Here is a 41,834-nt window from a genome sequence, read left to right on the forward strand (position 1 = left end):
CTCTCCAGAGGGCCCTTCGTCATTCATGTCGGTACGATATCCACCACCTCCAGGGTGGTAGCACCGTCGGCGGCTGCCACGGCCTGAAAGCGCACGTCCAGGTCGCGCAGGCGCACGCCGTAGCGGCGCGCCTCGCCGCCGTTGCGATAGGCCGGCCGGGGGTCCTGGCTCAGTACCTCCTCGATCAGCGCACGCAGCGACGTGCCGTCCTCCCGCCTGGCCAGCGCCGTCTCGGCCTCGCGGGTGAAGCGCACCGCCAGCCTGTCTGGGGCCGCGGGGGCGAAGCCCGCGCGGGCCTCGGGCCTGGCCTCGGCCCAGGGCAGGTAGGGTTTGATATCGAGCACCGGGGTGCCGCTCACCAGGTCGGCGCCGGCGAGCTGCAGCCTGACGCCGTGGCGGGCGTCGATCCCGACCAGCTCGACCAGCGACAGCCCCAGGCGGTTGGGGCGGTGGGTGCTGCGGCTGGCGAAGACCCCGATCCGGCGGTTGCCCCCGAGGCGTGGCGGTCGCACCAGCGGCATCCAGTCCTCGGGTCCGGTGCGTTCAGGACTGAGGTGGAAGAGGAAGGTGAGCCACAGGTGGCTGAACGCCTCCAGCCCGCGTACCGCCAACGGATCGTCGTAGGGGGGCAGCAGCCGGAGCGTGGCTCGGGCAGTCGGCGCCAGACCGGGCTGGCGGGGCACACCAAACTTGTCGGGGAAGTCGCTCTCGATGACGCCGATCGGCGACAGGGTGACATCGGGAAGGGGGGCTGGATCGCTCATGGCCAGCATTATGCCTGGCCCTCGGCGGTGCGGCGACTGCAGTTGGCCTGTCGGCCGGCGTTGTGTAGTCTTTCGGCAACATCCAGCGTCGCGAGACTCCCATGAACGAGACTGCAGCAGCCCCGGGCGATGCGCCCCCGTGTCGTCGCGCCCCGCGGATTCGCTATCGCGAGGCCCTGGCGCGAGACGCCGGCGACCAGGCCGAGGTCTTCCACCATGCGGTGATGCAGGGCGCCGCGGCGCACTACACCCGGGCGCAGCGTGAGGCCTGGGTTTCGGCGCTGCCACGAGACGCCAGCGCCTGGGCCGCGCGCCAGGCCCTCTACACTACCCTGGTGGCGGACTGTGATGGTCGTTGTGTGGGTTTCCTCGAACTGGAACCCCACCGCGGGCGCATCGTGACGCTCTATGTCTGGCCGTCGCTGGCACGGCGCGGCATCGGCTCGACGCTGCTGGTCCATGCCGAGCGGTTGCTGATCGAGCGGGGGGTAGACCGGGTCAGCATCGACGCGAGCCTGATGCTGACCGAGTATCTGGTGAGGCGCGGCTGGCGAGACCTGGGCGAGGAGTGGGTGGAGCGCGGCGGTGAACGGCTGTCGCGTCACCGGCTGGATAAGTCGCTGGTCGCGCTGGAAACCTAGTCCAGCAGGCGCATGGAGAGGTCGATCGCCTTGAGATCCTTGGTCAGTGCGCCGCTGGAAATGCAGTCGACCCCGGTCTCGGCGATGGCGCGCAGCGTGCTCTCGTCGACATTGCCGGAAGCCTCCAGAGTCGCCTTGCCGGCGGTGCGGCGCACCGCTTCACGCATCTCGTCGAGGTCGAAGTTGTCGAGCATGATCACGTCGGCCCCTGCCGCCAGCGCCTGCTCCAGTTCGTCGAAGGTTTCCACCTCGATCTCCACCGGCAGGTCACTGGCGATGCGTCGCGCCTCGCGCACCGCCGCTGCGATGCCTCCGCAGGCGGCGATATGGTTCTCCTTGATCAGGAAGGCATCCCATAGCCCGATACGATGATTGTGGCCCCCGCCGCAGGCCACCGCATACTTCTGGGCCAGGCGCAGGCCGGGCAGGGTCTTGCGGGTGTCGAGCAGGCGCACCCCGGTGTCGCCGATCAGGTCGACGTAGTGTCGGGTGCGGGTGGCGGTAGCGGAGAGGGTCTGCAGCAGGTTGAGCGCGGCGCGCTCACCGGTGAGCAGGCTGCGTGCCGCCCCCTCGAGCTCGAGGAAGGCCTGGCCCGCTTCGAGGCGGTCGCCGTCGGCGGCCTGCCAGCGCAGCGCCACCGTGGGGTCCAGACGCCGGAAAAGCTCGTCGACCCAGGCCACTCCGCACAGCACGCAGGCCTCGCGGGTGATGACCCGGGCCCGGGCATGTTGCTCGGCGGGGATCAACCTGGCGGTGATGTCGCCGGGGCCGACATCTTCGGCCAGCAGGCGGGCGGCGGCATCGCGGATCTCTTCGGCGAGCTTGGTGTGGTAGGGCAGGGTGTCCTGATTGTCCATGGGTCACTCGCGAGGTTGGCTTGGGGTGGCCGGGGTGGTCGAGGGCGTCCATTATAGGCAATCCATTCCGGTCACGTCAGGGGAGACGCATGGCAATCGAACAAGGTTGGCTGGCATCGGCGCGGCGGGTGCCATCCCCCAACTGCGATGAGCGGCCGCGAGGTGAGGTATCGCTGCTGGTGCTGCACTCCATCAGCCTGCCCCCCGGGGAGTTTGGCGGCGAGCATATCGAGCGGCTGTTCACCAATCGGCTGGACCCCGACGCCCATCCCTTCTTCGCTTCCATTCGGGAGCTACGTGTCTCGGCCCACCTGCTGATCCGCCGTGATGGCGAGTGCGTTCAGTTCGTGCCGTTCCAGCGCCGCGCCTGGCACGCCGGGCGTTCCTGCTGGCGGGACGGAGATCGTTGGCGCCATGCCCTCAATGACTTCGCCATCGGCATCGAGCTTGAGGGCAACGAAGTATCGGCCTACTCCAGCGCGCAGTACGAGCGCCTGGCCGAGGTGACCCTCGACCTCTTCGCCGCCTACCCGGCACTGGCGCCGTCGCGGATCACCGGTCACGCGCGGGTAGCGCCACTGCGCAAGAGCGACCCGGGGCCCGCCTTCGACTGGGCCTACTATCGTCAGCGGCTTGCCGGCCGTGAGTGGGTCGAGTGAGCTGCTTTGGGAATCTTCTTCCTGGGCGGCTTCAGCGGCAAGGGGAGGGGGTAGTAGTCAAACGGTAGTTTAGCTACATCTCCTTGACCTTCGTCGAGTTTCCCCCTTTCGCGTTCGCTAACCCTTTGTGCTGCGGTGCGGTGTGCAGTATATGGAAATACATTCCATAGAAACTTGCTTTGGCAGGGGGCGAGGTATACGGTATCTTTCGCACAGAAGCGGCGCTTTTTTTGCGTCGTAACGTAATAAAATTACACAATAACCGGGGCGCGTTGCCTCTCTGACGAGAGGGCGCCCTGCTTCCCGCGCAGCAGCGGGCACGCAACATCCATCGTCATTCGGAGAGACGTCTATGAGTCTGGAGGCAAGAGAGGATCTCGACCCGGTCGAGACCGCGGAGTGGTTGGAATCCCTCGAATCGGTCCTGGATCATGAGGGCGAGGAGCGTGCCCGGCACCTGCTCACCCGCCTGGCCGACCGCCTGCGGCGCGACGGGACGCAGCCCCCCTTCTCGGCGACCACGCCGCACCGCAATACCATTCCGGTGCATCGCGAGGCGCCGATGCCGGGCGACCTCTTCATGGAGCGCAAGATCCGCTCGATGATCCGCTGGAACATGGCGGCGATGGTCACCCGGGCCAACCGCAAGCACAAGGGCATCGGCGGCCACCTGGCCAGCTACATGTCCAGTGCGACGCTCTATGAGGTGGGCTTCAACCACTTCTTCCGGGCCGCTAACGGCGACTTCAAGGGTGACCTGGTGTTCATCCAGGGCCACAGCTCCCCGGGCATCTATGCCCGTGCCTTCCTCGAGGGGCGCCTCACCGAAGACCAGATGGACAAGTATCGCCAGGAAGTCGATGGGGATGGTCTTTCCTCCTACCCGCACCCCTGGCTGATGCCCGATTTCTGGCAACTGCCCACGGTCTCCATGGGCCTGGGCCCGATCATGTCCATCTATCAGGCCCACGTGATGAAGTATCTGGATCAGCGTGGCCTGCAGCCGATGCAGGACCGCAAGATCTGGTGCTTCATGGGCGATGGCGAATGCGACGAGCCGGAGTCCCTGGGGGCCATCCACCTGGCCAGCCGCGAGAAGCTCGACAACCTGATCTTCGTCATCAACTGCAACCTGCAGCGCCTCGATGGTCCGGTGCGCGGCAACTCGCGGATCATGGACGAGCTCGAGGGCGTGTTCCGCGGTGCCGGCTGGAACGTGATCAAGGTGGTCTGGGGCCGCCTGTGGGATCCGCTCTTCGAGAAGGACAAGAAAGGCGTGCTGCAGAAGGTCATGGACGAGACCGTCGATGGCGAGTACCAGAACTGCAAGTCCAATGGCGGCGCCTATACCCGGGAGAACTTCTTCGGCAAGTACCCCGAGACCGCCGAGATGGTCAAGGACTTGTCCGACGAGGATATCTGGAAGCTCAACCGCGGCGGCCATGACCCGTTCAAGGTCTATGCGGCCTATCACCAGGCGGTGAACAACGCCAACGGGCGTCCCACCGTGGTGCTGGCGCATACCGTCAAGGGCTATGGCCTGGGTGCCGACGGTGGCGAGGCGGACAACGAGGCCCACCAGGTCAAGTCCATCGACGACCCGGAGGTGCTCAAGCGCTTCCGCGACCGCTTCGGCATCCCGGTCTCCGACCAGGAGATCGAGCACGAGATCCCCTATTACAAGCCGGCCGACGACACGCCGGAGATGCGCTACATGCATCTCCAGCGCGAACGCCTGGGTGGCTACCTGCCGGCTCGCCAGCACGACTTCGAGGCGCTGGACATTCCCGGCCTGGACGACAAGATCTTCGCCAGCCAGATGGGTGGCTCCAAGGGCCGCGAGGTCTCCACCACCATGGCCTTCGTGCGGGTCCTCAACGGCCTGGTCAAGCACAAGGGCTTCGGCAAGCAGGTGGTGCCCATCGTGCCCGACGAGGCGCGGACCTTCGGCATGGAGGGCATGTTCCGCCAGCTCGGCATCTACACCTCCGAAGGCCAGAAGTACGAGCCCATGGACAAGGGCCAGCTGATGTTCTATCGCGAGGACAAGGCCGGCCAGGTGCTCGAGGAGGGCATCACCGAGGCGGGGGCCATGTCCTCGTGGATCGCCGCGGCCACCTCCTACGCCAACCACGGCCTGCCGCTGCTGCCGTTCTACATCTACTACTCGATGTTCGGCTTCCAGCGTATCGGCGACCTGGCCTGGGCCGCAGGCGACCTGCAGGCGCGTGGCTTCCTGGTGGGCGGTACCGCCGGGCGCACCACCCTCAACGGCGAGGGCCTGCAGCACCAGGATGGCCACAGCCACCTGCAGGCGTCGATGATCCCCAACTGCCGCAGCTACGACCCGACCTATGCCCACGAGGTGGCGGTGATCGTGCAGAGCGGCCTGAAGCGGATGTTCGTCGACAAGGAGCCCTGCTTCTACTACCTGACGGTGATGAACGAGAACTACGAGCAGCCCGAGCTCGAGGAGGTGCCTGCCGAGGAGATCATCAAGGGCATGTACCTGCTGCGCGAGACCCAGGGCGACAAGGCCTGCGTGCAGCTGATGGGCTCCGGCACCATCCTGCGCGAGGTCGAGGCCGCCGCCGAGCTGCTGCGTGACGACTGGGGCGTGGGCGCCGACATCTGGAGCGTGCCGAGCTTCAACGAGCTGCGCCGCGAGGCGCTGGCCCTGGATCGCGAGGCGTTCCTCAATCCCGAGGCCGAGCCGGGCAAGCCGCACGTCACCCGCTGCCTGGAAGGGCGTCAGGGGCCGGCCATCGCCTCGACCGATTACATGCGCCTGTTCGCCGACCAGGTGCGTGCCTGGGTGCCCACCGACTACCACGTGCTGGGGACCGACGGTTTCGGGCGCTCCGATACCCGCGAGAAGCTGCGCGAGTTCTTCGAGGTCGACCGTCACTTCGTGGTGGTGGCCGCGCTCAAGGCGCTGGCCGAGCGCGGCGAGCTCGATCGCAAGGTGATCGGCGAGGCACTGAAAAAGTACGACATCGATCCGGCCAAGCCGAATCCGCTGACCGACTGATCCGGTGGGGCGGGCGGATGCCCGCCCCTTCCAGGCACGATTTGGAAGGAGCGCGACCTTGAGTAGCGAAATCATCAAAGTACCGGACATCGGCGGCGATACCGATGTGGAGATCATCGAGATCGCGGTGTCGGAAGGCGACGTCATCGAGGCCGAGGACACCCTGATCACGCTGGAGTCCGACAAGGCCAGCATGGACGTGCCTTCGCCCAAGGGCGGCAAGGTGGCCAGGGTGCTGGTGAAGGAGGGCGATACCGTCTCCGAGGGTGACGATATCGTCGAACTGGAAGTCGAGGGCGGCGGCGAGGCCGAGTCGGCTTCCGACCAGGCCGAGGAGCAGGCAGCGCCGGCACCCGAGAAGGCGCCGGAGCCCGCCGCCGAGAAGCCGGCGGCGAAGGCCGGCGGCAGCAAGCGCACGGTGGAGATCACCGTGCCCGACCTGGGAGGCGACAGCGACGTCGAGGTGATCGAGGTCGCCGTGGCCGAGGGCGACGAGGTCGACGAGGAGGCGCCGCTGATCACCCTGGAGTCCGACAAGGCCTCCATGGACGTGCCGAGCCCCTATGCCGGCAGGCTCGTCTCCCTGACCGTCAAGGAGGGGGACACCGTCTCCGAGGGTGATGTCATCGGCACCATGGAGATCTCGGATGCGGGTAGCAGCGAGGATTCCGGCGAGCAGGGCAGCCAGGCGCCCAGCGAAGCCCCGGCTCCTGCGGCGAGCGAATCTGCCGGCGAGCCGGAAGAGCCGGCGGCCTCCGGTGAGCCCCAGCGCCAGGAAGTTCGCGTCCCGGACCTGGGCGGCGCCAGCGATGTGCCGATCATCGAGGTAGCCGTGGCCGTGGGCGACGAGGTGGAGGCGGAAGCTCCGCTGATCACTCTGGAGTCCGACAAGGCCTCCATGGACGTGCCCAGCCCGTTCAAGGGCAAGCTGGTGGAACTCGCCGTCAAGGAGGGCGACAGCGTCTCCGAGGGTGACCTGATCGGCTACATCGAGACGGCCGCTGCCAAGTCGGCCGCCAGCAAGCCAAGCGAGAAGAAGGCCGAGTCGCCCAGGGCCGAGAAGCCTGCCCCGACCCCCGCCGGTACACCGAGCCCCGAGGCGGAGATGGCGGCCCACAAGCCTCGCGATGGCAAGCTGGTCCACGCCGGACCGGCGGTACGCATGCTGGCCCGGGAACTGGGCGTCGACCTGGGGCTGGTCAAGCCCAGTGGTCCGAAGGAGCGCGTCCTGAAGGAGGACGTCCACGCCTACGTCAAGCAGGTGATGGCCAACCAGGGCAAGGCCCAGGCTGGCGCGGCGGCGCCGGCGGCGGCCGGCTCGGGCATTCCGCCGATTCCGGACCAGGACTTCAGCCAGTTCGGCGAGGTGGAAGAGAAGCCCATGGGGCGCCTGATGAAGATGGGTGCCACCAACCTCCATCGCAGCTGGGTCAACCTGCCCCACGTCACTCAGTTCGACGAGGCGGACATCACCGAGCTGGAGGCCTTCCGCAAGTCGATGAAGGCCGAGGCGGAGGCCCAGGGCGCCAAGCTCACGCCGCTGCCCTTCCTGATCAAGGCCTGTGCCTTCGCGCTGCGCCAGTATCCGCAGTTCAACGTCAGTCTGAAGAGCGACGGCGAGACCGTGGTGCACAAGAAGTACGTGCATATCGGCATCGCCGTGGACACGCCGGACGGCCTGATGGTGCCGGTGATCCGCGACGCCGACAGGAAGTCGCTGATCGACCTGGCCAAGGAGTCGGTGGAGCTGGCCAAGAAGGCGCAGTCGAAGAAGCTCAAGCGCGAGGAGATGACCGGTGGCTGTTTCACCATCTCCAGCCTGGGCTCCATCGGCGGCACCGCCTTCACGCCCATCGTCAACGCCCCGGAGGTGGCCATCCTCGGCATCTCCAAGGCGTCGATGAAGCCGGTGTGGGACGGTGCGGCCTTCCAGCCACGGCTGATGATGCCGCTGTGCCTCTCCTATGACCACCGGGCCGTCAATGGAGCCGACGCGGCGCGCTTCACCGCGCTGCTGGGCCAGCTGCTCACCGATATCCGTCGGCTGCTGCTGTAGAAGGCTCGCCCTGCCTGGACGACGGCGCCTGTGGGCGCCGTCGTCATTTCCGGCCCCCGTACCCACGACAAGACCAAAGTGCTAATCGGACGGAGGTCATTGAAATGCAACGCGCTTTTGTGGCGAGAGGGGGTGCCGCCAGGGCCCGGCGCTTGTGCTGGTCGTGGGCCGCGGTTATCGTTCCCTTCCCAAGAATTCTTCATTGTTGACAAACACTTGACCACGAGGACTCTAACATGCGTTTGATCCTGTTGGGCGCCCCCGGTGCCGGCAAGGGCACCCAGGCCCAGTTCATCTGCGAGCGCTTCAACATTCCGCAGATCTCCACCGGCGACATGCTGCGTACCGCCGTCAAGGAGGGCAGCGAGCTGGGCGTCAAGGTCAAGGAGATCATGAACAGCGGGGGCCTGGTGTCCGACGACATCATCATCGCCCTGGTCAAGGAGCGCATCGCCCAGCCCGACTGCGCCAACGGCTTCCTGTTCGACGGCTTCCCGCGCACCATTCCCCAGGCCGATGCCATGAAGGAAGCCCAGGTGAAGCTCGACCATGTGCTGGAGATCGCCGTGGATGACGAGGAGATCGTCAGCCGACTGGCCGGACGTCGAGTGCATCCGGGCTCCGGGCGTGTCTACCACGTTGACCATAATCCGCCGAAGGAGGCGGGCAAGGACGATGTCACCGGCGAGGCGCTGATCCAGCGCGACGATGACCGCGAGTCCACCGTGCGCAACCGCCTGGCGGTCTACCACGAGCAGACTGCGCCGCTGGTCGACTACTATCAGGCCTGGGCCGAGCAGGACGCCGAGGCCGCCCCGGCCTACCACCGCGTCGAGGGCATCGGCAGCGTCGACGACATCAAGGCCCAGGTGCTCAAGGCGCTGGAGGGCTGACACCAGGCGGAACAGGACAAGGCTCCGCGGGGCGCCGGGGACAGGCCGAAGAGGAGGTCCTACGCCAGGGATGGCGTCGGTAGCGTACAGGGACGTATTTACAGCGCCTCCTCGTAGGCCTGTCGCCGGTTCAGCCCCGTTTACCGTAGTGTTTGGATGGCCCGCTTATGCGGGCCATCGTCGTTATGGGCCCGGCCGCGTATAATGGCGGCCCGTTTTCCCGAGATGGTGACCCCATGTCGATCCTGCTGGCCCTGGATGCCTCCTCGAGCGCCTGCTCCGCCGCCCTGCTGCGGCGTCGCCCCGGCGCCGACGACGAACTGCTCTCCCGCTTCGCGCTGACCCCTCGCGAGCACACCCGGCGCCTGCTGCCCATGGTCGACGAGGTGCTGGCCGAGGCCGGGGTGGCTCCCACCGAGCTCGACGCCGTGGCTTATGGCCACGGACCGGGCTCCTTCACCGGCCTGCGCATAGCAGCAGGTACCGCCCAGGGCCTCGCCTACGGTCTCGACCGGCCGCTGATCGGGGTCTCCACCCTGGCGGCCCTCGCCCTGGGGGCCCACCGTCGCCACCATTTTCGCTGGCTGGTCACCGCCCTGGATGCGCGCATGGGGGAGATCTACGTGGCTGCCTGGCAGTGCCGCGATGGCCTGCCGGAGCCGCTTGTCGACGAGGCGGTCATGGCGCCGGAGCGGCTGCGCCTGCCGAACGGTCACGCTGACCACGACTGGGTCGGGGTAGGCTCGGGATGGGGGCTGTGGGAGCAGATGCCCGCTGAGGTGAAGGCCGGGCTCGGCCAGCACCTGCCCGAGGTGGAGGCGGACGCCGCGGACATGGCGTTGCTCGCCATGCATGACCTGGAGAGCGGCGGTGGGCAGCCGGCCCACCTCGCCCAGCCGGTCTATCTGCGCAACGAGGTGGCCTGGAAGAAGGCGACATGAGCGAGCGGTCGCCGGTGGCGGTTCACGACCCGGCGCTGGCGGCACTGGCCGAGCGCCTGGGGCTGCCCTTCGCGGTCCAGTCCGAGCTGGTCCTGGAGCAGCGCGAGGGTCGCCTGGTGCTGGTCGGCGACGAGAAGCGCTACGGCCACCCTCTGGCGGTGGAGTTCGCCAGCGGCAGGGCGGCCCATCGGCGTCGCTTCGGCGGCGGCCGCGGGCAGCTGGTCGCTCGCGCCTGTGGCTTCTCCCAGGGGGTGACGCCCGCCGTGGTTGATGCCACCGCCGGCCTGGGGCGTGACGCCTTCGTGCTGGCGAGCCTGGGGGCATCGGTGCTTTTGGTGGAGCGGGTGGCGGCGATCTTCGTCCTGCTCGAGGATGGCCTGGCCAGGGCGCTGGCCGATACCGACATCGCCGAGATCGCCGCGCGCATGCGCCTGGTCCACGGGGATGCCGGCCGTGATCTCGATGCCCTGGTGGCCGGGGCGGGCTTTGCTCCCCAGGTGATTCATCTGGATCCGATGTTCCCCCACCGCGAGAAGTCGGCACTGGTCAAGAAGGAGATGCGACTGTTTCGGACACTCGCCGGCGACGATGCGGACGCCCCGCGGCTGCTGGAGGCGGCGCTGGATGTTGCCACCCATCGGGTGGTGGTCAAGCGCCCGCGCAAGGCGCCGCCGATCGAGGGGCCCGCGCCGCGCCATGTCATCGAGGGCAAGACCAGCCGCTATGACGTCTATGTGCATCGCAGCCTGAAGGCCGCGTGATCAGTCGCCCTGGCGGGTGATCAGCTGCAGGCGGTGGCGCAGGGCCGGGTCGAACATCCGGCGCGAGCGCCCGGCCGCCTCGCGCAAGCGCTCGTCGAACATCAGCCGTCCCACGGGATCGCGCCACAGCCAGCCCTCCAGCTCCAGGCTCTCCACCAGCCTGACGAACAGGCGCGTATCGAAGAACTCCGGGGCATCGAGTCCCGAGAGCAGCGCCAGCCGCTCGGCGAGCAGCCGGCTGTGCTCGGCCAGCTCTTCGGCCGTCAGCTCGCCTGCCCCCGCGTGGATCAACACCGCCAGCAACAGGTAGCCGCGCTGTAGTGATGGCTGCATCAGCTGCCCCAGCAGGTCGAGGCTCTCGCCAGCCTCCAGGCTGTCGTCGGGCCGCCGCCAGCCACCCCGGGCGTCGGGCTCCAGCAGCCCCAGCTCGACCAGGGTGTCGAGCATCGCCACCAGCGCCTCGCGCAAGTCAGGAGGTGGGGTGACCATCAATTCCCGGGCCAGGATCGGCCAGCCCGGGGCCAGCAGGGCCTCCAGTTCGTCCAGCTGGTGGTGTGCCTGGTGGCGGAATGCGAAGGCGGTGAGCCCTGCGAGGGCATAGAGGTGCAGCACGTTGTTGCGGTACCAGCCCAGCTGGCTGGCCTGCTCGGCATCGGCGAGCAGGATGTCGCCCAGCGACTGTTCGCGGCGCTGGATCATACCCAGTGACAGGGCCTGGGTGATCCACTCCGCGGGTTCGCCCGCGGGCAGGCTCGCACGGGCGGCCCCCGGCATTCGCCGCTGGAGCGCCGCCAGCAGCGCCAGCTGACGCTCCAGCAGGCGTTCCTCGATGGCATGGTGCGGCGTGGCCAGCAGCACCAGGGCGACCAGATTGACCGGGTTGAGGGCAGCGGCGGCGTTGATGCGCCGGGACAGCGTCTCGCCCAGGCGTGGCACCAGCTCGCCGAGCCACGCCGGGCGCTCCTCGGCATGGCTCCGCCAGCCCTGGCCCAATGTCTCGTCCAGGTAGTCGGCCACCGCCAGCGGTTCGCCAACGTTGACGGTTACCCGACCGAAGGGCTGGCGCAGCTTGCCCAGCACCCGCAGCAGCGACAGCGGGGTCTCCTTGCGCTTCCTGCCGCCACGTAGCTCGCGCTGGTAGCTGGAGCCCTCGATCACCCGCTCATAGCCGATATAGACCGGCACGAAGGCCAGCGGCTGCGCCTGGCCGGCGGCGTGGCTGCGCAGGAAGGAGCGCAGGGTCATGGCCAGCATGCCGGGGCGCGCCGGCAGCATGCGACCGCTGCGCGAGCGGCCGCCTTCCATGAAGTACTCCAGCGGGTGCCCGCGAGCGATGAGGCGGTGCAGGTATTCATTGAATACCGTCGCGTAGAGGCGATTGTCGCGGAAGCTGCGACGCAGGAAGAAGGCGCCGCCGCGACGCAGCAGCGGGCCGATCAGTGGCATGTTCAGGTTGCGCCCGGCGGCGATATGCGGCGGCATCAGGCCCTCCTGGTAGAGCACGTAGGAGAGCAGCAGATAGTCGACATGGCTGCGGTGGCAGGGCACGTAGACCAGGGTGTGGTCCTCGGCCAGCGGCTTGATCGCCGCCAGGCCGCGCACGTCGACACCATCGTAGAGGCGGTTCCATAGCCGGCGCAGCAGGCCATCCATGAACCGCAGCACCGGGTAGGTCATGTTAGAGGCGATCTCGTGGCCGTAGCGACGGGCGCGACGCTCCAGCCGTGGGCGGGCATGCCGACCCTCGCCGGCCAGTTCGTCGATCACCCGGCCTACCTCCTGGCTCGCTGCCACTCCCTCGATCAGCGTGCGGCGATGGGAGAGGTCCGGGCCCAGCACCCGGGTGCGCATGCGGCGGAAGTGCACGCGCAGCAGGCGTGCCGCCTTGCGGTTGGTGAGCGCCGGGTCGCGGCCGTCGCACAGCTGGCGCAGCATCAGCGGGGCACCGAAGTGCACCTCCACGCTGCGCCGGTTGACCAGTACCGAGAGGGCGCGGCGCAGGCGACCGGTCAGCTGCCAGTTGTCCGCGGCGACCATCCGCCAGAAACCGAAGCGCTTGCCCGGTGCGCGCCCCCAGAAGATGCTGACCGGCACCAGCTGCACCGCGAGTTGCGGGTCAGCCTCGAGCCGTTCGATCAGCGCCTCGAAGGGCGGCTCGCCGCGCGCGGAACGGCGCAGCCTCCGGCGTGGCAGCGGCAGCGCCAGGTAGCCGGGGAGTCTCAGGCCGGCGAGGCGCCGGGGGCGGTCGGCAGCCGGCAGGCCGTGGCGGGAGGTCAGCGCAGCGAGCAGCCAGGTGTCGCTCATTGCCGGCCGGGGCAACACGTAGACCACCGGCAGGTCCGGGTCGATCCCCAGCTCATCGGGGGACGGCTCGATCAGGCGCGGCCGAACCCAGGCGGCGATCACGCGGGTCATCGCCGCGCGCAGGGGGGTGGTCAGGGTGTGCAGCAAGGCCATCCGTTTGCCCCGGGTGCAGGAAAGGGAGAGGAAAGGCCAGTATAGTCGTCGGGAGACGCCGGGTCAGTGGCGACCCGCAACGACGGGGCATGTGACAAAGCGGACAGGGATACAGCCATGCACGGGATCTGGCGAGACGGCAATGACTTCGAGCTGCTCCCGGAGGCGAGCCAGTTTCTGCCGGCGATGTTCGAGGCCATCGAACTGGCGCGGGCTTCGATCCTGATCGAGCTCTACCTGATGGAGTCTGGGCGGCTGGCGTCGGCGCTGATCGATGCCCTGGTCAGAAGCGTCGAGCGCGGCGTGATGGTACTGCTGCTGGTCGATGGCTATGGCGCCATGGGCCTGTCGAGGCACGATCGCGAGCGACTGGAAGCGGGCGGTGTGGCCCTGCGCTTCTTCAACCCGTTGGGGCTCCACTCTCTGGCGCGTAACCTGACCCGAGACCATCGCAAGCTGGTGGTGGTCGATGGCCGCATCGCCTTCACGGGCGGCTTCGGTGCCGTGGACGAGTTTCTCGATGCCTGGTACGAGGTGGCGGTGCGCATCCGGGGGCCAGTGGTGGCCGACTGGGTGCGGCTGTTCAGCCGCCTGTGGGACTCCCCGCTGACCCGTGGCCCCGGGCCCGCGGGGCTGGTGCGCGGACTGTCCACTGCGACCCGCGCGATGGATGGCTACCGTGGCATGCGTGGCCGGGCGATCTGGGGTCAGGGGTATCGCTACCAGGCAATCCGCCATTCGCTGCATGGCCGGGTGGAGCGCGCGCGCCGCCGTATCTGGATATGCACCCCCTACTTTGCCCCCACCTTCAGCCTGCGCCTGCGCCTGGCCAGGGCAGCGCGGCGGGGCGTCGAGGTGCGCCTGCTGCTGCCCGGGGAGCAGCACGACCACCCCGGTGTGCGCTATGCCGGGCAGCGCTTCTACGGGCGTCTGCTCAGGGCGGGGGTGCGCATCTACGAGTTCCAGCCGACCTTCATCCACGCCAAGGTGTCGTTGGCCGACGACTGGGTCAGTCTCGGCTCCTGCAACTTTGACCACTGGAGCCTGCACTGGAACCTGGAGGCCAATCAGGAGGTGGATGACCGACGCTTCGCCGCCGAGGTCGCGGCGCTCTTCGAACGCCACTTCGCCGCCAGTCACGAGATCGAGCCGAGGGCCTGGGCGCGCCGCCCGCTATGGCAGCGCCTCAAGGAGTGGCTGTTCGGTACCCTGGACGGGATGCTGACCCGGCTCAGATAAGCTTCCAGCTTACGGCTTACGGCCTTTCCTGCCGCCGGCGGGCTTCTTGCGGCGCGGTGTGGGCTTGGGTGTCTCCGGCGGTACCCGATAGTGCAGGTAGAGGTCGAGCACCAGCTCGGGGAGCTGCCTTACCAGCCCTTCGAGGCGTGCACCGTCGGCGACGAACTCCGCCATGTCGGGCTCCTCGTCGAACAGACCCGAGAGCGCCATGAAGGGCAACAGCAGGGCGGCGGCAGCTTCCTCGTCCTCCTCGAACCAGGCCGCCTCATCGAGGAAGACGCCTTCCATGAAGCCAGCGCACCAGTCGCCGATGGGCGTCTCCTCCGGGGCAATGCCATCCAGCACCAGTTCGAAGGGCAGTTCCGGCAGCAGGCCCTGCTCCAGGGCGGCAATGGCGTTATGGCGCAGCCGCTCCAGCAGGCCGAGGATGACCTCGCGCTCGCTGTCGTCGCTGAAGTCCGGCTCCCCCTGGAACAGCTCCGCCACCCAGGCCGCCGGCGGTACCTCCCGGGGACTGACGGCCAGGGCTACCAGGAAACCGTGGGTGCCGATCAGGTCCAGAGCGTCCTCGGAAACCCTCTCCGAGGCCAGGAAGTCGTCGAGGTGGTCGAGCTGGTCATCGTCGAGCAGGGGTTCGGGCTGCGGGGTATCGGTCATCGAGACTCTCTCACGCTGGTTGACGGACTCACACGGGTGATGGGGCTTTACGCCCGAGGGGCCAGGCGCCATTCTAGCACCCATGAACCGTGCCGCGTTGCCCCACCCCGATCCCGAGGCGCTCGCCGCCCTCGGCCGCGACGAGCTCGCGCGTGTACTCGATCAGCGGGTCGAAGCGGCCTGGGAACTGTGCCGCGAGGTACATCCCGACCTGCCAATGCCTCGGGTATGGCTCGACTTGCGCGGCCAGTGCGCCGGCCAGGCGCACTTCGGTCGCGGCGGGCTGCGCTTCAATCCGGTGCTGTATACCGAGAACCGTCTAGACTTCCTCGTCGAGGTGGTGCCCCACGAGATGGCCCACTGGCTGGTCCATCATCTGAAGGATGGCCGGCAGGCGAAGCCCCATGGCCGCGAGTGGCAGACGGTGATGCGTCGGCTGTTCGGCCTTGCTCCGCGCACTACCCACCGCTTCGATACCGGGCGAGCCAGCCCGGCGCCGCATCGCTACGTCTGCGGCTGTGGCGAACATGGCTTTACCCCTCGGCGCCACGCCCTGGCCAGCCAGGGGCGTCGCTATCGCTGCCGCAAGTGTGCTCAGACCTTGGTCTATCACCCTGGCTCGGCGTTTGAAAATGTTAGATAACCTGTTGTTATAAAAAGATTTTTTGATCATACCAATGTCTAAGAGGAAGGCCGGCGTCAAGGCGTTATGCTGGCCGCACTTCCATGGCACTGGCGGCAACGACAATCTCAATGCTGGTCGCCGGTTTCCACCCATCTGACGGGGCCACCCCAAGGACAGAGGCAACTCCATGAGCGAACAACAGAACATCTATCCGGTGCGCGATGCCATCGCCGCCAAGGCCTGGGCGGACAAGGAAAAGTACCAGGCGATGTATAAGCAGTCCGTGGACGACCCCGATACCTTCTGGGGTGAACAGGCCAAGCGCATCGACTGGGTCAAGTTCCCGACCAAGATCAAGCACACCAGCTTCGACCCCCACAATGTCGATATTCGCTGGTTCGAGGACGGCACCCTCAACGCCAGCGCCAACTGCCTGGATCGCCACCTCGAGAAGCGTGGCGATCAGACTGCCATCATCTGGGAAGGCGACGATCCCAACGACTCCGCCCACATCAGCTACCGCGAGCTGTACGAACGCACCTGCCAGCTGGCCAACGCACTCAAGGCTCAGGGCGTGAAGAAGGGCGACGTGGTCACCCTCTACATGCCGATGATTCCCGAGGCTGCCGTGGCCATGCTGGCCTGCGCCCGCATCGGCGCCGTGCACTCCGTGGTCTTCGGCGGCTTCTCTCCGGATGCTCTGGCACAGCGCATCATCGGTGCCAACTCCAAGCTGGTGATCACCGCCGACGAGTCCGTACGCGGCGGCAAGCAGGTGCCGCTCAAGGACAACGTCGATGCGGCCCTGACCCGCGACGGCACCGAGGTGTGCCAGAAGGTGCTGGTGGTCAAGCGTACCGGCGGCGAGATCGAGTGGAAGGAGGGACGTGACCTCTGGTACCACGAGCAGGTCGATAGCCAGCCCACCGACTGCGCGGCGGAGGAGATGAACGCCGAGGATCCGCTGTTCATCCTCTACACTTCCGGTTCCACTGGCGCACCCAAGGGCCTCAAGCACACCACCGGCGGCTATATGGTCTACGCCAGCCTGACCCACCAGTATGTCTTCGACTATCAGGATGGCGAGGTCTACTGGTGCACTGCCGACGTGGGCTGGGTCACCGGTCACAGCTACATCGTCTATGGCCCGCTGGCCAACGGCGGCACCACCCTGATGTTCGAGGGCGTGCCCAGCTATCCGACCCATGGCCGCATGGGTGAGATCGTCGACAAGCACAAGGTCAATATCCTCTACACCGCGCCCACCGCCATCCGTGCGCTGATGGCCCATGGCGAGAACGTCATGGACTCCAGCAAGCGCGATAGCCTGCGCATCCTCGGCTCGGTGGGCGAACCCATCAACCCCGAGGCCTGGGAGTGGTACTACCGGGTGATCGGCAACTCCAACTGTCCCATCGTCGATACCTGGTGGCAGACCGAGAACGGCGGCATCATGATCGCTCCGCTGCCCGGCGCCACGGATCTCAAGCCAGGCTCCGCCACCCTGCCGTTCTTCGGCGTGCAGCCGGCGCTGTACGACAGTGAAGGCAACGCTCTCGAGGGTGCCGTCGACGGTAACCTGGTGATCACCGACTCCTGGCCCGGCCAGGCGCGCTCCATCTGGGGTGACCATGAGCGATTTACCCAGACCTACTTCTCCACCTACCAGGGGGTCTACTTCACCGGCGATGGCTGCCGCCGCGACGAGGATGGCTACTACTGGATCACCGGCCGTGTCGACGACGTGATCAACGTCTCCGGTCACCGTATGGGTACCGCCGAGATCGAGTCCTCGTTGGTAGCCCACGACGCCGTGGCCGAGGCCGCCGTGGTCGGCTTCCCCCACGACATCAAGGGGCAGGGGATCTATATCTACGTCACCCTGAACGACGATGCGGAGCCCTCCGATGAGCTCAAGAAGGAGCTGACCCAGTGGGTGCGCAAGGACATCGGGCCGATCGCCTCGCCGGACGTCATCCAGTGGGCACCGAGTCTGCCCAAGACGCGCTCCGGCAAGATCATGCGCCGCATCCTGCGCAAGATCGCTGCCAACGAGTGCGACGGCCTGGGCGACACAAGCACCCTGGCGGATCCGTCCGTGGTGGACGAGCTGATCGAGCATCGCGCCAACCGCTGAGCCGCCGCGACGAGTCTGCCTCGTCGCCATCCGCGCCCGACGAGCCGGCCCCCACGGGGCCGGCTTCTTTTCGGCGATCGGAAATATTGTCGACAATGTGTGCGCGATGCTTGGGAATCGCCTCTCCCATGGGGTAACATGCGACACAATGAAGAAGAGCCCGTGTGGCGGTCGTCGATCCGCTGCCAGAGGAACCGGAGGAGAATCCATGGCCTTTGCCCAGAAATTCATCGTCGCCGATGACCATCCGCTGTTCCGCGCAGCCCTCACCCAGGCGCTGCGTCAGCTGGCGCCCCAGGCCGAGATCGTCGAGTCCGACACCATGGAGGCCACCGCCGAGGTGGTGACTCGCCACCCCGATGCCGACCTGATCCTGCTCGACCTGCACATGCCGGGCGCCCACGGCTTCTCTGGCCTGATCCAATTGCGTGGCCAGACCCCGGACATTCCGGTGGCGGTGGTCTCGGGCAGCGACGAGCCCTACGTGGTGCGCCGCGCCATCGACTACGGTGCCTCCGGTTTTATTCCCAAGTCTTCCTCGCTGCAGCTGATCGCCGAGGCAGTGGGCGAGATCCTGGATGGCGAGGTGTGGCTGCCGGCGGAGCTCGCCGCATCGATCGGCGATGCCGACGAGGAGGAGACCCGGTTCGCCGAGGCGATCGCCTCCCTGACGCCCCAGCAGTTCCGGGTGCTCAACATGCTTACCGAGGGGCTGCTCAACAAGCAGATCGCCTACGAGCTCAGCGTCAGCGAGGCGACCATCAAGGCCCACGTCACCGCCATCTTGCGCAAGCTGGGCGTGCACTCCCGTACCCAGGCGGTGATCGCCGCCCAGAAGCTCGAGGTCGAGCCGCCGAAGGTTCAGTCCTGAGCCGGCGGAGCCGGTTCAGAAGCTGAAAGAGCGGCGCTTCGCGCCTGGAAGCTGGAAGCCGGAAGAAAAATCGCCCCTATGGTCTTGCCATGGGGGCGATTTCGTTCAGGCTTCCAGCTTCCAGCTTCCAGCTTCCAGCTTCCAGCTTCCAGCTTACGGCTCGCCGCTAGCCGCTAGGCGCCCGGCTGGCCTGCAGGGTGCGGGTGAGCAGGGCGCGCAGGGCGGCGGGGCGCACCGGCTTGAGCAGCAGCTGGTAGCCGGCGCGCTTGACCTCCTCGGCGACCTCCTCGGTGCGGTCGGCGGTGATCACGATGCCGGGCACCGCGCCCTCCAGCCGCTCGCCGAGGGCCTCCAGGGCCATCAGTCCGGTGACCTCGTTGTCCAGGTGGTAGTCGGCGAGTATCGCGTCCGGGTCGCCATCGAGGTGGCGCAGCACCGACTTGGCGCCACCGATGCTGGTGGCGGTGAAGACCTCGCAGCCCCACCCGGAGAGCATCGCCTTCATGCCCTCGAGGATCAGCGTCTCGTTGTCGATGCACAGGATCTGTGTGCCGGCGAGCTTGTTGCCGGCACGGCGCGGGGCGGCCGCTTCCTCGGCCTGTTCGGCCTCGCTGCGCGCGGCCACCACCGGCACGCTGACCGAGAACATGGTGCCGTGACCCTCCCGGGAGCGCACCGTGATGGGGTGGTCCAGCACCCGGCTCATGCGGTCGGCGATGGAGAGCCCCAGGCCCAGCCCCTTCTCGCTCTCCTTGTGGCGCGAGGCCTGGTCGAGGCGGCGGAACTCCTGGAAGATCTCCGCCTGCTTGGAGGCCGGGATGCCGGGGCCGGAGTCCCACACCTGGATGGAGAGGCGGTCCCCCTGGCGACGGCAGCCCAGCAGCACCCGTCCCTCCTGGGTGTAGCGGATGGCGTTGGAGAGGAAGTTCTGCACGATGCGACGCAGCATCTGGGCGTCGCTGTCGACCCACTGGCGGGTCGGTACCACCACCAGGTCGAGGCCGCGGTCCTCGGCCATCACCTCGAACTCGGCGCGTAGCGGGCGGATGATATCGGCCAGGGCGAAGTGGCTGCGGCGCGGCGTCAGGGCGCCGGCATCCAGCTTGGAGATGTCGAGCAGGGTGCTGAGGAGCTCCTCGGCGGCCTGCAGGGAGTTGTCGATATGGCCGATGGTGCGCTTCATGTCGCTGGCATCCATCTCCTGGGAGAGCGCCGAGGTGAACAGGCGGGCGGCGTTCAGCGGCTGCAGCAGGTCATGGCTGGCGGCGGCCAGGAATCGGGTCTTGGAGGCGTTGGCATCCTCGGCCAGCTGCTTGGCCTGGCGCAGCGCCTGCTCCGCCTCGGCGCGCACCCGGTTCTCCTGGCGTAGCGCCGCGTTGGCCTCGGAGAGCGCCTGGGTGCGCTCGCGTACGCGCTCCTCCAGGGTCTCGTTGGTCTCCTTGAGGGCGATCTCCGCGAGGCGGCGCTCGGTGATGTCCTGATAGAGGGCGAAGAAGCCGAGTATCGCGCCGCTGTCGCCGAAGTGGGGGGTGTAGGTCACCAGCATGTAGCGGCGTCCCTCGGGGAGCCGGATCGAGACCTCGAAGCTGACCCGCTCGCCGGACAGCGCCCGCTCGATCCACTGCTCCCGTTCCAGGGCCATCTCGGGCGGGATGACCTCCTGCACGCGCTTGCCGATCACCGCGTTGCGGTCGATGCCGAAGGCTTGCTCGTAGGCGCGGTTGGTGAAGAGGTAGCGACACTCCTTGTCGAAGTAGGCGATCAGCGCGGGGACGTTGTCCGTGTAGATGCGGATGTTGTTCTCCGAGCGGATCAGCGCCTCCTCGATGCGCTTCTGCTGGGTGATGTCCTGGTAGGTATAGACGAAGCCGCCGCCGGGCATGGGATTGCCCTGGACCTCGAGCACGCTGCCGTCCTGGCGATAGCGCACGTAGCGGTGGGGCTGGCCCTCGCGGATGTTGTCGAGCAGCAGCTGGACATGCTCCTCGGGGTCGCCGGGGCCATACTCGCCGTTGTGGGCGTTGTAGCGAAAGATCTTGTCGATCGGTGCGCCGACCCGGATCAAGTGGTCCGGGAAGCGGAACAGCTCCAGGTAGCGCTGGTTCCACACCACCAGGCGCAGGTTCTGGTCCACCACGCTGATGCCCTGGTTGATGTTCTCGATGGTGGCCTGGAGCAGGGCGCGGTTGAATTCGAGTACCTGGGAGGCCTCGTCGACGATGGAGATGACGTCGGAGATGCCGATGCCGCGTCCCTGCAGCGCCGAATTGACCACGATGCGCGCCGAGGAGGCGCCGAGCACCGAGGCCAGGAAGCGCTCGGTGAACTGGATGATGTCGATGGAGGCGCGGGTACCATCCTCCAGCGGCTTGCCGCTGCGCCGGGCGTAGTCGTCGAAGGCCCGGCTGACCTGGCCGGCGCCCAGGAAGCGTTCGCACAGTACCTTGAGGTCGCCCACCGTGGTGGCGCCGGTCCAGGGACGGTTCACCGAGGTCTGGCGGGTCTCGACGCTGTCGACGAACAGCGAGGCCTGGATGCGTTCCACCACCCGCTGGGAGGTGACCTGGGAGACGAAGATATAGCAGAACAGGTTGACACCCAGCGACAGCATCACGCCGTGGGTGAAGCTGTCGCCGACGTTGAGGCCGAACAGCGAGGTGGGGGCGAGCCAGGCCACGCCGAGCGGGCCGCCCGCCAGCCACTCGGCGGGCAGCACGTCGGCGCCGATCATCGCCGGCATCAGCAGGCTGTAGGCCCAGATGGCGAAGCCGGCGTTCATGCCGACGATCACCCCCAGGCGGTTGCCACGCTTCCAGTAGAGTCCGCCGATCAGTGCCGGGGCGAACTGGCCGGCGGCGGCGAAGGAGAGCATGCCGATGGAGGCCAGCGAGGTGAACTCGCCGATCAGCTGGTAGAAGCCGTAGGCCATGGCCAGCACCGCGCCGATGGTGATGCGCCTTGCGCGCAGCACCAGGCGGCCATAGTCGCGGGCCTTGGTATCGAACCAGCGCAGCCGGAACAGGGCCGGGATGACGATCTCGTTGGAGATCATGATCGATACCGCCACGGCGGCGACGATCACCATGCCGGTGGCCGCCGAGAAGCCGCCGATGAAGGTCAGCAGGGTCAGCCAGGTGCTGTCGGCAGCCATGGGCAGGGCCAGCACATAGCTGTCCGGCTCCACGTCGCCGCCGGCGAACAGGGTCAGGCCGGCGGCGGCCAGGGGCACCACGAAGAAGGCGAATGCCAGCAGGTAGAGCGGGAACAGCCAGCGCGCGGTGCGCGCGTCGTCGCGGTGGGTATTCTCCACCACCGCCACGTGGAACTGGCGCGGCAGGCAGAGGATCGCCAGCATCGCCAGCAGGGTCTGGGCCCAGAAGCTCTGCCCGAAGTCCTGCTGGGCCAGCTGGCGCTGGAGCTCGAGCTGGCTCTCGGCGCGTGCCAGAAGGTCGCCCAGCCCGTCGAACATGCCCCAGGTGACATAGGCCCCCAGCGCCATGAAGGCGAGCAGCTTGACCAGCGACTCGAAGGCCACGGCGTGGATCAGCCCCTCGTGGTGCTCGGTGGCGTCGGTGTGGCGGGTGCCGAAGAGGATGGCGAAGGCGGCCATCACCACTGCCACGTAGAAGGCGGTATCGGCGAACAGCGGCGCGCGGGTGATATCGCTGTCGGCAGTCAGCACGCTGAAGGAGGTGGCCACGGCCTTCAGTTGCAGGGCGATATAGGGCAGGGTGCCGATCAGTGCCACCAGGCTGGCGAAGGCCGCCAGCGACTGGGTCTTGCCGTAACGCGAGGCGATGAAGTCGGCGATGGAGGTGACGTTCTGGTGCTTGGCGACGCGGATCATCTTGGCCAGTACCGGCCAGAACAGCAGGAAGGTCAGGATCGGCCCCACGAAGATGCTGGCGAAGGACCAGCCGCCGCTGGCGGCCTGGCCTACCGCACCGTGGAAGGTCCAGGAGGTGCAGTAGATGGCCAGTGCCAGGCTGTAGATGATCGGCCGTCGCTGACTGGCGCCGTGGCGCCGGGCATGGCGATCGCCGCGCCAGGCGATGGCGAACAGTACGGCGATGTAGAGCAACGATGCGGCGACCAGCAGCCAGCCTGAGAACATGAGCTTCCTCCCTGGGTGTCGCCGCCCATTCTAGGGCAAGGACGCGGCTGAGGGCAGGCGCATGGTTCAGTCGGTCTCTACACAGACGGCGCGGTAGAGCGGGGCCTCCGCCGTCAGGCGTCGCAGGGCGTCCAGCTGTGGCTGGCGCGACTCGCCCGCCAAGGGCAGGGTCTCGCGGGTGGCGCAGTTCATCAGCCAGGTCTGGTGGCTGACACTGTCCTGGGCCTGCTTCTCGAAGCGGTAGAGCAGGAATTCGACCCGTTTCTCGCCATCCTGCTCCTGGACCGTCATGCCCTGCTCGTCGACCACGCTGAAGGCGGTGGTCATGGGGAAGAGGTAGGTCCAGGGGCGCCAGAACATGGCGTCCTGCTCGGCCTGGACGACGCGGGCGCTTTCCGGCAGCAGCGAGCGCTTGTGCTCGTACCAGCTGTACTCCGTCTGGATCTGGTAACCGAGCATCCCCAGGCCGCCCAGTGCGGGGATGATCCAGCGCGGCAGGCGCTTGCCACTGACCTTGCGCAGCAGCAGGCCGATGCCCGCCGCCCCGAGGCCGGCGAAGATCGCCCCAATCAAGTGCCAAATCATGGTTCACCTTTTCTCAAAGAGATCGGGCTTCCCAAGGGAAGCCCGATCGGTAGGGAGTTACTGGCCCGGCGAGCCGGGCCAGGGGGCCATTATGGCCCAGTCGGTGCCGAGACGTCAGTGCTCGGTTGCGGCACCAGCACCCTTGGGATAGCGGACGCTCTCCACCAGGTCCTGGATCTCCTGCGGGGGCTCTTCGGTGGCGGTGGATACCAGGTAGGCCACCGTGAAGTTGAAGATCGCACCCACCGCGCCGAAGGAGAGCGGCGAGATGCCCAGGATCCAGTTGTCCGGGGTGTTGGCCAGCATGTTGGTCTCGGGAATGAAGAACCAGCCCAGGTAGGTGAAGATGTAGAGCAGGGTGGCGATCAGGCCGGTCAGCATGCCCGCCACGGCGCCCTTGTTGTTCACCCGCTTGGAGAAGATCCCCATCATCAGCGCCGGGAACAGCGAGGCGCCGGCGATACCGAAGGCCAGGGCCACCGTCTGGGCGGCGAAGCCCGGCGGGTTGAGGCCCAGGTAGGTGGCCAGCAGGATGGCGCCCGCCATGGAGATCCGTGCGGCCAGCATCTCGCCCTTCTCGGTGATCTTCGGGTTGATCATGGTCTTGATCAGGTCGTGACTGATCGCCGAGGAGATGGCCAGCAGCAGGCCCGCCGCGGTGGAGAGGGCAGCCGCGATACCGCCGGCGGCGATCAGGCCGATGACCCACGGGGGCAGGTTGGCGATCTCGGGGTTGGCGAGTACCAGGATGTCGTTGTTGACGGTCAGCTCGCTGCCTGCCCAGCCACGCGCCTCGGCGGTGTCGGCGAAGTCGGCGTTGCCGTCGTTATAGAGCTGGATGCGGCCGTCGTCGTTCTTGTCCTCGAAGTTGATCAGGCCGGTCTCCTCCCAGGTGCGAATCCATCCCGGGCGCTCCTCGTAGACCAGCGCATTGCTGGCGGCGGCCTCGTAGTCCTCGACCTGGCCGGCCATCTCCGGATAGACCGTGGTGGCGAGGTTCAGGCGTGCCATGGAGCCCACAGCCGGTGCGGTGAGGTAGAGCAGGGCGATGAACACCAGCGCCCAGCCGGCGGACCAGCGAGCATCGGCCACCTTGGGCACGGTGAAGAAGCGGATGATGACGTGGGGCAGGCCCGCGGTACCCACCATCAGCGACAGGGTGAACAGCACCATGTTGAGCTTGTTGTCGACGTCCGCCGTGTAGTCGCGGAAGCCCAGGGCGTTGACCACATCATCGAGCTTCTCCAGCAGCGGTAAGCCGGACTCGGTGTGGGTGCTGAACATGCCGAACATGGGGATCGGGTTGCCGGTCAGCTGCATGGCGATGAACACCGCCGGGATGGTGTAGGCGATGATCAGCACGATGTACTGGGCCACCTGGGTGTAGGTGATGCCCTTCATGCCGCCGAAGACCGCATACAGGAACACGATGAAGGCCGCGATCCAGATGCCCCAGGTGTTGGAGACCTCGAGGAAGCGCGAGAAGGCCACGCCGGCACCGGTCATCTGGCCGATGACGTAGGTCACCGAGGCGACGATCAGGCAGATGACGGCCACCAGGCGTGCGGCGTTGCTGTAGAAGCGGTCACCGATGAAGTCCGGCACCGTGAACTTGCCGAACTTGCGCAGGTAGGGCGCCAGCAGCATGGCCAGGATGACGTAGCCGCCGGTCCAGCCCATCAGGAAGGTGGAGTTGGCATAGCCGCCGGAAGCCAGCAGGCCGGCCATGGAGATGAACGACGCGGCGGACATCCAGTCGGCGGCGGTGGCCATGCCGTTGGTGATCGGATGGACGCCGCCGCCCGCCACATAGAAGTCCTTGGTCGAGCCCGCTCGGGCCCAGATCGCGATGCCGATGTAGAGGGCAAACGAGGCCCCTACGAACAGCAGGTTGATGGCAAATTGACTCATGCTGTCTTACTCCCCGAGTCCGAATTTCTTGTCGAGTTGGTTCATTCGCCAGGCGTAGAAGAAGATCAGGCAAATGAATGTCAGGATCGAACCCTGCTGGGCGAACCAGAAGCCCAGGTCGGTACCGCCTACCGGGATGCCGGCGAGCAGTGGCCGGAACAGGATGGCGCAGCCGTAGGAGACGAAGGCCCAGACGACCAGGCAGCCTGCGATCAGGCGCACGTTGGCCTTCCAGTACTCTGTTGAGTCGACTTTCTCTTCTGCCATGTCGTGTTCTCCACTTGTTGTTGAGCTAGGGAACTTGTGCAGTCGTGGGTTGAAGGATCACCAGGGCAATCGCACGCCCCCGGCCGTGAGACGCATTGGTGTCGTGCGATTGCCCTGTATGACGCAGGTGGATAGTGGTCAATGAGGGGCAAAAATGAATCCCAGACTTTCGTATCATGAGAATAAAGCTATTCAACGAATTTTATAAAAATACCTATATTACAAATACTTGGGTTGGTGCTTTTCGTGAAATGTCGGGAGGCTCGGTGGCGGGATAGAACCATGGTATATCCTGCGCTCCTTGTACCTTTGTCTAGGCTGAAAGAAGAGGGTGGGACATTGGTCTAAACGGCGGCAGGTCGATACGTTGGTCTAGCTTATCGGCGAGGTGTCGTGGTTGTTATGCTTCAGCCAAGTCCCGATGTGTCATCGGCTTCGTCGACAGCCGATCATGCCTGCGGACACCAATAACAATACCTCCGCTGTAAGGGAGCCCGGGTCGCCGTCGTGCGAATTCCGGGGGCTTTCTCTCAGTGGCGGTCGATCCGTGAGGTCCAGCCATGGTCGATCTCGATCTTTCCCAGCCGCCTTTCACGCTGCTCGACGACGCCGGTCGCGAGCGCGTGCGTCAGGGTGTCGATCTGGCCTACTTCGACCGCGACGAGATCATCCTCGAGGCCGGCCAGCCCGGCGAGTATGTCTTCATTATCCACAAGGGCGAGGTGGCCGAGATCGACACCACCCAGCCCGCGGCCCGGGAACGCCTCGGTCATTACACCCAGGGCGACCTGTTCGGCGCCATCAGCATCCTCAACGGCAAGAGCCGCTATCGCTTCCGCGCCGAGCAGGAGAGTCTCTGCTACCTGCTGCCCAAGGCGCTTTTTCTCGAGCTTTGCGACGACTGCCCGCCGTTCGCCGAGTTCTTCCGCCAGACCCTGGCCCACAAGGCCCGTCTGCTTACCGAGCAGCGTGCCGAGGGCGGGGTGACCATGGCCGGTTTCATGCTGGCGGCGGTGGACGAGTGCATGCGCGAGCCACTGGTGGTGCCCGCCGCCACGACCATCGCCGAGGCGGTGGCCACCATCAATGAGCGACGTGCCGATTCGTTGCTGGTGGCGCGTGACGGTGGCCACGGCATGGTCACCAAGACCGACCTGCTCAATGCCCTGGTGGTGGACGAGCGTGGCCGCGACTCTCCGCTGGAGGGGCTGGGGCGGGCCGAGTTGATCACGGTGACGCCGGGCCAGTACCTGTTCGAGGCACTGGTGATCATGACCCGCCACAAGGTGGAGCGGGTGGTGGTGGTGAAGGGGGAGACACCGGTGGGGGTGGTGGAGCTGACCGACGTGCTCAGCTACTTCTCCAGCCGCAGCTACGTGGTCAGCCTCCAGGTGGAGCAGGCGGAGAGCCTCGAGGCGCTGGCCGCCGCCAGTCGCCGCACGCCCGAGCTGGTCAGCGCGCTGATGGCCCAGGGGGTCAAGCTGCGCTTCGCCATGGGGCTGCTGGCGGCCCTCAACGGGCGAATCATCAACAAGGCCTGGGGCTTCCTGGTGGATGAGCGCTACCAAGGCGACAGCTGCCTGATGGTGATGGGCAGCGAGGGGCGCGGTGAGCAGATCCTCAAGACCGACCAGGACAATGGCCTGATCCTGGCCGATGACCTCGACTGGCCCGACTGCGCCGAGCAGATGCAGCGTCTGACCGACACCTTGATCGAGCTGGGCTATCCGCCCTGTCCCGGCAATATCATGGTCTCCAATCCCGAATGGGTGGGCACGGTCAGCCAGTGGAAACAGCGCATCGCCCGCTGGATCGAGGCCCGCGACGGCGACAGCCTGATGAAGCTCGCCATCATGCTCGACTCCCATGCGGTGGCGGGTAACCCGGCGCTGCTCGACCGCGTGCGTGATGATCTCTTCGCCCAGTGTGCCGGCAACGAACTGCTGCTCTCCTACTTCGCCCGTACCATCCTGCGCTTCTCCACACCGCTGACCCTGTTTGGCTCGCTCAAGCGGCCCCAGCACGGCATCGATATCAAGAAGGGCGGCATCTTCCCCATCGTCCACGGGGTGCGGGTAATGGCCCTGGAGCGCGGCATCCGGCCCACCTCGACCCTGGAGCGCCTGGAGGCCCTGGCCGCCGACGGCCGTCTGGAGCCGCGCTTCGCCGAAGACCTGGCCGAGGCGCTGTCGCTGTTCACCGAGCTGCGCCTCAAGCAGCAGCTGGCCCGGCGCGAGGGCGAAGACGAGAGCCGTAACCCCGACCGGGTCGTGGTTCAGGAGCTTTCGTCGCTGGAGCGCGACCTGCTGCGCGAGGCGTTGCATATCGTCAAGGACTTCAAGCAGCGCCTCTCGCATCGTTTCCACCTGGAATACTCATGAACCGACGGAACGACAACGACACAAGGAGACCGTCATGCTCAAGGTCCTGAGGCGCGTCGCGGACCGACGACGCCATGCCAACGGCGAGTACGCCTGGCTGTTTCACCCCTATACCGGGGACGAGATGGTGGTGATAGACACCGAGACCACCAGCCTGGATACCCGCAGCGCCGAGCTGGTGTCGATCGCCGCGGTGCGGGTGCGTGGCGACCGCATCCTGACCAGCGACTCCCTGGATCTGCGCCTGAGGCGCCCCGACTCGCTGACCGGTGACTCCATCCGCATTCACGGCCTGCGCGGCATGGATCTCGATAACGGCGAGAGCCTTGACGCGGCCCTGGAGCGGCTGCTCGACTTCGTCGGCAATCGCCCGCTGGTGGGCTGGCATCTGGGATTCGATCTGGCGATCCTCAACCGCGAGCTGCGTCCGCGCTTCGGCTTCGAACTGCCCAACGCCACCGTGGACGTTGCCCAGCTGTGGCGCCGCCGGTTGCGTCGTCGACACCCGGAGATCGACGGCCAGCCGCGCTTCGAGCGGGTGGCGGAGCGCCTCGGCGTGCCGGTGATGGGGCGTCACACCGCCCTGGGCGATGCCGTGACCACCGCGCTGATGTTCCTGCGCCTGGAGAGGGGCCAGGACGCCGGCGACCAGCTGGCCTGAGGGCCATCGGCGTCGCCTGGGGGCGTCGCCGATGGTAGGATGGCGACCTCTCCATTTCCGCCCGCACTGGCAGCGCCAAGACCCATGCAAGACGCCGTGACCTTCGACCCCCGCGCCCTCGCTTCCGCCACGCAAGGGAGCGCCCCGCAAGAGCCCGTCACCCCTGAGAGCACCGAGCCTCCCGATGCCCGGGCGAAGCGCGAGTTCAACAAGCTGCACAAGCGCCTTCGGCGCCAGGTGGGCAACGCCATCATCGACTACGGGATGATCCATGAGGGAGATCGGGTGATGGTCTGCCTCTCCGGAGGCAAGGACAGCTACACCCTGCTCGAGATCCTGCGCAGCCTGCAGCGCAATGCCCCCGTGGCCTTCTCGCTGGTGGCGGTCAACCTCGATCAGAAGCAGCCCGGTTTCCCCGAACACGTGCTGCCCGAGTACCTGGAGGGCACGGGCGTCGAGTACCACATCCTCGAACGCGACACCTACTCGGTGGTCAAGGAGAAGACCCCCGAGGGCAAGACCACCTGCGCGCTCTGCTCGCGGCTGCGTCGTGGCTCCCTGTATGGCTTCGCCGAGGAGATCGGCGCCACCAAGATCGCTCTGGGCCACCACCGCGAGGATATTCTCGAGACGCTGTTCCTCAACATGTTCTTCGGTGGCAGCCTCAAGGCGATGCCACCCAAGCTGCTCTCCGACGATGGCCGCAACATGGTGATCCGGCCGCTGGCCTACTGCCGCGAGGCGGATATCGCCGAGTTTTCCCGGCAGATGGCCTTCCCGATCATCCCCTGCAACCTGTGTGGCTCCCAGCCCAACCTGCAGCGCCAGGTGGTCAAGGAGATGCTGGCGGAATGGGAGGCGAAGCACCCGGGACGCCTGGAGAGCATGTTCAAGGCGGTGACCAACGTCGCCCCCTCGCAACTCGCCGACCGCGATCTCTTCGACTTCGCCGGTCTGGAAGAGAAGCAGACGCGCATGCAGGCCAACCGAATCGATATCTTGAACGAGTAGGTCAGCGACAAGCAGTGACCTTCAAGGAACCCCCTGACTAAGCGCTATCGCCGATGGCTGACTCGCTCAAGGCTGTTCCGGCGACTGGCCTTCGAGGGGGCGCTGTGAACCCGTCCATGGGCGCTACCTCGGCCATCCCTGGTCCTCGGACCCCCTCTACGACCAGTCCCCGGCGCCTCTCGCTACGAGTCATTGCGATACACCTGTTGGCTGGCTCCTCATGCCGCCTTGCAGCTTCAGTGCGCACCCTCTTCCTCGGCCAGGCGGGTGAGCGCCGGCAGGTCGAGGATATTGACCTCCCGGCCGGAGACGGCCACCAGGCCCTGGGTCTGGAAGCGACCGAGGATGCGGCTCACTGTCTCCACCGCCAGGCCCAGGTAGTTGCCGATATCGGCCCGCGACATGGAGAGGCGGAAGCTGTAGGGGGAGTAGCCGCGGCGGCGGAAGCGCTCCGAGAGGCTGGTGAAGAAGCTCGCCAGGCGCTGGTCGGCGGTCTTGCGTGACAGCAGGCGCATCATGCGGCGGTCGTCACGCAGCTCCTTGCTCATGCTGCGGTAGAGCTGGCCGCGCAGCTCCGGCAGCGACTCCGAGAGGTGGTCGAGACGATCGAAGGGGATCTCGCAGACGGTGGTGGTCTCCAGTGCCACCACGGTGCCCGGATAGTGTTGCTCGTCGATGCCGTCGAGGCCCACCAGCTCGCTGGGCAGGTAGAAATTGGTCAGCTGGTCATCGCCGCTGCCCTCGGTGGTCACCTGCTTGAGGCTGCCCGAGCGAACCGCGAACACGCTGGTGAAGGGGCTGTCCTGGCGGAACAATGCCTCGCCCTTCTTGAGTGGTGCGCGGCGCCGGATGATGGCATCGAACTGGTCCATGTCCTCCACCTCCAGTGCCAGAGGCAGGCAGAGCGAGCTGAGGCTGCAGGTCTGACAGCGCGTCTCCTGCAGCACCGAACGCCGTCGGCCGGTGAGGGTATCCGCCATGGCCCTTTCCTTCTTGATCGTGGTCATCGGCCCATTATGGAGCAAACCGCGGGCAGGGCAAACCACCCTGGGCAGGGGATCAAGAGCATTGCGGTCCCGAAGGGAGCGTCAGGGGCCCGGCGGGGGGGCGAGTGCCTCGAGGATGCGGGGCAGTTGCCAGTGCCCTTCGGCGGTCAGTGCCATCCGGCCGCCCGAGAGGTCGACCAGCCCCTCGGTACACAGTGCCTCGAGATCGGCGCCTGTCGACAGCGTGGCAGGGTCGATGGAACGGCTGCAGAGCAGTGCCTCGAGTGTCGCCTGGTGATGCTGCTGGTCGGGGGTCAGGCGGATTCCGCATGCAGTGGGCAGACGGCTGGCATCCAGAGCCCCCTCGTAGCCCGCCAGGGTGTCGGCGTTGCGAACCCAGAGCTCACCAATGCGGCTGTGGGCACCCATGCCGAGCCCCAGCAGGTCACCGGCGGGACCCTGGGTAAAGCCCAGCGGGCCATGCCCCAGATTACCGCTGGCGCGGGCCTGGGCCAGGCGGTCGTCGCGACGCGCGAAGAGGCCGAGGCCGATATGCACGTAGCCGGCTGCGTCCAGGTGGGCACGTGCCTCGGTCAGCAGCCGGCGGCGCGTCGCCGCGTCGGGTAGCCAGTCGCGATGGATGGCGCGCTGGGCCAGGTGACGCTCAGGGCGGTGGTCGTAGCGATGGAGGCGGATGCGTGCCGGGGCCATGCCGAGTACCTGCTCGAGGGTATCGGCGAGGCCCTGCGGTGTCTGGAAGGGCAGGCCGAGCATCAGCGACAGCGTCAGCTCCCTAAAGCCCAGGCGGTCGGCTTCGTCGACCAGTGCCTCGGTCAGTGCCCGGGGCTGGATACGGTTGATCGCCTGCTGTACCCGGGAGTCGAGCTCCTGCACGCCCAGGCTTAGGCGGTTGAAACCCAGCGCCTGCAAGTGGCGAAGGGTGAGCATGTCGGCCTCGCGGGGGTCGAGCTCGATACTGAAGTCGCGATCCCGGGCGGCGGAGAGCCCCAGGCGGGCGTCCAGGCGGTCGAAGAGGTCGCTCATCTGGTCCAGGGCGAGGAATGCCGGCGTCCCACCGCCCCAGTGCAGGCGTGACACCGGGGGCAGTCCGCTCAGCCGGCGCCGGGCCAGTACCATCTCGCGGTCGAGTCGCGACAGGTAGGGTTCGGCCTGGCGGCTGTCGTGGGAAGGTACACACTGGCTGGCGCAGAAGCGGCAGGCGTGACGGCAGAAGGGCAGGCGCACCTTTACCGCCAGGGAGGCCGCTGCCGGGCGATCGGCGAGGGCCGACTCCAGCTCCGGGGCTCCGACGCCCTCATGATAGTGGTGGGGCGCGGGATAGGCGACCTCGGTAGCCGATACCAGATCACCCGCGCCGGACAGCGGCTCTCGAGGCGGTCTCGAGGCCCCTTGGAAGGCAGTGCGCTTGGCGTGAACGGACATGGGGCGACTCCGGGTCGTGAACATGCTCCTCATGCTAGGGTGCCACGGCCAGGCAAGCGTTGAGCTACGTCAATCCCATGTGGAATAGTCGTCAGCCGAGATGGGCTCCGCCTCCCGGGAGCAGCTGCCACAGCTGCCAGAGTGCGAAGGCGATGATCGTCAGTGCAGCGATGCTGCGGGTAGCCGGGTGGCGAATCAGGCCGGCCAGCTGGCGGGCGGCGAGCCCGGTGGCCAGCAGTGCCGGCAGGGTGCCGAGCCCGAAGGCACCCATCAGCAATGCGCCGCGCAGCGGGTCGGCCATGGCCAGACTCCAGGCCAGCATCGAGTAGACCAGGCCGCAGGGCAGCCAGCCCCATACCGCGCCCAGCGCCATCGCCTGGGGCACCCTGACCACCGGCATCAGGCGCCGTCCGACCGGCTCCAGGTGGCGCCACAGGCGCCTGCCCACCGCCTCCACCCGCAGCAGGCCCTTCCACCAGTCGGCGATATACAGCGCCATCAGGATCAGCATCACAGCGGCGAAGCCCTGCAGGACGAGGCGGGTGGGAGCGGTCAGCGAGAGCAGGGTGCCGAGCGCCGCCGCCAGTGCGCCGGCGACCATGTAGCTGGTGATGCGGCCCAGGTTGTAGCCCAGCAGCAGGCCAGTGAGGCGCGCCGGGTGGCGCATGCTGGGGGGGACTGCGAAGGAGAGGGCGCTCATGATGCCGCCGCACATGCCGATGCAGTGGGCGCCGCCCAGCAGGCCGAAGACGAAGGCCGCGGCGAAGGGCGGCAGGTCGAGTCCGGTAGGGTCCATCAACGCTTCTCGTCGTCGGGGTCACGGGCCGACGGCGTCGTGTCGTCGGCCTCTTCGGGGGGGCGCCGCTCGGCGGGGCGGTCGTTCTCGTCGTCGTCGAAGAGGATGCGATAGGCCGGCCCCTCCAGATCCTCGAACTGGTCGTGCTTGACCGCCCAGAAGAAGGCCCAGACGGCCAGGCCGAGCAGGATCAGCGACAGCGGGATCAGCAGGTAGAGAATGCTCATGGGTTGACCTCCGAGGGCGTGGCGGCCGGGGCAGCGGACGCATCGGCGAGGCGGCTGCGGAAACGGTTGAGGCGCAGGGCATTGCCCACCACCACCAGGGAGCTGGCCGACATGCCGATGGCGGCCAGCCAGGGGGGCACGATGCCGATGGCGGCCAACGGCATCGCCGAGGCGTTGTAGACCACCGACCATAGCATGTTCTGGCGCATCACCCGACGGGTGGCACGGCACAGTTCCACCGCCTCGGCGATGCGTGACAGGCGCGGACTGAGCAGGATGGCGTCGGCGCTGGTGCGCGCCAGGTCGGTGGCACCGTTCATGGCGATGGCCACGTCGGCGCCAGCCAGCACCGGCACGTCGTTGATGCCGTCGCCGACCATGGCGACCCGTTCGCCTTCGGCCTGGCACTCGCGGATGCGCTCGAGCTTGCGTTCGGGGCTGGCGCTGCCCTCCCAGGTCGCGATGCCCAGGCGGCTGGCCAGGCCCTCGGCAGCCCCGGGAGTGTCGCCGGAGAGCAGTTCCACGGCGAGGCCGAGCTCCTGCAGCATGGCTATCGTCTCGGCGGCGTCGTCACGCACCTGGTCCTGCAGGCGAAACCAGCAGCGCGGCTCGCCATCCTCGGCCAGCAGCAGCCACTGGCCCTCTCCGGGGGGCTCCGGGGAGGCTCCCGGGGCGGCGAAGTCCGCGCGGCCCAGCCGCCAGGCTCGGCCGTCCAGCCGCCCCTCGAGCCCCTTGCCCGGGCGGCTGGTGACCTGTTCGGCGTGTTGGCCCGCATCGCGGTAGGGGTGGAAGGCCCGCGCGATGGGGTGTTCGGAGCGTGCCTCCAGGGCGGCGGCCAGAACGCGGGCCGAGGCCGCGTCGAGCCCGCCCAGCGGACGCGTCTCCACCAGACTCATGCGGCCGGTGGTCAGGGTCCCGGTCTTGTCGAGGATCACCCGGTCGACCTGGGAGAGTGCCTCGATGGCGTCAGCCCGGGTGACCAGCACGCCGCGTCGGCGCAGCTGGCCGTGGCCGGCGGTGAGGGCGGTGGGTGTCGCCAGGGCAAGGGCGCAGGGGCAGGTGACCACCAGCACCGAGAGGGTGACCCATAGTACCCGGGAAGGGTCGATGAACCACCACACGATGGCCACCCCCAGGGCCACGAACAGCAGCCTGAGCACGAACAGGTGGGCCATGCGCGCGGCCATCTGGGCCAGGCGTGGACGGCTGGCGAAGGCGCGGTCGGTGAGGTCGACGATGCCGGAGACTCGGGAGTCGCGGCCGGCATGGGTCACGCGCACGACCAGCGGGCTCTCCATGTTGTGGCTGCCACCGGTGACGGTGTCACCCACACGCCGGGTCACCGGCAGGTACTCACCGGTGAGCATCGACTCGTCGAGGCTCGACTCACCCTCCTCGACCACGCCGTCGGCGGGCACGGTGTGGCCGGGCTTGACCAGCACCCGGTCATCGGCGGCAAGCTCGCCGGCGGGCAGGATGCGCTCCTCTCCCGCGTCGGTGAGGCGGATCGCCGAGGGGGGCAGGGCGCCGGCCAGGGCGTTGCCGGTATGACCGCTGCGGCGCCGGGCGCGGGCCTCCACATAGCGCCCGAAGAGCAGGAAGAAGGTGAACATCGCCACCGAGTCGAAGTAGACCTCTCCCATGCCGCTGATCACCGCATAGCCGCTGGCCAGATAGGCGCCGCCGATGGCGATGGAGACCGGCACGTCCATGCCCAGCACCCGGGTGCGCAGGTCACGCAGCGCGTTGCGGAAGAACGGCAACGCGGAGAAGAACACCACCGGGGTGGCCAGGGCGAAGGAGAGCCAGTGGAACAGGGCGAGGAAGTCCTCGCTGATCTCCCCGGGGCCGGCCACGTAGATGGGAATCGAGAACATCATCACCTGGGCCATGCCCACCGCGGCGACGATCAGGCGGCGCACGGTCATGCGCTCCTCGCGCTGCAGTCGCGCCTGGGCCTCGTCGGGCTCCCAGGGCTGGGCCTGGTAGCCGATGGCAGCCATCTCGGCGAGGATCCGCGACAGCGTGACCCGGCTCGGGTCCCAGCTGACGCGTACCCGGTGGTGGGTGAGGTTGACCGCGCTTGCGGCGATGCCCTCGAGGCCATTGAGCCGGTGCTCGATCAGCCAGGCGCAAGCGGCACAGGTGATGCCGTCCACCGCCAGGGTGGCGTGGACGCGGCCGCTGTCGTCCCCCTCGGGATGCACGAACTGGCGCTGCAGCCCGGGATCGTCGAATACCGCCCAGGTCTCGGCCCGGGCGGCGTCGCGATCATCGGGGCGCTCCGGCAGCTCGGTGCGGAAGCGGTAGTAGCTGGCCAGCCCGCCATCCACGATGGCGTGGGCCACCGCCTCGCAGCCGGGACAGCACAGCGGATGGCGAGTGTCATCCAGGGTGATCGACCAGGGTGCCCTGGCGGGCACCGGGTTGCCGCAGTGATAGCAGGGCGCGTCGCGGGAGGTGTCAGCAGTGTCGGTCGTCATGTCGCAGGCGCCGGGCTAGAGGCCCGGTTCCAGAGCGGCCTCGTCGTCGCTGGGGAAGCTCGCCTCGCCGGTCAGCCGCCATTCGGCCTCTTCTCCGGCCACGGGCTGCAGCTGCAGGTACCAGCGATGGCGCAGCGGCTCGTCCAGGGTGGTGACGTAGCGTCCCTCGCGCACGTGCTGGAGGGTCAGCTCGCGGTCGAAGTCGCTGTCGGTGGGGAAGATCAGCGCCAGGTGCAGCTGTTCCGGCTGGCGCGGCCCCTCCAGGTCGACCACCACATCGCCGGTGCGGTTGTCGACCCGCAGACGGGCCTCGAGCCCCAGCTCCAGGGCGTGCTCCTGCTTGGCCAGCTGTTCGTTGATGGCCAGGCCGCGCTCGTAGTAATCGCCGCCCACCGAACCATCGTAGTAGCGGATCGAGAGTGTCAGATAGACCAGGCTGAAGGTGATGGACGACAGCAGCAGCCCGATCAGGAACCAGGGCCAGAACTGCTTGTACCAGGGCTTGATATCTTCGCTCATCTTATCTCCGCAGGTCGCCGAGGAAACGCGCCTCGCGCTCCAGGGTTATATCGGGTGACTGTTCGGCGGTCAGTCGCAGGGTAATGGCGTGGCTCGGCTGCTCGATGGCATCACCCGGGGCGCTGATGGTGATCACCCGCTGGCGGGAGTCGCTGGCCGGTACCTGGATGCTGTCGGTATCCAGCGTCAGCCCCGGAAGCCCGGAGGCCTCCAGGCGATACACGTGGGCCTCGGCGTCCATGTTGCGCACCGTGATGGCATAGCTGTTGCTGATGCTCCCGTCGGCACTGGTCTGGAACAGCCGGTTACGGTCGCGCTCGACGTCGAAGGAGAGCGGTGTGCGATCTCCCACTGTCCAGGCGAAGAGCCCGATCATCACCAGCAGCGCGGCGAGATAGCCCATCAGGCGCGGACGCAGGATGTGGGTCGGCTTGCCCTCCAGGGCATTCTCGGTGGTATAGCGGATCAGCCCGCGGGGGTAGCCCATCTTGTCCATCACGCTGTCGCAGGCGTCGATGCAGGCCGCACAGGTGATGCACTCGTACTGCAGCCCGTCGCGAATGTCGATGCCGGTGGGGCAGACCTGTACGCAGAGGTCGCAGTCGATGCAGTCGCCATGGCCTGCCTCCCGGGCCTCGGCGTGGGAGAGGCTCTTCTTGCGCGCCCCGCGGGGCTCGCCGCGGGCCTCATCGTAGGAGACGATCAGGGTGTCGCGGTCGAACATCACCGACTGGAAGCGGGCGTAGGGGCACATGTAGATGCACACCTGCTCGCGCAGCCAGCCGGCGTTGAGATAGGTGAAGACCAGGAAGAAGCCCACCCAGAAGTAGGACCAGCCGTGGGCCTCGAGGGTCGGCAGTTCCACCACGAGCTCCCGGATGGGGGTGAAGTAGCCCACGAAGGTGATGCCGGTGGCCAGGGCGATGGCCAGCCAGATGGCGTGCTTGGCCCCCTTGCGCCAAAGCTTGTCGGCATTCATGGGCTGCTTGTCGAGCTTGATGCGGCGGTTGCGCGACCCTTCCAGGCGATGTTCCACCCAGATGAACAGGAAGGTCCAGACGCTCTGCGGACAGGTGTAGCCACACCAGACGCGGCCGGCGAACACGGTGATGAAGAACAGGCCGAAGGCGCAAATGATCAGCAGCCAGGAGAGCAGCATGAACTCCTGGGGATAGAAGGTGGCCGAGAAGATATGGAATTCGCGGCCGGGGAGGTTGAACCAGATCGCCGGGCGATCACCCCAGGGGACCCAGGGCAGGATGAAGAAGGCCAGCATCAGCACCCAGTTGGAGGCCCGGCGCAGGCGCTGGAAGAACCCCTTGATCTCGCGCACGTAGATATGGCGGCGGCTCGCGTACATCTCCTGGGTGACGGCTTCCTGTGGGTTGTGACGCTCCACGGGATCCGGGGTGACATCGTGGGTCGGAATCTTGTCGCTCATGGCGGGCTCGCGTCTGGAAGGTGGGATCCATTGTATCGATGCGCTGCACAAACGAGAAAGGGTGCGACTTGGAGCCGCACCCTTTCTTCACCCGATGGCAGGTCGCCTCAGTCCTGGGCGCGCAGGCTGTAGACGTAGGCGGCCACCAGGTGGACGCGCTCCTCGCCGATATAGGCGGCCTGGGCCGGCATGTGGCCGTTACGGCCGTTGCGCAGGGTCTGGCGCACGGAGTCCGCGACGCTCTGGCCGGGCTGCTGGTAGAGCCAGATATCGTTGGTCAGGTCGGGCGCACCGAGTGCCTGGTTGCCGGTGCCGTCGGGCATGTGGCATGCCGCACACACCGAGGCGAAGGTCGCCGCACCGCTCTCGGCACGTTCGGCCTCATGCTCCTGGCCAGACAGTGACAGCACGTGCTGGGTGACGTTCTCGATGTTCTCCTGGCCGAGCTGCTGCCAGGAGGGCATCAGGCCGTTGCGGCCGTTGTTGAGGGTCGCCATGATCTGCTCCGGCTCGCCACCGTACAGCCACTCGTCGTCGGTCAGGTTGGGGAAGCCGTAGCCGCCCTGGGCGCCTGAACCGTGACACACCGCACAGTTGTTGAGGAAGATGCGCTCCGCGACCTGCATCGCCTCGGCGTCCTGGGCCAGCTCGGGGATCGGCACCTCCTCGTACTGGGCGAAGATCGGCGTGAAGCGCTCCTCGGCGCGCGCCACTTCCTCTTCCCACTGGCCCTCCTGGCTCCAGCCCAGCACGCCGGCGAAGTTGCCGAGGCCCGGGTAGAGCACCAGGTAACCCAGTGCGAAGATCACGGTGCCCACGTAGAGCTGGAACCACCAGCGCGGCAGCGGGTTGTCGTACTCCTCGATGCCATCGGCGGCGTGGCCGGTGGTATCCACGTTGCCCTCGGCATCAGGGGTCTTGTCGGTCTTGCGGTTGGCGTAGAGCAGCCAGAAGGCAATCCCGATGGAGCCCAGCGTGATGACGATGATCCAGGCGCTCCAGAACCCGGAAAGGGAGTCACCCCAGAGATTGTTCATGTGTTCCTGTCTCCCTTGTGCTTGCGGGAATCGGCCCCGTTCGGCGAGGCGCTCGTGTCACGGTTCGGTTGTTCGTCATCGTCGGCGAAGGGCAGGTTGGCCGCCTCGTCGAAGTCAGGCTTGCGACGCTTCGAATAGGCCCACACCGTGATGCCGATGAAGGCCACGATCAGTACGCCGGTGACGATGCCGCTTACGGTGCCGCTATCCATGATCAGTTGCCCTTGAGGACGGTGCCCAGCTGCTGCAGGTAGGCGATCAGTGCGGTGATCTCCTGCTCGCCGCGAACCTCACTGGTGGCGTTGTCGATCTGCTCGTCGGTGTAGGGCACGCCGAGGGCACGCAGGGCGCGCATCTTCTTCGGGGTGTCCTCGCCGTCGAGGGTGTTCTCGAACAGCCAGGGGTAGGCGGGCATCACCGACTCGGGTACCACGTCACGCGGGTTGTACATGTGGGCGCGGTGCCAGTCATCGCTGTAGCGGCCGCCGACGCGGGCCAGGTCCGGCCCGGTACGCTTGGAACCCCACAGGAAGTTGTGGTCGTAGACCGACTCGCCGGCCACGCTGTAGTGGCCGTAGCGCTCGGTCTCGGCACGGAAAGGGCGCACCATCTGGGAGTGGCAGCCCACGCAGCCCTCGCGGCGGTAGATATCGCGGCCTTCCAGCTCCAGGGCCGAGAGGGGTTCGAGGCCCTCCACCGGCTGTGTGGTCTGCTTCTGGAAGAACAGCGGTACCACCTCGGCCAGGCCGCCGAAACTGATCACCACCAGGATCAGCACGGCGAGCAGGCCGACATTCTTTTCGACGATCTCGTGTCTCATTGGAAGTCTCGTTCCCTGTAGGCTCAGGCAGTCTGCGGAAGCGGCTGGCGAGCACCCTCACCGCGCTTGACGGTCATGGTGACGTTGTAGGCCATGATCAGCATGCCGGTGACCCAGCACAGGCCGCCGATCAGGCGCACGATGTAGCCCGGGCCGCTGGCCTCGACGGCCTCGACGAAGGTGTACATCAGGGTGCCGTCGGGGTTGATGGCGCGCCACATCAGGCCCTGCAGGATACCGTTGACCCACATGGAGGCGATATAGAGCACGGTGCCGATGGTGGCCAGCCAGAAGTGCACGGCGATCAGGTTGACGGAGTGCATCTCGGTGCGGCCGAACAGGCGCGGGATCAGGTGGTACATGGAGCCGATGGTGATCATCGCCACCCAGCCCAGGGCGCCGGCGTGGACGTGACCGATGGTCCAGTCGGTGTAGTGGGAGAGGGCGTTGACGGTCTTCACCGCCATCATCGGGCCCTCGAAGGTGGACATGCCGTAGAAGGAGAGGGCCACCACCAGGAAGCGCAGGGTCGGGTCGGTGCGCAGCTTATGCCAGGCGCCGGAGAGGGTCATCATGCCGTTGATCATGCCGCCCCAGGAGGGAGCCAGCAGGATGATCGACATGATCATGCCCAGCGACTGAGCCCAGTTGGGCAGCGCGGTGTAGTGCAGGTGGTGCGGGCCGGCCCACATGTAGACCATGATCAGCGCCCAGAAGTGGACGATGGAGAGCCGGTAGGAGTAGACCGGACGCTCGGCCTGCTTGGGCACGAAGTAGTACATCATGCCCAGGAAGCCGGCGGTCAGGAAGAAGCCCACCGCGTTGTGCCCATACCACCACTGCACCATGGCGTCGATGGCGCCCGAGTAGATGGAGGTGGAGTACATGGCGGTGACCGGAATCGCCGCGTTGTTGACGATGTGCAGCACCGCCACGGTCAGGATGAAGGCGGCAAAGAACCAGTTGGCCACATAGATATGGGAGGTCTGGCGCCGCTTGATGGTCATCAGGAAGACGATGGCATAGCTGATCCAGACGACGGCGATCAGGATGTTGATCGGCCACTCCAGCTCGGCATACTCCTTGGTGGTAGTCATGCCCAGCGGCAGTGAGACCACCGCGGAGAGGATCACCGCCTGCCAGCCCCAGAAGGTGAAGGCGGCGAGCCGGTCGGAGAAGAGCCGGGTCTGGCATGTCCGCTGCACCACGTAGTAGGAGGTGGCGAACAGTGCCGAGCCGCCGAAGGCGAAGATGACGGCATTGGTATGCAGCGGGCGCAGGCGTCCGAAGCTGGTCCAGGGCAGATCGAGGTTCAGTTGCGGCCAGACCAGCTGGGCGGCGAGGATGACACCGAGTGTCATGCCCACGATGCCCCAGACCACGGTCATGATCGCGAACTGCCGAACTACCTTGTAGTTGTAGGTCGGGTGTTCAAGTGCTGTGCTCATGTCGGGTTCCCATCGAACGCGGTAGGAGATAAAGCTGCGTCAGTTTGTCACAGACGCGGCCTCCCTGAGGATGATGCAAGTCAATTCGCGGAGGATTCTACCCCAGCCGGGCAATATCCTGAACACGCCAATCGGCGTAATCGTAGAACTCGCAAGGAGATCTCTTGTCGCATTATACCGACCTGGATTATGCGTCCATTACCCCGGCCGAGTGTCGCCAGCGGCTGCTGAGAGGCGAGAATGGCCACTGGCAGCTGCCCGATGGCCCCCTCGAGGTAAGCGGCCAGGCGACGGTTGGTCGGCTGCTGATCGCCCATGGCGCGGGCGCGGGCCAGGATTCCACGTTCCTGCAACGGCTGCGCGCCGGCCTGGCCGAAGGTGGTGTACAGACCCTGGCCATCGAGTTTGCCTATCTCCAGCAGATGCGCCGGGAAGGGCGCCGGCGTCCACCACCGCGTGTCGATCGCCTGGTCGAGGAGATGGCGGCCTGGTGCGACTTTCTGTCACACCCTGAGCTGCCTCCCCTGTGGCTGGGCGGAAAGTCCATGGGTGGAAGGGTTGCCAGCCTGCTCGCCGCCCGCGACGGTGCCCCGGGCCTGGTGCTGTGCGGCTATCCCTTTCATCCACCCGCCAAGCCTGAACGGCTGCGCCTGGATCACTGGCCGCGGCTCGCCTGCCCCACCCTGGTGATCCAGGGCACTCGCGACCCCTTCGGCACTCGGGAGGAGGTGGCAGGCTATGCACTCTCCGAGCACGCGCGACTGCACTGGCTGCAGGATGGTGACCACGACTGGAAGCCGCGGCGCGCCAGCGGCAGGAGTCAGGCACAGCTGATCGATGAGGGAGTTGCCGCCATCGTTGCCTTCATGACCGCGCACGCCAGCGGCCATCCACAGCCAAGTGAATGAATCCGCTGGTGAATGCGGTAGCGACGCCGGGTGACAAAAAGCGTTGACTTTGAAAGCCGCCCCTGTAGAATACAGCGCCACGTGACCGGGGGTGGTTAGCTCAGCTGGGAGAGCACCAGCCTTACAAGCTGGGGGTCACAGGTTCGAACCCTGTACCACCCACCACTGCCTCGGCAGTTCCGAATCACGTAGGTAGCACGCAGCGGC

34 protein-coding genes and 1 tRNA gene are annotated in these 41,834 nt (G+C 66.9%); 16 read left to right on the top strand and 19 right to left on the bottom strand.

What is annotated here, in order from left to right:
* Window positions 1–23 precede the first annotated feature (23 nt).
* Window positions 24–764 (bottom strand): tRNA (N6-threonylcarbamoyladenosine(37)-N6)-methyltransferase TrmO, encoded by a 741-nt coding sequence (gene tsaA, locus GRB96_RS05570; RefSeq protein ID WP_161431215.1) that lies wholly within the window; start codon window positions 762–764, stop codon window positions 24–26.
* Between the two features lie 101 nt (window positions 765–865).
* On the opposite strand from tsaA, the gene GRB96_RS05575 reads away from it, so the two are divergent.
* On the top strand, window positions 866–1,405 hold the full coding sequence (locus GRB96_RS05575; protein WP_161431217.1) for a GNAT family N-acetyltransferase: 540 nt from the start codon (window positions 866–868) through the stop codon (window positions 1,403–1,405).
* Here the strand turns inward: GRB96_RS05575 and nadC are convergent.
* The gene (gene nadC, locus GRB96_RS05580; RefSeq protein ID WP_205743498.1) at window positions 1,402–2,262 is read right to left on the bottom strand and encodes a carboxylating nicotinate-nucleotide diphosphorylase; all 861 of its coding nucleotides are present in this window, start codon (window positions 2,260–2,262) and stop codon (window positions 1,402–1,404) included. The genes GRB96_RS05575 and nadC overlap by 4 nt on opposite strands.
* Window positions 2,263–2,351: 89 nt before the next feature.
* Between nadC and ampD the strand changes: the two genes are divergently transcribed.
* From ampD to GRB96_RS05610, 6 genes are all read left to right on the top strand, one after another.
* Window positions 2,352–2,921, top strand: a complete 570-nt coding sequence (ampD, locus tag GRB96_RS05585; protein ID WP_161431219.1) for a 1,6-anhydro-N-acetylmuramyl-L-alanine amidase AmpD — start codon at window positions 2,352–2,354, stop codon at window positions 2,919–2,921.
* A 352-nt stretch (window positions 2,922–3,273) separates the two neighbouring features.
* Window positions 3,274–5,952 (top strand): pyruvate dehydrogenase (acetyl-transferring), homodimeric type, encoded by a 2,679-nt coding sequence (gene aceE / locus GRB96_RS05590; protein ID WP_161431221.1) that lies wholly within the window; start codon window positions 3,274–3,276, stop codon window positions 5,950–5,952.
* Between the two features lie 58 nt (window positions 5,953–6,010).
* Window positions 6,011–8,008: a pyruvate dehydrogenase complex dihydrolipoyllysine-residue acetyltransferase gene (aceF, locus tag GRB96_RS05595; RefSeq protein WP_161431222.1), complete on the top strand. Its 1,998-nt coding sequence runs from the start codon at window positions 6,011–6,013 to the stop codon at window positions 8,006–8,008.
* A 236-nt stretch (window positions 8,009–8,244) separates the two neighbouring features.
* Entirely contained in the window at window positions 8,245–8,901 is a 657-nt protein-coding gene (gene adk, locus GRB96_RS05600) for an adenylate kinase (RefSeq protein WP_161431223.1), read from the top strand.
* Window positions 8,902–9,137: 236 nt separating this feature from the next.
* Window positions 9,138–9,842, top strand: coding sequence for a tRNA (adenosine(37)-N6)-threonylcarbamoyltransferase complex dimerization subunit type 1 TsaB (gene tsaB / locus GRB96_RS05605; RefSeq protein ID WP_161431224.1), 705 nt, complete (start codon window positions 9,138–9,140; stop codon window positions 9,840–9,842).
* The gene (locus tag GRB96_RS05610) at window positions 9,839–10,603 is read left to right on the top strand and encodes a class I SAM-dependent methyltransferase (protein WP_161431225.1); all 765 of its coding nucleotides are present in this window, start codon (window positions 9,839–9,841) and stop codon (window positions 10,601–10,603) included. Before tsaB ends, GRB96_RS05610 begins: the two co-directional genes overlap by 4 nt.
* Here the strand turns inward: GRB96_RS05610 and plsB are convergent, their stop codons facing one another.
* Window positions 10,604–13,060: a glycerol-3-phosphate 1-O-acyltransferase PlsB gene (gene plsB / locus GRB96_RS05615; protein ID WP_170293769.1), complete on the bottom strand. Its 2,457-nt coding sequence runs from the start codon at window positions 13,058–13,060 to the stop codon at window positions 10,604–10,606.
* Between the two features lie 117 nt (window positions 13,061–13,177).
* Between plsB and GRB96_RS05620 the strand changes: the two genes are divergently transcribed.
* Entirely contained in the window at window positions 13,178–14,299 is a 1,122-nt protein-coding gene (locus GRB96_RS05620) for a phospholipase D-like domain-containing protein (protein ID WP_161431226.1), read from the top strand.
* Window positions 14,300–14,308: 9 nt separating this feature from the next.
* On the opposite strand, the gene GRB96_RS05625 is transcribed toward GRB96_RS05620, so the two are convergent.
* Window positions 14,309–14,956 carry a YecA/YgfB family protein gene (locus tag GRB96_RS05625; protein WP_161431227.1) on the bottom strand — a complete coding sequence of 216 codons (648 nt, stop codon included), beginning with the start codon at window positions 14,954–14,956 and terminating at the stop codon, window positions 14,309–14,311.
* A gap of 82 nt (window positions 14,957–15,038) precedes the next feature.
* On the opposite strand from GRB96_RS05625, the gene GRB96_RS05630 reads away from it, so the two are divergent.
* From GRB96_RS05630 to GRB96_RS05640, 3 genes are all read left to right on the top strand, one after another.
* Window positions 15,039–15,599, top strand: a complete 561-nt coding sequence (locus tag GRB96_RS05630; RefSeq protein ID WP_161431228.1) for a SprT family zinc-dependent metalloprotease — start codon at window positions 15,039–15,041, stop codon at window positions 15,597–15,599.
* Window positions 15,600–15,768: 169 nt separating this feature from the next.
* Complete coding sequence (gene acs, locus GRB96_RS05635) at window positions 15,769–17,718, top strand: acetate--CoA ligase (protein ID WP_161431229.1); 1,950 nt, start codon at window positions 15,769–15,771, stop codon at window positions 17,716–17,718.
* A gap of 208 nt (window positions 17,719–17,926) precedes the next feature.
* Window positions 17,927–18,589, top strand: a complete 663-nt coding sequence (locus tag GRB96_RS05640; RefSeq protein ID WP_161431230.1) for a LuxR C-terminal-related transcriptional regulator — start codon at window positions 17,927–17,929, stop codon at window positions 18,587–18,589.
* Window positions 18,590–18,755: 166 nt separating this feature from the next.
* Here GRB96_RS05640 and GRB96_RS05645 read toward each other — a convergent pair whose 3' ends face one another.
* The 4 genes from GRB96_RS05645 to GRB96_RS05660 all read right to left on the bottom strand — a co-directional run bounded on the left by GRB96_RS05645 (window position 18,756) and on the right by GRB96_RS05660 (window position 25,466).
* Complete coding sequence (locus GRB96_RS05645; RefSeq protein WP_161431231.1) at window positions 18,756–22,703, bottom strand: hybrid sensor histidine kinase/response regulator; 3,948 nt, start codon at window positions 22,701–22,703, stop codon at window positions 18,756–18,758.
* 66 nt (window positions 22,704–22,769) lie between these two features.
* Window positions 22,770–23,288, bottom strand: a complete 519-nt coding sequence (locus tag GRB96_RS05650) for a hypothetical protein (protein ID WP_161431232.1) — start codon at window positions 23,286–23,288, stop codon at window positions 22,770–22,772.
* Window positions 23,289–23,402: 114 nt separating this feature from the next.
* Window positions 23,403–25,199, bottom strand: a complete 1,797-nt coding sequence (locus GRB96_RS05655) for a sodium:solute symporter family protein (RefSeq protein ID WP_161431233.1) — start codon at window positions 25,197–25,199, stop codon at window positions 23,403–23,405.
* A gap of 6 nt (window positions 25,200–25,205) precedes the next feature.
* On the bottom strand, window positions 25,206–25,466 hold the full coding sequence (locus GRB96_RS05660) for a DUF4212 domain-containing protein (protein WP_161431234.1): 261 nt from the start codon (window positions 25,464–25,466) through the stop codon (window positions 25,206–25,208).
* A gap of 560 nt (window positions 25,467–26,026) precedes the next feature.
* On the opposite strand from GRB96_RS05660, the gene GRB96_RS05665 reads away from it, so the two are divergent.
* From GRB96_RS05665 to ttcA, 3 genes are all read left to right on the top strand, one after another.
* Window positions 26,027–27,847, top strand: a complete 1,821-nt coding sequence (locus GRB96_RS05665; RefSeq protein WP_161431235.1) for a DUF294 nucleotidyltransferase-like domain-containing protein — start codon at window positions 26,027–26,029, stop codon at window positions 27,845–27,847.
* Window positions 27,848–27,881: 34 nt separating this feature from the next.
* On the top strand, window positions 27,882–28,508 hold the full coding sequence (locus tag GRB96_RS05670; protein ID WP_161431236.1) for a 3'-5' exonuclease: 627 nt from the start codon (window positions 27,882–27,884) through the stop codon (window positions 28,506–28,508).
* A gap of 84 nt (window positions 28,509–28,592) precedes the next feature.
* The gene (gene ttcA, locus GRB96_RS05675) at window positions 28,593–29,519 is read left to right on the top strand and encodes a tRNA 2-thiocytidine(32) synthetase TtcA (RefSeq protein ID WP_161431237.1); all 927 of its coding nucleotides are present in this window, start codon (window positions 28,593–28,595) and stop codon (window positions 29,517–29,519) included.
* Window positions 29,520–29,755: 236 nt separating this feature from the next.
* On the opposite strand, the gene fnr is transcribed toward ttcA, so the two are convergent.
* The 11 genes from fnr to ccoN form a co-directional block, all read right to left on the bottom strand.
* Window positions 29,756–30,499 (bottom strand): fumarate/nitrate reduction transcriptional regulator Fnr, encoded by a 744-nt coding sequence (fnr, locus tag GRB96_RS05680; protein ID WP_161431238.1) that lies wholly within the window; start codon window positions 30,497–30,499, stop codon window positions 29,756–29,758.
* A 108-nt stretch (window positions 30,500–30,607) separates the two neighbouring features.
* A complete protein-coding gene (locus tag GRB96_RS05685) occupies window positions 30,608–31,948 on the bottom strand; it encodes a radical SAM protein (protein ID WP_161431239.1) in 1,341 nt (446 codons plus the stop codon).
* A gap of 91 nt (window positions 31,949–32,039) precedes the next feature.
* Entirely contained in the window at window positions 32,040–32,744 is a 705-nt protein-coding gene (locus GRB96_RS05690) for a sulfite exporter TauE/SafE family protein (RefSeq protein WP_161431240.1), read from the bottom strand.
* The gene (gene ccoS / locus GRB96_RS05695; protein ID WP_161431241.1) at window positions 32,744–32,971 is read right to left on the bottom strand and encodes a cbb3-type cytochrome oxidase assembly protein CcoS; all 228 of its coding nucleotides are present in this window, start codon (window positions 32,969–32,971) and stop codon (window positions 32,744–32,746) included. Before ccoS ends, GRB96_RS05690 begins: the two co-directional genes overlap by 1 nt.
* A complete protein-coding gene (locus GRB96_RS05700; protein WP_161431242.1) occupies window positions 32,968–35,454 on the bottom strand; it encodes a heavy metal translocating P-type ATPase in 2,487 nt (828 codons plus the stop codon). The genes ccoS and GRB96_RS05700 overlap by 4 nt, the downstream gene beginning before the upstream one ends.
* A 15-nt stretch (window positions 35,455–35,469) precedes the next feature.
* On the bottom strand, window positions 35,470–35,973 hold the full coding sequence (locus tag GRB96_RS05705; RefSeq protein WP_161431243.1) for a FixH family protein: 504 nt from the start codon (window positions 35,971–35,973) through the stop codon (window positions 35,470–35,472).
* A gap of 1 nt (window position 35,974) precedes the next feature.
* Window positions 35,975–37,414, bottom strand: a complete 1,440-nt coding sequence (ccoG, locus tag GRB96_RS05710) for a cytochrome c oxidase accessory protein CcoG (RefSeq protein WP_240894132.1) — start codon at window positions 37,412–37,414, stop codon at window positions 35,975–35,977.
* A gap of 107 nt (window positions 37,415–37,521) precedes the next feature.
* A complete protein-coding gene (gene ccoP, locus GRB96_RS05715) occupies window positions 37,522–38,451 on the bottom strand; it encodes a cytochrome-c oxidase, cbb3-type subunit III (RefSeq protein ID WP_161431244.1) in 930 nt (309 codons plus the stop codon).
* Entirely contained in the window at window positions 38,448–38,663 is a 216-nt protein-coding gene (locus GRB96_RS05720) for a cbb3-type cytochrome oxidase subunit 3 (RefSeq protein ID WP_161431245.1), read from the bottom strand. Before GRB96_RS05720 ends, ccoP begins: the two co-directional genes overlap by 4 nt.
* A gap of 2 nt (window positions 38,664–38,665) precedes the next feature.
* Window positions 38,666–39,271: a cytochrome-c oxidase, cbb3-type subunit II gene (gene ccoO, locus GRB96_RS05725; RefSeq protein ID WP_161431246.1), complete on the bottom strand. Its 606-nt coding sequence runs from the start codon at window positions 39,269–39,271 to the stop codon at window positions 38,666–38,668.
* 23 nt (window positions 39,272–39,294) lie between these two features.
* Window positions 39,295–40,719, bottom strand: a complete 1,425-nt coding sequence (ccoN, locus tag GRB96_RS05730; RefSeq protein ID WP_161431247.1) for a cytochrome-c oxidase, cbb3-type subunit I — start codon at window positions 40,717–40,719, stop codon at window positions 39,295–39,297.
* Between the two features lie 164 nt (window positions 40,720–40,883).
* Between ccoN and GRB96_RS05735 the strand changes: the two genes are divergently transcribed.
* Together GRB96_RS05735 and GRB96_RS05740 are read left to right on the top strand one after the other, a co-directional pair.
* Entirely contained in the window at window positions 40,884–41,627 is a 744-nt protein-coding gene (locus GRB96_RS05735) for an alpha/beta family hydrolase (protein WP_338074014.1), read from the top strand.
* A gap of 89 nt (window positions 41,628–41,716) precedes the next feature.
* Window positions 41,717–41,792 (top strand) — tRNA-Val (locus GRB96_RS05740).
* The last annotated feature ends 42 nt before the right edge of the window (window positions 41,793–41,834 follow it).

The sequence above is a fragment of the Halomonas alimentaria genome, assembly GCF_009902005.1.
GTDB classification, from domain to species: domain Bacteria; phylum Pseudomonadota; class Gammaproteobacteria; order Pseudomonadales; family Halomonadaceae; genus Halomonas; species Halomonas alimentaria.

What these genes read in the sequence shown, in the direction of transcription:
- ccoN (WP_161431247.1), bottom strand. Translation starts at nt 40,719, where the DNA reads ATGAGCACAGCACTTGAACACCCGACCTACAACTACAAGGTAGTTCGG.
- aceE (WP_161431221.1), top strand. Translation starts at nt 3,274, where the DNA reads ATGAGTCTGGAGGCAAGAGAGGATCTCGACCCGGTCGAGACCGCGGAG.
- ampD (WP_161431219.1), top strand. Translation starts at nt 2,352, where the DNA reads ATGGCAATCGAACAAGGTTGGCTGGCATCGGCGCGGCGGGTGCCATCC.
- GRB96_RS05630 (WP_161431228.1), top strand. Translation starts at nt 15,039, where the DNA reads ATGAACCGTGCCGCGTTGCCCCACCCCGATCCCGAGGCGCTCGCCGCC.
- GRB96_RS05575 (WP_161431217.1), top strand. Translation starts at nt 866, where the DNA reads ATGAACGAGACTGCAGCAGCCCCGGGCGATGCGCCCCCGTGTCGTCGC.
- GRB96_RS05685 (WP_161431239.1), bottom strand. Translation starts at nt 31,948, where the DNA reads ATGTCCGTTCACGCCAAGCGCACTGCCTTCCAAGGGGCCTCGAGACCG.
- GRB96_RS05645 (WP_161431231.1), bottom strand. Translation starts at nt 22,703, where the DNA reads ATGTTCTCAGGCTGGCTGCTGGTCGCCGCATCGTTGCTCTACATCGCC.
- acs (WP_161431229.1), top strand. Translation starts at nt 15,769, where the DNA reads ATGAGCGAACAACAGAACATCTATCCGGTGCGCGATGCCATCGCCGCC.
- tsaB (WP_161431224.1), top strand. Translation starts at nt 9,138, where the DNA reads ATGTCGATCCTGCTGGCCCTGGATGCCTCCTCGAGCGCCTGCTCCGCC.
- tsaA (WP_161431215.1), bottom strand. Translation starts at nt 764, where the DNA reads ATGAGCGATCCAGCCCCCCTTCCCGATGTCACCCTGTCGCCGATCGGC.
- GRB96_RS05610 (WP_161431225.1), top strand. Translation starts at nt 9,839, where the DNA reads ATGAGCGAGCGGTCGCCGGTGGCGGTTCACGACCCGGCGCTGGCGGCA.
- GRB96_RS05665 (WP_161431235.1), top strand. Translation starts at nt 26,027, where the DNA reads ATGGTCGATCTCGATCTTTCCCAGCCGCCTTTCACGCTGCTCGACGAC.
- GRB96_RS05720 (WP_161431245.1), bottom strand. Translation starts at nt 38,663, where the DNA reads ATGGATAGCGGCACCGTAAGCGGCATCGTCACCGGCGTACTGATCGTG.
- GRB96_RS05650 (WP_161431232.1), bottom strand. Translation starts at nt 23,288, where the DNA reads ATGATTTGGCACTTGATTGGGGCGATCTTCGCCGGCCTCGGGGCGGCG.
- GRB96_RS05640 (WP_161431230.1), top strand. Translation starts at nt 17,927, where the DNA reads ATGGCCTTTGCCCAGAAATTCATCGTCGCCGATGACCATCCGCTGTTC.
- ccoO (WP_161431246.1), bottom strand. Translation starts at nt 39,271, where the DNA reads ATGAGACACGAGATCGTCGAAAAGAATGTCGGCCTGCTCGCCGTGCTG.
- ccoG (WP_240894132.1), bottom strand. Translation starts at nt 37,414, where the DNA reads ATGAGCGACAAGATTCCGACCCACGATGTCACCCCGGATCCCGTGGAG.
- fnr (WP_161431238.1), bottom strand. Translation starts at nt 30,499, where the DNA reads ATGGCGGATACCCTCACCGGCCGACGGCGTTCGGTGCTGCAGGAGACG.
- GRB96_RS05700 (WP_161431242.1), bottom strand. Translation starts at nt 35,454, where the DNA reads ATGACGACCGACACTGCTGACACCTCCCGCGACGCGCCCTGCTATCAC.
- nadC (WP_205743498.1), bottom strand. Translation starts at nt 2,262, where the DNA reads ATGGACAATCAGGACACCCTGCCCTACCACACCAAGCTCGCCGAAGAG.
- ccoP (WP_161431244.1), bottom strand. Translation starts at nt 38,451, where the DNA reads ATGAACAATCTCTGGGGTGACTCCCTTTCCGGGTTCTGGAGCGCCTGG.
- GRB96_RS05670 (WP_161431236.1), top strand. Translation starts at nt 27,882, where the DNA reads ATGCTCAAGGTCCTGAGGCGCGTCGCGGACCGACGACGCCATGCCAAC.
- ttcA (WP_161431237.1), top strand. Translation starts at nt 28,593, where the DNA reads ATGCAAGACGCCGTGACCTTCGACCCCCGCGCCCTCGCTTCCGCCACG.
- GRB96_RS05705 (WP_161431243.1), bottom strand. Translation starts at nt 35,973, where the DNA reads ATGAGCGAAGATATCAAGCCCTGGTACAAGCAGTTCTGGCCCTGGTTC.
- GRB96_RS05655 (WP_161431233.1), bottom strand. Translation starts at nt 25,199, where the DNA reads ATGAGTCAATTTGCCATCAACCTGCTGTTCGTAGGGGCCTCGTTTGCC.
- GRB96_RS05625 (WP_161431227.1), bottom strand. Translation starts at nt 14,956, where the DNA reads ATGACCGATACCCCGCAGCCCGAACCCCTGCTCGACGATGACCAGCTC.
- adk (WP_161431223.1), top strand. Translation starts at nt 8,245, where the DNA reads ATGCGTTTGATCCTGTTGGGCGCCCCCGGTGCCGGCAAGGGCACCCAG.
- ccoS (WP_161431241.1), bottom strand. Translation starts at nt 32,971, where the DNA reads ATGAGCATTCTCTACCTGCTGATCCCGCTGTCGCTGATCCTGCTCGGC.
- GRB96_RS05660 (WP_161431234.1), bottom strand. Translation starts at nt 25,466, where the DNA reads ATGGCAGAAGAGAAAGTCGACTCAACAGAGTACTGGAAGGCCAACGTG.
- plsB (WP_170293769.1), bottom strand. Translation starts at nt 13,060, where the DNA reads ATGGCCTTGCTGCACACCCTGACCACCCCCCTGCGCGCGGCGATGACC.
- GRB96_RS05620 (WP_161431226.1), top strand. Translation starts at nt 13,178, where the DNA reads ATGCACGGGATCTGGCGAGACGGCAATGACTTCGAGCTGCTCCCGGAG.
- GRB96_RS05690 (WP_161431240.1), bottom strand. Translation starts at nt 32,744, where the DNA reads ATGGACCCTACCGGACTCGACCTGCCGCCCTTCGCCGCGGCCTTCGTC.